At 60.4% G+C, this 57,671-nt stretch carries 45 protein-coding genes, 1 tRNA gene and 2 pseudogenes (1 of these 48 only partly in view); 21 read left to right on the top strand and 27 right to left on the bottom strand.

Translation table 11 applies throughout. The features are described 5' to 3' along the window. From BLU24_RS16745 to BLU24_RS16710, 8 genes are all read right to left on the bottom strand, one after another. Positions 1 to 2: a 2-nt sliver of a TolC family outer membrane protein gene (locus BLU24_RS16745; RefSeq protein ID WP_093101904.1), read on the bottom strand. It extends 1,435 nt beyond the left edge of the window; a 2-nt sliver of its 1,437-nt coding sequence is all that appears in the window; its start codon straddles the left edge of the window (only 2 of its three bases are visible, at positions 1 to 2); its stop codon lies off the left edge, out of view. A gap of 45 nt (positions 3 to 47) precedes the next feature. Next, positions 48 to 11,771, bottom strand: coding sequence for a BapA/Bap/LapF family large adhesin (locus tag BLU24_RS16740; RefSeq protein ID WP_093101903.1), 11,724 nt, complete (start codon positions 11,769 to 11,771; stop codon positions 48 to 50). Positions 11,772 to 12,494: 723 nt separating this feature from the next. Continuing rightward, entirely contained in the window at positions 12,495 to 14,105 is a 1,611-nt protein-coding gene (locus BLU24_RS16735) for an AAA family ATPase (RefSeq protein WP_093101902.1), read from the bottom strand. 27 nt (positions 14,106 to 14,132) lie between these two features. After that, positions 14,133 to 14,654, bottom strand: coding sequence for a 4Fe-4S single cluster domain-containing protein (locus tag BLU24_RS16730; RefSeq protein ID WP_093101901.1), 522 nt, complete (start codon positions 14,652 to 14,654; stop codon positions 14,133 to 14,135). After that, positions 14,654 to 15,286 (bottom strand): DUF2997 domain-containing protein, encoded by a 633-nt coding sequence (locus BLU24_RS16725; protein ID WP_093101900.1) that lies wholly within the window; start codon positions 15,284 to 15,286, stop codon positions 14,654 to 14,656. The genes BLU24_RS16730 and BLU24_RS16725 overlap by 1 nt, the downstream gene beginning before the upstream one ends. 2 nt (positions 15,287 to 15,288) lie before the next feature. Further along, a complete protein-coding gene (locus BLU24_RS16720; protein WP_093101899.1) occupies positions 15,289 to 16,281 on the bottom strand; it encodes a hypothetical protein in 993 nt (330 codons plus the stop codon). Beyond that, positions 16,278 to 16,589 (bottom strand): hypothetical protein, encoded by a 312-nt coding sequence (locus tag BLU24_RS28030; RefSeq protein ID WP_231990165.1) that lies wholly within the window; start codon positions 16,587 to 16,589, stop codon positions 16,278 to 16,280. Before BLU24_RS28030 ends, BLU24_RS16720 begins: the two co-directional genes overlap by 4 nt. 101 nt (positions 16,590 to 16,690) lie before the next feature. Beyond that, complete coding sequence (locus tag BLU24_RS16710; RefSeq protein ID WP_093101898.1) at positions 16,691 to 17,083, bottom strand: RidA family protein; 393 nt, start codon at positions 17,081 to 17,083, stop codon at positions 16,691 to 16,693. 225 nt (positions 17,084 to 17,308) lie between these two features. Here BLU24_RS16710 and BLU24_RS16705 point away from each other — a divergent pair, with 225 nt between their 5' ends. Then, a complete protein-coding gene (locus BLU24_RS16705; RefSeq protein WP_093101897.1) occupies positions 17,309 to 18,157 on the top strand; it encodes a LysR family transcriptional regulator in 849 nt (282 codons plus the stop codon). A 13-nt stretch (positions 18,158 to 18,170) separates the two neighbouring features. On the opposite strand, the gene BLU24_RS16700 is transcribed toward BLU24_RS16705, so the two are convergent. Continuing rightward, positions 18,171 to 19,628 carry an MFS transporter gene (locus BLU24_RS16700; protein ID WP_093101896.1) on the bottom strand — a complete coding sequence of 486 codons (1,458 nt, stop codon included), beginning with the start codon at positions 19,626 to 19,628 and terminating at the stop codon, positions 18,171 to 18,173. A 45-nt stretch (positions 19,629 to 19,673) separates the two neighbouring features. Beyond that, positions 19,674 to 20,432, bottom strand: coding sequence for an SDR family oxidoreductase (locus BLU24_RS16695; RefSeq protein ID WP_093101895.1), 759 nt, complete (start codon positions 20,430 to 20,432; stop codon positions 19,674 to 19,676). 232 nt (positions 20,433 to 20,664) lie between these two features. On the opposite strand from BLU24_RS16695, the gene BLU24_RS16690 reads away from it, so the two are divergent. Continuing rightward, entirely contained in the window at positions 20,665 to 22,305 is a 1,641-nt protein-coding gene (locus BLU24_RS16690; protein WP_093101894.1) for a sensor domain-containing diguanylate cyclase, read from the top strand. Here the strand turns inward: BLU24_RS16690 and BLU24_RS27650 are convergent. Continuing rightward, the gene (locus BLU24_RS27650) at positions 22,302 to 22,553 is read right to left on the bottom strand and encodes a hypothetical protein (RefSeq protein ID WP_157720855.1); all 252 of its coding nucleotides are present in this window, start codon (positions 22,551 to 22,553) and stop codon (positions 22,302 to 22,304) included. The two genes, BLU24_RS16690 and BLU24_RS27650, sit on opposite strands and share 4 nt — an antisense overlap. A gap of 212 nt (positions 22,554 to 22,765) precedes the next feature. Here BLU24_RS27650 and BLU24_RS16680 point away from each other — a divergent pair, with 212 nt between their 5' ends. Further along, positions 22,766 to 23,137, top strand: a complete 372-nt coding sequence (locus BLU24_RS16680; protein ID WP_231990164.1) for a hypothetical protein — start codon at positions 22,766 to 22,768, stop codon at positions 23,135 to 23,137. Positions 23,138 to 23,421: 284 nt separating this feature from the next. On the opposite strand, the gene BLU24_RS16675 is transcribed toward BLU24_RS16680, so the two are convergent. From BLU24_RS16675 to BLU24_RS16645, 7 genes are all read right to left on the bottom strand, one after another. Next, a complete protein-coding gene (locus BLU24_RS16675; protein WP_093101892.1) occupies positions 23,422 to 23,784 on the bottom strand; it encodes a response regulator in 363 nt (120 codons plus the stop codon). Positions 23,785 to 23,807: 23 nt separating this feature from the next. After that, positions 23,808 to 25,247 (bottom strand): ATPase domain-containing protein, encoded by a 1,440-nt coding sequence (locus BLU24_RS16670; RefSeq protein ID WP_093101891.1) that lies wholly within the window; start codon positions 25,245 to 25,247, stop codon positions 23,808 to 23,810. A gap of 214 nt (positions 25,248 to 25,461) precedes the next feature. Beyond that, on the bottom strand, positions 25,462 to 26,277 hold the full coding sequence (locus tag BLU24_RS16665) for an alpha/beta fold hydrolase (RefSeq protein WP_172833339.1): 816 nt from the start codon (positions 26,275 to 26,277) through the stop codon (positions 25,462 to 25,464). A 287-nt stretch (positions 26,278 to 26,564) separates the two neighbouring features. Beyond that, positions 26,565 to 27,878 carry an ATP-binding protein gene (locus tag BLU24_RS16660; protein ID WP_093101889.1) on the bottom strand — a complete coding sequence of 438 codons (1,314 nt, stop codon included), beginning with the start codon at positions 27,876 to 27,878 and terminating at the stop codon, positions 26,565 to 26,567. Further along, the gene (locus tag BLU24_RS16655; protein WP_093101888.1) at positions 27,875 to 28,615 is read right to left on the bottom strand and encodes a response regulator; all 741 of its coding nucleotides are present in this window, start codon (positions 28,613 to 28,615) and stop codon (positions 27,875 to 27,877) included. The genes BLU24_RS16660 and BLU24_RS16655 overlap by 4 nt, the downstream gene beginning before the upstream one ends. 301 nt (positions 28,616 to 28,916) lie before the next feature. Further along, complete coding sequence (locus BLU24_RS16650) at positions 28,917 to 30,227, bottom strand: NTP/NDP exchange transporter (RefSeq protein WP_093101887.1); 1,311 nt, start codon at positions 30,225 to 30,227, stop codon at positions 28,917 to 28,919. A 58-nt stretch (positions 30,228 to 30,285) separates the two neighbouring features. After that, entirely contained in the window at positions 30,286 to 31,332 is a 1,047-nt protein-coding gene (locus tag BLU24_RS16645) for an SDR family oxidoreductase (protein WP_093101886.1), read from the bottom strand. A 145-nt stretch (positions 31,333 to 31,477) separates the two neighbouring features. Here BLU24_RS16645 and BLU24_RS16640 point away from each other — a divergent pair, with 145 nt between their 5' ends. Continuing rightward, the gene (locus BLU24_RS16640) at positions 31,478 to 32,410 is read left to right on the top strand and encodes a LysR family transcriptional regulator (RefSeq protein ID WP_093101885.1); all 933 of its coding nucleotides are present in this window, start codon (positions 31,478 to 31,480) and stop codon (positions 32,408 to 32,410) included. A 179-nt stretch (positions 32,411 to 32,589) separates the two neighbouring features. On the opposite strand, the gene BLU24_RS16635 is transcribed toward BLU24_RS16640, so the two are convergent. Further along, a tRNA-Ser gene (locus BLU24_RS16635) sits at positions 32,590 to 32,677 on the bottom strand. Positions 32,678 to 32,799: 122 nt separating this feature from the next. On the opposite strand from BLU24_RS16635, the gene BLU24_RS16630 reads away from it, so the two are divergent. Next, positions 32,800 to 33,471 carry a Bax inhibitor-1/YccA family protein gene (locus tag BLU24_RS16630; protein ID WP_008006561.1) on the top strand — a complete coding sequence of 224 codons (672 nt, stop codon included), beginning with the start codon at positions 32,800 to 32,802 and terminating at the stop codon, positions 33,469 to 33,471. 67 nt (positions 33,472 to 33,538) lie between these two features. On the opposite strand, the gene BLU24_RS16625 is transcribed toward BLU24_RS16630, so the two are convergent. Continuing rightward, entirely contained in the window at positions 33,539 to 33,868 is a 330-nt protein-coding gene (locus BLU24_RS16625; RefSeq protein ID WP_090283161.1) for a YceK/YidQ family lipoprotein, read from the bottom strand. Between the two features lie 58 nt (positions 33,869 to 33,926). After that, positions 33,927 to 34,364 carry an Lrp/AsnC family transcriptional regulator gene (locus BLU24_RS16620; RefSeq protein WP_093101884.1) on the bottom strand — a complete coding sequence of 146 codons (438 nt, stop codon included), beginning with the start codon at positions 34,362 to 34,364 and terminating at the stop codon, positions 33,927 to 33,929. A gap of 148 nt (positions 34,365 to 34,512) precedes the next feature. Here BLU24_RS16620 and BLU24_RS16615 point away from each other — a divergent pair, with 148 nt between their 5' ends. Continuing rightward, complete coding sequence (locus BLU24_RS16615) at positions 34,513 to 35,406, top strand: DMT family transporter (RefSeq protein ID WP_093101883.1); 894 nt, start codon at positions 34,513 to 34,515, stop codon at positions 35,404 to 35,406. A gap of 3 nt (positions 35,407 to 35,409) precedes the next feature. Here BLU24_RS16615 and BLU24_RS16610 read toward each other — a convergent pair whose 3' ends face one another. The 3 genes and pseudogenes from BLU24_RS16610 to BLU24_RS16600 all read right to left on the bottom strand — a co-directional run bounded on the left by BLU24_RS16610 (position 35,410) and on the right by BLU24_RS16600 (position 38,402). Then, positions 35,410 to 36,450, bottom strand: coding sequence for an FUSC family protein (locus tag BLU24_RS16610; protein WP_172833277.1), 1,041 nt, complete (start codon positions 36,448 to 36,450; stop codon positions 35,410 to 35,412). 61 nt (positions 36,451 to 36,511) lie between these two features. Next, positions 36,512 to 36,706, bottom strand: a pseudogene (locus tag BLU24_RS16605) (HlyD family secretion protein); the annotation flags it as partial. A gap of 70 nt (positions 36,707 to 36,776) precedes the next feature. Further along, complete coding sequence (locus tag BLU24_RS16600; RefSeq protein WP_093101882.1) at positions 36,777 to 38,402, bottom strand: NADP-dependent glyceraldehyde-3-phosphate dehydrogenase; 1,626 nt, start codon at positions 38,400 to 38,402, stop codon at positions 36,777 to 36,779. A 314-nt stretch (positions 38,403 to 38,716) separates the two neighbouring features. Between BLU24_RS16600 and BLU24_RS16595 the strand changes: the two genes are divergently transcribed. The 13 genes from BLU24_RS16595 to BLU24_RS16535 all read left to right on the top strand — a co-directional run bounded on the left by BLU24_RS16595 (position 38,717) and on the right by BLU24_RS16535 (position 53,088). Further along, positions 38,717 to 39,070 (top strand): c-type cytochrome, encoded by a 354-nt coding sequence (locus tag BLU24_RS16595; protein ID WP_093101881.1) that lies wholly within the window; start codon positions 38,717 to 38,719, stop codon positions 39,068 to 39,070. A 75-nt stretch (positions 39,071 to 39,145) separates the two neighbouring features. Beyond that, complete coding sequence (locus tag BLU24_RS16590; protein ID WP_172833338.1) at positions 39,146 to 40,474, top strand: D-arabinono-1,4-lactone oxidase; 1,329 nt, start codon at positions 39,146 to 39,148, stop codon at positions 40,472 to 40,474. 74 nt (positions 40,475 to 40,548) lie between these two features. After that, complete coding sequence (locus BLU24_RS16585; protein ID WP_172833337.1) at positions 40,549 to 41,757, top strand: DSD1 family PLP-dependent enzyme; 1,209 nt, start codon at positions 40,549 to 40,551, stop codon at positions 41,755 to 41,757. A 1,106-nt stretch (positions 41,758 to 42,863) separates the two neighbouring features. Continuing rightward, a complete protein-coding gene (locus BLU24_RS16580) occupies positions 42,864 to 43,475 on the top strand; it encodes a transposase (protein WP_090283170.1) in 612 nt (203 codons plus the stop codon). A 59-nt stretch (positions 43,476 to 43,534) separates the two neighbouring features. Then, positions 43,535 to 45,133 carry a ShlB/FhaC/HecB family hemolysin secretion/activation protein gene (locus BLU24_RS16575; RefSeq protein ID WP_093101878.1) on the top strand — a complete coding sequence of 533 codons (1,599 nt, stop codon included), beginning with the start codon at positions 43,535 to 43,537 and terminating at the stop codon, positions 45,131 to 45,133. Positions 45,134 to 45,148: 15 nt separating this feature from the next. Further along, positions 45,149 to 46,948, top strand: coding sequence for a DUF2341 domain-containing protein (locus BLU24_RS16570; protein ID WP_093101877.1), 1,800 nt, complete (start codon positions 45,149 to 45,151; stop codon positions 46,946 to 46,948). Between the two features lie 11 nt (positions 46,949 to 46,959). After that, the gene (locus BLU24_RS16565) at positions 46,960 to 47,385 is read left to right on the top strand and encodes an ExbD/TolR family protein (protein WP_007915482.1); all 426 of its coding nucleotides are present in this window, start codon (positions 46,960 to 46,962) and stop codon (positions 47,383 to 47,385) included. Positions 47,386 to 47,388: 3 nt separating this feature from the next. Continuing rightward, positions 47,389 to 48,093, top strand: a complete 705-nt coding sequence (locus tag BLU24_RS16560) for an energy transducer TonB family protein (protein ID WP_090283173.1) — start codon at positions 47,389 to 47,391, stop codon at positions 48,091 to 48,093. Between the two features lie 54 nt (positions 48,094 to 48,147). Continuing rightward, positions 48,148 to 49,845: a putative porin gene (locus tag BLU24_RS16555; protein ID WP_093101876.1), complete on the top strand. Its 1,698-nt coding sequence runs from the start codon at positions 48,148 to 48,150 to the stop codon at positions 49,843 to 49,845. Positions 49,846 to 49,862: 17 nt separating this feature from the next. Next, positions 49,863 to 50,492: a DNA repair protein gene (locus tag BLU24_RS16550; protein ID WP_093101875.1), complete on the top strand. Its 630-nt coding sequence runs from the start codon at positions 49,863 to 49,865 to the stop codon at positions 50,490 to 50,492. A 17-nt stretch (positions 50,493 to 50,509) separates the two neighbouring features. Then, entirely contained in the window at positions 50,510 to 50,980 is a 471-nt protein-coding gene (locus BLU24_RS16545) for a YbjN domain-containing protein (RefSeq protein WP_093101874.1), read from the top strand. After that, the gene (locus BLU24_RS16540) at positions 50,977 to 51,924 is read left to right on the top strand and encodes a peptidylprolyl isomerase (protein ID WP_093101873.1); all 948 of its coding nucleotides are present in this window, start codon (positions 50,977 to 50,979) and stop codon (positions 51,922 to 51,924) included. Before BLU24_RS16545 ends, BLU24_RS16540 begins: the two co-directional genes overlap by 4 nt. 186 nt (positions 51,925 to 52,110) lie before the next feature. After that, positions 52,111 to 53,088, top strand: a complete 978-nt coding sequence (locus tag BLU24_RS16535) for a LysR family transcriptional regulator (protein WP_093101872.1) — start codon at positions 52,111 to 52,113, stop codon at positions 53,086 to 53,088. Positions 53,089 to 53,196: 108 nt separating this feature from the next. On the opposite strand, the gene BLU24_RS16530 is transcribed toward BLU24_RS16535, so the two are convergent. Both BLU24_RS16530 and BLU24_RS16525 read right to left on the bottom strand, forming a co-directional pair. Next, positions 53,197 to 54,795 carry a hypothetical protein gene (locus BLU24_RS16530; protein ID WP_093101871.1) on the bottom strand — a complete coding sequence of 533 codons (1,599 nt, stop codon included), beginning with the start codon at positions 54,793 to 54,795 and terminating at the stop codon, positions 53,197 to 53,199. Positions 54,796 to 54,991: 196 nt separating this feature from the next. Continuing rightward, positions 54,992 to 55,342, bottom strand: a pseudogene (locus BLU24_RS16525) (DUF6124 family protein); the annotation flags it as partial. Between the two features lie 389 nt (positions 55,343 to 55,731). Here BLU24_RS16525 and BLU24_RS16520 point away from each other — a divergent pair. Next, positions 55,732 to 56,250: a GNAT family N-acetyltransferase gene (locus BLU24_RS16520; RefSeq protein ID WP_093101870.1), complete on the top strand. Its 519-nt coding sequence runs from the start codon at positions 55,732 to 55,734 to the stop codon at positions 56,248 to 56,250. A gap of 1 nt (position 56,251) precedes the next feature. On the opposite strand, the gene BLU24_RS16515 is transcribed toward BLU24_RS16520, so the two are convergent. Continuing rightward, positions 56,252 to 56,944, bottom strand: coding sequence for an aspartate/glutamate racemase family protein (locus tag BLU24_RS16515; RefSeq protein ID WP_093101869.1), 693 nt, complete (start codon positions 56,942 to 56,944; stop codon positions 56,252 to 56,254). Between the two features lie 199 nt (positions 56,945 to 57,143). Here BLU24_RS16515 and BLU24_RS16510 point away from each other — a divergent pair, with 199 nt between their 5' ends. Beyond that, positions 57,144 to 57,635: a hypothetical protein gene (locus BLU24_RS16510; protein ID WP_093101868.1), complete on the top strand. Its 492-nt coding sequence runs from the start codon at positions 57,144 to 57,146 to the stop codon at positions 57,633 to 57,635. Positions 57,636 to 57,671 lie beyond the last annotated feature (36 nt).

Here is a 57,671-nt window from a genome sequence, read left to right as displayed (position 1 = left end):
ACAGACTTCCCTTACTGTTGAGAGACGGACGTTGCTGATGCCTGGTTTCAAACCACTTGAATGCCGTTTTGCACCCACAAGTGGTGACTCGGATCCTCCTGTGCCGTGTATTGAACATAGTCGATGCCGTCGGCCTGCTGCGCGCCATCGGCGACCCAGCCATCGGTCATGTGCACGCTGTCCTTGTCATCACCCTTGATCAGCAGGGTGTTGTTGTCAGAGGAAGTGATCGCCAGCAGGTCGCTGAGGTTCAACGTGAGTGACACCGCACTGGAATGGTTGAGGTCGAGGATTTCGACGTTATGGACCTTGCTCTGCAGATCGCCGAGGTTGATCGCCACGTCGCCACCGGCCCAGAGCAGGGTGTCGGTGCCGCTGCCGCCATCGACCGAGGTGAATTGCTGGTCGGCGATGACCAGCGTGTCATCGCCGGCCCCGCCTTGCAGGGTGATGGCGCCACCGTGCGAACCGTCGAGGGTGTCGTTGCCATCGGTGCCCTGGATCAGCTCGCTACCGGTAGTCGCGCGAGCGAGACCGAGGTCATCGCTGGCCAGCGCCGAGAACGCGGTGCTGGCGAAGGCGCCGGCCTTGTTCAGGTCGATGGTCAGCGTGGCGGTATCGATCGTGCCGTTGGGGTGCGTGAGCTGATAAGTGAAGGTGTCTTCCTGACCGATCACTGCATCGGTCAGCCCAGCCTTGAGCGTGTAGGTGTAATTGCCGTTGGCCTGGACCAAAAGCGTGCCGTAGTTGCCGACCAGCGAGACGCCGTTGTAACCCGGCGCCACGTAACTGCCAGCGACCAACACACTGAGCAGGGTGTACACCGAGCCCAGCACATCGGCGCCGCCGCCCGCGGTGTCGGTGAGCAGGTTGCCGGACACCGGCGTGTAGCTGCCGACCACAAACTGGTTGGTGTAGGTTGCGACGTTGATCAGGCTGGTGTTGACGCTGGTGAGCAGGCCGAGGCCGCCGACCGCCACCCGCACCTGATAAGTGCCGGCGGTCTGGTCGTCGAACTTGATCCCGTAGTTGCCACCGCCGAGATTGAGCAGCGCGTTGCCGCCGTAGCTCTTGACCAGCACGTACTGGTTGGTCGCGGTGTTGAGTTTGTACAGGCCCACCGTCATCGAACCGAGCAAGGCCAGCAGGTTGCTCGAGTTGACCACCACGGTCAGGTCGCTGACGGTGTCTGCCGCAACCACCGTGTTGTAGTTGCCGCTGCCGCCGCCCAGCAGCACGTTGAACGTGCCAAGCGCGGAGTTGCTGGTGACTTCGCGGTTGACCAGCGTGACGTCAGTCGAAGCGATGTCCGCCGTGGCATCGACCACCAGCGCCGGGCTGCCGAGGTTGGCGTCGTTCCACACTTCGGTGGCCTGCGGGCTGTCGATGCGCACGTACAGGTTGGCGGTGTCGCTCAAACCGTTCGGGTGTACCAGCTGATAGTTGAACACGTCGACTTTGCCGACACTGCTGACGCTGCCGTTGGGCTTGTAGCTGTAGTTGCCGTTGGCGTCGATGGTCAGCGTGCCGTACAGCCCTTGCACCGTGGTGCCGGCCCCGGCGCTGACCCAGGCGCCGTTCTTGAAGATCTGCAATTGCGCGCCGTTGTCCGGGCCGGTCTGGTCGGCGGTGCCATCGACGCCAACATTGGTGATGACGTTGCCGGTCACCGCTGGCCCGGCGACGCCGTTGAACTGGGTCAGGCTGCTGACGTCCAGTTGCAGCTGCGTGTTGACCGTGGTCAGCACGCCGATGCCGGTGCTCGATACCGTCAACCGGTAGTCGCCTGACAACAGGCTACCGATGTCGACCCGCACGCCTTGTCCGGTCAGCGCAATCAGGTCGAGCAGACCGCTGCTGCCGTTGACGTCCAGGGTGATCCAGTTGCCGCTGGCATCCTTGACCTGAAGGGTATAGACCACGCCGTCGAGCAACGAGATCAGGCTGCTGGTGGTCAGCGTCAAGGTTGGATCAAGCCGCGAACCACTGGCGACACTGAAGGTGAAGGTTTTCGAGAAGCCGGACAACAGCGTGGTGAACGAATCATTGAAGGTCTGCGACGCTGTCGCCGGGGCGAGGGTGACGGTGCCGACGGCAAGGTTATCGCTGGCCACCACCGGTGCGTTGACGTCGATATCCGGCGCCGTGACATTCGCGGCAATCGAGACGTTACCGCGCACATCGCTGAGGTTGACGGTGAGTTTTTCGCCGTTGATCTGCGCGCTGTTCAGGGCAATGCTGAACACCCCGAGGTTGTTGACCGTGCCGGTGCCGAGCACGGTGCCGCTGGCCGATTTGATAGTGACGGTTGCGCCTGCCTCACCGGTACCGGTGACGGTCAGACCGTCGGCGCCGACCAGCAGCGCCGTGGCGGCAGCGGGCGGCGTCAGGTCGGGCGCGGTGGCGCTCGCCGCTGCCGACACGTTGCCGCTCGGGTCGGCCTGGGTGACGCTGAGCACCTGGCTGTTGATCTGCGCCGAGGCCAGCACCACCGAGAAGCTGCCGTTGGCCGCGACGGTGGCCGTGCCGAGCACCACACCGCCGGCACCACGCACACTGATGGTCGAGCCGGGCACACCGATACCGGTGAGCAGGGTTCCGCTGCCATTGACGCTGACGCCGGTCGGCGCACCGGGCGCGGTGACGTCCGGCGCCGTCAGGCTGGCGTTCGGCGACAGGTTGCCGGCCGGGTCGACCAGACGCACGGTCAGGAGCTGGCCGTCCAGTTGCGCGGTGTTCAAGTTGAAGCTGAAGGTGCCGCCACTGCTTACTGTGCTGGTGCCGAGCAGCGCGCCGCCCGGGCCGTAAACATTCACCGTCGCGCCGGCTTCGCCAGTGCCGCTCACGGTCAGGCCATTGGTGGCCAGCGCCAGACCGGTCGCCGCGACCGGTGCCTGGGTGTCATTGGCTGTCAGGTTGAACACCGGCGACAGATTGCCCGTCGGGTCTGCCTGTTGGACGTTGAGCTGTTGGCCGTTGAGCTGGGCGCTGGACAGTTGCACGGTGAAGGTACCGCCGGCATTGACCACCGCGGTGCCGAGCACCGTACCGGCGGCATTGGTCACGCTGACCGTGGCGCCGGCTTCACCCGTGCCGCTGACCGCCAGCCCGGTGCCGTTCAGGGTCACATTGCTCAACGCTGCCGGTGCTGTGGTGTCGGCGACGCTGAGACTGGTCGATGGCGAAACGTTGCCCGCCGCATCGCTCTGGCTGACGCTCAACTGCTGGCCGTTGAGTTGCGCCGAGGACAGCGTCACCGAGAAGGTGCCATTGCCCGCCACGGTTGCCGTGCCCAGCACCGCGCCCCCGGCACCGCGCACGGTGACCAGAGCGCCGGCTTCACCGAGCCCGCCCAGCACCAGACCGCCGCCGCTGAGCAGCAGCGCGCTCGGTGCTGCGGGAGGCGTGATGTCGGGTGCGGTGACATTGAGACCGGGCGACGTGTTGAGGGCCACATCGGTCTGAGTGGCGTTGAGTAGCTGGCCGTTCACCTGCGGCGCATTCAGTTGTGCGCTGAACGTGCCATTCGCCGCCACCACCGTTTCACCCAGCAACACGCCGCCCGCGCCGGTGATCCGCACCGTTGCGCCCACTTCACCGCGACCGGTGACGAGTGTGCCGCTGGCATTCACCGCCAGATCGCTGAGTGGCGCGGGTGCCGAGGTGTCGTCGGCGGTGATTTCGGTGGGCAGCGAAGCGCCGCCCAGCGGCGTATTGGCGGTGACCTCAAGGCTCTCACCATTGGTTTGCGCAGGCGTCAGCACGATATTGAACGTGCCATCCGGACCGGTGACTCCGGTGCCGATCAGGCTGTTGTCAGCGCCGAAGACGTTGATGGTGGTGCCGATTGCTGCGGTGCCGGTCAGCGTCACGCCATCGCCCGACAGGACCAGATTGCCCGGTGCATCCGGCGCCGGAACAGCCGGTACGTTCAGGATGGCATCAGCGGAAACGTTATTGGCCGCGTCCGTCTGAATGACGGTCAACACCTGGCCGGCCGTGATGCCCGGCGTCAGTGTGACCAGGAACGTACCATTGGCCGCGACCGTGGCAGTGCCGACGACAGTGCCGAGCGCGTCGGTCACCTCGACGCTGGCACCAGCCTCACCACGCCCGGCGAGCTGGGTCAGATCACCGCTGATGGTCAGGCCGGTGACGGCATCCGGATCCGTGATATCCGGCACCGGGAAGGACAGCGCTGGCGATACGTTCAGCGCCTCATCGGTCGCGATCACCGACAACACCTGGCCGTTGGTCTGGGCCGGGTTGAGCGTGACCGTGTAAGTGCCGTTGCCCAACGCCACAGCAGTGCCCAGCACGGTGCCAGTGGCCGACAACACCGTCACGGTGCTGCCGGCTTCGGCAGTCCCTGTGAGCGAAACGCCGTCCGCGGTCAACGATGTGACGGTCGGCGCGAGCGGCGCAGTGCTGTCCGGCGCATCGACCAGAGCGGGTTCGGACAGGTTGTTGTTCGCGTCGGCCTGAACTACGGACAGCGTGCGGCCATCAAGTTGCGCCGCGGACAACGTGACGCTGAAATTACCGTCGGCGGCTACCGTTGCCGTGCCGAGCACCACCACGCCGTCGCGCACGGTGACGATCGCGCCGGGCTCGCCGGTGCCGGTCACGGTCAGGCCGTCCTGGCTGACATTGAGGTCGGCGACCTCCAGTGGAACGGTGGTATCGCCTGCTTGCAACGGTGCGGTCGGTGAAGTGTTGGAGGCCAGATCCGTCTGATTGACGCTCAGCTGCTCACCGTTCACCTGCGCGGGGTTGAGGGTCACGCTGAACGAGCCGTTGGCGGTCACGGTTGCGGAGCCCAGCACGGTGCCGGTCGCGCTGAGCACGCGCACCGTGGCGCCGGCTTCACCGCTGCCGGTCAGCGTCAATCCATCAGCCGTAAGTTGCAGCCCGGTAGGCGCCGCCGGCGCGGTAACGTCCGGCGCGGTAACCGGCGCTACGGGCGAAGGGTTGCCCGCTGCATCGCGCTGGATGACCGACAGGGCTTCACCGTTGAGTAGCGGCTGATTGAGGGTCACGCTGAAACTGCCGTCCGCCGCGACCGTGCCGGTGCCGACAATGGTGCCGACCCCGTTGGTGATGACCACTTGCGAACCCGCCGCGCCGGAGCCGGTGATCAGGCTGCCACTGGCATCGATCGCCACATCCGTCAGCGCCGCTGGCGGGGTGCTGTCGGCAGCCACCAGCGTGCCAGCAGGCGAGGTGTTGCCGGCAGCGTCTGCGAGCTCGACGAAGATCGCTTCGCCATTGGTTTGCGCGGGTTGCAGAGTGATCTGGAATAGCCCGTCACTGCCGACCGTGCCGGTGCCCAGGACTGTGCCATCGGCCAAGGTCACGCTGACCTCGGCACCGACTTCGCCACGGCCGGTGAGCACGTCGCCGGCCACGTTGATCTGCAGATCCACAGGCGTGGCGGGCGGGGTCAGGTCCGGTGCGGTGACCGGCACCGGGGCGCTGACGTTGCCGGGTGGATCGGCCTGCTGCACGTTGAGGATCTGTTCGTTGATCTGCGGCGGGTTCAACGTCACGCTGAACGAGCCGTCAGCAAGCACCACGCTGGTGCCGAGCAGGGTGCCGTTGGCATCGCGCACGGTCACAGTCGCGCCGGGTTCGCCGGTGCCGGTGACCAGTGCGCCCGAGCTGTTGATGTCGACGTTGGCCAGCGGGTCGGGCGGCGTGAAGTCGGGGGTGGTCAGGCTCACCGCCGGGGAGTCGTTGCCCGCCACGTCGGCCTGCACCACGCTGATCACTTCGGCATTGCTCAGCGCCGGGGTCAGCGTCAGGGTGAAGGTGCCGGTCGGGCTGACCAGCGCAGTCCCAAGGACATTGCCGTCGCTGTCGATGACCCGCACCTGCGCGCCCGGTTCGCCGCGCCCGGTCAAGGTCGCGCCGTCGCCGCTGATGCCCAGTTGCGCCACGGCCGCTGGCGGCGTGCTGTCGACCGAAGTGAACGGTGTCGCCGCCGAGGTGTTGCCTGCTGCGTCGGTCAGCGACACGGTCAGTGCCTGGCCGTTGGCTTGCGGCGTGGTCAGGGTGATCGCAAAGCTGCCATCGATGCTCACGGTGCCGGTGCCAACCAGCGTTCCAGCGGCGGTGAACACGTTGACCGTGGTCCCGGCTTCGCCGGTGCCGGTCAATACGCTGCCGTCATTGCTGACCGCCAGTGCGGCGGGTGGGGTGGGGGCGAGCAGGTCCGGGGCGATCAGGTTGACGCTGTTGGATTCGTTGCCAGCGGCATCGGCCTGGCTCAGGCTCAGGGTTTGCCCGGAGGTTTGCGCCGGGTTGAGGGTCACGCTGAAGGTGCCGTTGGCCGCCACCACTGCGCTGCCGAGGATCGCTCCGCCGGTGCCCAGCACGGTCACCGTGGCGCCAGCTTCACCACGTCCGGTGAGGGCGACGCCGTTCGGCGCGAGGCTGAGTTCGCTGAGTGGCGTTGGTGCGGCGATGTCGGCCGCGGTGTAGTCGGTAGGGGACGAGTTGATCCCCGTAGTCGATGTCGCCACGGCGGACAATTGCTCGCCGTTGAGTTGCGCCGCGTTGACGGTAACGCTGAAGGTACCGTTGGCCGCGACCACTGCACTGCCGAGCAACACACCCGAGGCATTGCGAATGCTTACGGTGCTGCCAGCGGTGGCTGAGCCGGTCAGGGTCAGGCCGTCGGCGCTGAGGGCCAGATTGGTCGGCGCACTTTCCGCCAGATTGCCTGGCGCAGTCACCGGAGTCGCCGGGCCGCTGTTGCCGGCGGCATCGATCTGCACGACGGAAAGCGTCGAACCGGCGACCGCCGCCGGCGACAAAGTGATGCTGAAATTGCCGTTGTTGCCGACAGTGGCGGTGCCCAACAGCGCACCGCTAGCGTCACGCACTTCGACGCTGGCACCGACCTCACCGATACCGGTCAACGTCGCACCGTTGGCGCTGACCGCCAGATCGTTCGCCGCCACGGGCGCGGTGGTGTCGGCGGCGTTGACGATGGCCGGAGCGGACGGATTGCCCGCCGCGTCCGTGGCCGTCACGTTCAGCGACTGGCCGTTGGCTTGTGCGCTATTGAGCGTCAGCTGGAACGTGCCATTGGCGGCGGCCGTTGTGGTGCCAAGGAGGTTGCCCTGGCTGTCGCGCACCGTGACCGTGCTGCCGGCCTCGGCGTTACCGGCCAGTTGCACGCCGGCGGCGTTCAAGGTCAGCCCGCTTGGAATGGCCGGCGGGGTCAGATCGACCGCGATCACTTCAACGGCCGTGGAGACGTTGCCCGGCGGGTCTTCCTGGGTGACCGTCAGCACCTCGGCATTCAGCTGTGGCGTGCTCAGGGTGACGCTGAACGCGCCGCCGCTGCCGACCTGCGCGGTACCGAGTACCGTGCCGTCGGCGCTACGCACGGACACGGTGGCGCCAGGCTCGCCATGACCGGTCACGGTCACACCGTCGGCATTCACCACGACCTGCGTCAGTGCAGCCGGAGGACTGATGTCGGGCGCGTTGAGGTTGGTCGATGGCGAGACATTGCCGGCCGCATCGGTCTGGCTGATTGCCAACGCTTCACCGTTGGTGGGCGCGGGCGCCAGCGTCACGCTGAACGAACCGTCGGCGCCGACCACAGCGCTGCCCAACACCGTGCCGCTGGCGTTGGTGACGTTGACCGTCGCACCGACTTCGCCGGTGCCGCTGAGCGTGGTGCCGTCGGCGCTGATCAGTGGGTTCTGCACGGCGGCGGGCGGGGTGCCGTCAATAGTGAGCACGCCGGTAGCGGTGGAAGTGTTGCCGTTGGCATCGGCCAGGGTGACTTGCAGGGTCTCGCCGGTGGTCTGCGCGTTGGGCAGGGTGACCTGGAAGTTGCCGCTCTGATCGACCAGACCGGTGGCCAATACATTGCCGACGGCATCACGCACGGTCACGGTGCTGCCGGCTTCGCCCTGGCCTTTGACCACGGTGCCGACATCGTTGATGGTGACGCCGGTTGCGGCGGCGGGCGGCTGCAGATCGGTGGCGATGAGGCTGGCAGGCTGCGAAGGGTTGCCGGCGGCGTCGCTCTGGATCACGGTGAGCGCCTGCCCATTGAGTTGCGCCGGTGTCAGCGTCAGGCTGAAGCTGCCATTGCTGGCAACCAGTGCGGTGCCCACCACCGTGCCGTTGCTGTCGGTGACGGTGACGGTCGCGCCGGCTTCGCCAAGGCCGGTCAGTGCACTGCCGGTGGCATTCAATACCAGATTGCTCACCGCCTCGGGTGGCGTGCCATCGGCGGCCGTTACCGTGCCCGGTACGGAGACATCACCGTCAGGGCTGGTGGCGGTGACTTGCAGCACTTGCGCGTTTATCTGTTTGGCATTGAGCAACAAGGTGAAGCGGCCGAATTCATTGATCAGGCCTGACCCGAGCACATCGCCGTTGCTGTTGGTCACGGTCACTGTGCAACCGGGCGTTCCTGCGCCGGTCAGGGTGAAACCGTCGACGCTCAAGGCGAGATCATTCGGGGTCGCGACTTGAGAACCGTCAAGACCTGCCAGCGGAACGGCCGGCGAATCGTTGCCGCCGCCGTCAGTGCTGATCACCTCCAGATCACCGCCAGGCTCGGCCGGCGGACTCAGGGTTACCACGAAGCGGCCATCCGCACCCGCCGTCGCGGTACCCAACACAGTGCCGCCGCCGGCAATGCTGACGGTGACCAGCGTGCCGGGCTCGGCGAGGCCGGAAACCTGATCGCCTGCCGGGTTGAGCGCCAGATCGCTGACCGGCGCCGGTGGGGTGTCATCCGGTGCAGTGACAGCGCCCGGCAATGAAGCGTTGGTGCCGTCCGACACCACCACTTGCAGGGCTTCGCCGTTGGTCTGCGCGGTATCGAGGTTGACCGTGAAAGCGCCCGTGCCGTCAGCGGTCGCGGTGCCGATGACGTTGCCGTCGGCGTCGAGCACCCGGACGGTATTGTTCGGCTGTGTGGTGCCGCTGACCGTGGCACCCGCCGGGTCGATGATCAACCCGGTCGGCACTGGTTGGGCGGTGACGTCCGGTGCGGTGACCGGCGTGGCCGGCGAGGGCAGGGTGCTCGCATCGGTCTGAATGACGCTGAGCACTTGGCCGTCAAGTTGCGCCGGGCTGAGGTTGACGGTGAAGCTGCCGTTGCTGGCCACCAGCGTGGTGCCGAGCACCGTGCCATCCGGCGTGGTGACGGTGACGGTGCTTCCGGCCTGCCCGGTACCGGTCAGTGTTACGCCATTGCTGTTCAAGACGAGATTATCGGGTGCCAAAGGAGCGGTAATGTCTGCCGCCGTTAGCGGGGTGCTGGGAGAAACGTTGACACCATCCGATTGGCTGACTTGCAGCGGTTGACCGTTGGTCTGCGGACTGTTCAACGAGACCGTAAATGCACCGTTGCCGTCAACGATCGCGGTGCCCAGCGTGTTGCCGGCCAGGTCCTTGACCGACACCGTGGCACCGGGCTCGCCGGTACCGGTGAGTGTGCTGCCCGTCGGATCCAGTGCCAGATCCGCAGGCGCAGTCGGCGCCTGAATATCGGGCGCCTGAACCGGCACCGCCGGCGAAGCCGACGTCGAGGCGTCAGTCTGCACGACGTTCAAATTCTGGCCGTTGGTTTGCGGCGAGGAGAGATTGATTTCAAAGCGGCCATCGCTGCCGACTACAACGGTTCCCAAGACCACGCCGCCGGCGTCGGTGACGGTCACGGTGGCGCCGGGCTGACCGTTACCGGTAACCACAGCGCCGTTCGCGGAAATGTCCACATCGGAGACTGCAACCGGTACCGTCAGATCAGGCGCCGTGACGTTGACCGGCGCCGATGGGTTGCCGTCGGCGTCAGTCTGAATCACTTGCAGTTGTTGTGCATCGGTCTGCGGTGTCGAGAGGTTGACGGAGAAATTGCCGTCGCTGCCGACCGTGCCGGTGCCGATGATATTGCCTGCCGGATCGCGCACGGTGACGGCGGCGCCGGCCTCACCCTGACCGGTCAGCGTCTGCCCCTGGTTATCCAGAGTGACGCCCGTCAGTGGCGCCGGGCCTTGGGTGTCAGGCGTTACATAAGTCAGCGGGGCGGAAGTGTTGCCCGCGCTGTCGCTGGCGCTGATCTGCAGGGTTTCGCCATTGTTCTGTGGCGGGCTCAATTGCACGGTGAAGGTACCGTCGGCGCCGACCACCGCGGAGCCGAGCACGTTGCCGTTGGCATCCCGCACGGTCACGGTGGAACCGACCTGGCCGCGGCCTTTCATTTGCGCGCCATCCACGCTCAGATCGATGTCGCTGGGCTGCGTCAGGCCGTCGAGGTCGACTGCGATGACGGTCACCGCGGGCGAAGGATTGGCCGCAGCGTCGGTGAGTTGCACGCTGAGTGCTTCACCGTCGATTTGCGCCGCGTTGAGTTGCACCGTAAACGAGCCGTCCGCCGCGACCAGCGCCGTGCCGAGCACGGTGCCTTGAGCATTGGTGACACTGACCGTACTGCCGGGCTCGCCGCGGCCGGTGACCGTGAGGCCATCGCTGCCGACGGATACATCCGTGGCGGCAGCGGGGCCGGTGATGTCCGGTGCGTTGAATGTCACCGCAGGCGATTGCGCGCCGACACTATTGAGCGCGACAACGCTGATCACTTCACCGTTGGCTTGCGCTGGGCTGAGGGTCACCGTGAAGGTACCGTCAGCGCCGACCGTGGCACGCCCGATCACGTCACCATTGGCGGCCCGCACTTCGACCGTGGTGCCGGCCCTGGCGGTACCGCTGAGCTGGCTGCCGTCACTGCTCAGACCGAGATTGGCGGGCGTTTGCGGTTCGACAATTTCCGGTGCGCTGACTGTCGCGCCCGTGGAGATATTCCCGGCCGCATCGATGGCATTGACGGTCAACGGCTGTCCGCCGGTTTGCGCAGGGCTGAGCGTGACGCTAAAGGTGCCATCCGCCGCGACCACGGCACTGCCCAACAGGCGGCCATCGGCTGCGCGCACTTGGATGGTCGCGCCGGCTTCACCGCTGCCGCTGAGTTGCGTGCCATTGGCGCTCACGCTGAGATTGGCGGGCGCGGTGGGCGCAGTAGTGTCCGGCGCGGTCACCGTGCCCGGTGTGGACACATTGCCCGCGCCGTCAGTCAGCGTCACATCGAGGGGTTGGCCGTTGGTTTGCGGGGTGTTCAGGTCAACCTGGAAGCGTCCGTCAGCACTGACAGTGCCCGAACCCAGCAGATTGCCGGCCGCATCGCGTATTTGAACCACACTGCCGGCTTCGCCGAATCCACTCAACACGCGGCCATCGGCTGACAAACTCAGACCGGTGGCCGGGGCGGGCGGCGTCGCATCGCCGTTACCGCCACCACCGCCTCCGCCACCACCACCGCCCGCAGCCGCCGCCGCGCCGCCCGCGCCCAGCAGGCCGAGCCCGGCGATCGCCCACGCGGGTGTGGCGCCATCAACCACGCCGACACCGGCAATCAACTCGTCGAGAGAGCCGATTTCATCGAAGGTAAAACCATTGAAGGGTTCTGCGTTATAGCGCGCCTGCCACAGCGTGGCGTCATCGCCCTGAAACACGATGTCGTTGGGTACGCCGTCGGGGCTGGTGACAAAGAAATTGGTAATTTTGATCTGCTCGCCAGACTTAAGATTCAGGATCAAATCCTGACCGCTGCGACTGGTCGACGCCAGTTGCTCGGGCCGGGCCGGAATTTGTACAACGGAAGGCTGATTGAGCTGAACGTTACCCCAGTTCTGTGCGGTGAGTTGAGAACTGGCTTTGTCGGCGATAACGATGTTGTCCATTACTACTCCCTGTTAGTGCATCGGCGTATGGCCACGGCTATAGGGAGAACCATAGATTGGGAGGGGGAGTTGGGGGTGTCTGTTATCTGACAGACAATTCATACAATGAAAACAGATACTTCTAACCGATTGATAAAAAAGCAATAAGGTCATCATTACCGCTTGTCGGAACCTTGGATCCAAGTGGTTTCCCGATGCAACAAAATGTTTCGGATAACGCGTCCAAGGCAAACTTAGAGTTATCCGGAATTGGCATCGGAAGGTAACTAATGGCTACTCGATATCAAATCGCGTCGATGAACGATAGAGTTGGGCGCCGGACTTCATTCGAAGGGATTAATTCCTTGGATTTAGCTGCGAGTCAGAAGCTGTACAGGAAAACCGGGTCATCCGGGGATTACGCTTCGAGTGGATTTTTCCGGTCGCGTACAATTTAGTGCGCTTGCTATCGGACGTTGAAGTGATCGTATGATGCCCGACGCTGGTTTAAAAACGTTGAAAGTCTCATCTTGGGGTCTGTTCGATGTCCAATGCGTTTGTTGCCACGTAAGCTTTGGCACCGCGCATTGAAGCACCGAAATAGTCTTGATTCGTACTACGCCTTGATCGGCAGCAAATGCCCAGATTCGGGATCATCGAGGCGCGAATTTTCCGTTTGATTCTTCAGGACTTTCCGCGCCGCCATGCGCGTGCAGGCCTTGGCATTTGCTTCACGACCCCTAATCAAAAATCAATTTGCCTGCCGCCGATTTGCGCGTCCGTTTCGTTCTGGCCGGCAATCATGGCCGAAGCGCTGATTGCGTTTTGATTGGCCCAATCGCGAAGTCTTGTGAACTCGTCTTTACGCATTTTGCTCATGGGTACCAAACGCGAAATGGTCGTTTCAAAATCCGCCATAGTCAGGTCACTGTCATTACCGGAGTCATTCATCCGTCGTGAAAACGCTTCAATCAGCGAGTCCCCGACCCACGCTTCGATTTCGGCACCGGAAAGCACAATGTCTTTACCGAAATTCGACTCGCCGCCGAGCGCGGACAATCGATCCAGGTCAAATTTTGCCGGGTCACGCCTGGATTTTTTCAGATGAATTTCAAGAATCTTTTTTCTTTCTGCTGTCGACGGGAAATCAACGAAAAATATCTCGTCGAATCGACCCTTTCTCAGCAACTCCGGAGGCAAGCTGTTGATGTTGTTGGCGGTCGCAAAGACAAATACGGGTGCGGTTTTTTCTTGCATCCAGGTCAACAGCGTGCCGAATACACGCGTGGCCGTTCCACCATCAGATGCTCCACCGGAGGAGCCGGAAAGCCCTTTTTCAATTTCATCGATCCATAAAATGCACGGTGAAACAGCTTCGGCAGTACGCAATGCAGAACGAATATTGGATTCCGAGGAACCCACAACCCCCTGGAAGATTTTTCCCATGTCCAACCGCAACAAGGGCATGTTCCAGGATGACGCCACGCATTTTGCCGTTAGCGACTTGCCGCAACCAGGCACTCCCGTCAGCAGCAAACCTTTCGGAGTGCCAACACCGAACTCCTGAGCGAGTTGCCCGAAACACTGGCTGCGTAAATGCAGCCACTTCTTGAGCGTGGCCAGACCTCCGACGTCCTCCAGGCTCACTTTCGAGTCGATATATTCCAAAATGCCTGTTTTGCGGATGATTTGTTTCTTTTCGGAAAGCAGGTCCCTTACCGTCTCTTCATTCAAGCTCAGGCTGGCGACCAATGAACGAGAGAGACTATTGTCGATTTCCAATCCCGTGAGACCAAGAGCGGCATCAATGAGCTTGTCTTGGGTTTCGCTGGATAGATCAATCTTGACGCTGCTGTTGCCCTGCCAGGAACGAACAAAGTTATTAACCTGAGCCTTGACTTCATCCCTTGATGGCAAAGGAAAGTCAATGAACGTTATTTCCTTCTGAAGATCATTGGCAATTTCAAAGCTGGGCGCCACGACAATACAATTGCTTCGATACCCACGAGAGCGGATATTGATGGCAAGATCTCGCAGGCGGCGGCGATAGACAGGATTCGAACTTGGGGTGAGGTAGTTGTGAGCATCACAGAAAACGAAGATATTCTTGCTGTTTTCTTCTTTGGCTCTTTCTTCGCAAAAGTCCAGAGCTATTTTCAAGTCAAAAGTTTTATCGCCAGCAATGACACCATTCGTCTGAACTCCTGAGGTCGAGTTCCAAATGAACAAGCGATGGCCAAGCGTCTTGGCGATTTCAGATATTTCATTGAGTGCGCGCTCTTCCTCATAAGTTTCAATGACCAGAATTGCATAACGCGCTTTAAGGTGATCTGTTATCTGCTTGGTACGGCTCATGCCTGTTATCCCTGCGCTTGAACTGAGTTATACATGCATCGGTAGACCGGTTTTGGTAACGCCGGAACTTGAAATGATGAACTCTACGGGTCTGCTGTTACGGAAAAAGTCGATGTCGACTCTGTCGCTGGTTTTGATCAATTGCTTGTGTTGGTAGGGGTGTTTAGCGTTATGTCGATAGCGACCGGCCAGCGTCAAGTCCACGGCTTTGACAACTCGAATCATGGCTTCATTCTGGAATATCTCTTTTGGCGAATAGCCTGTGTAAAGTATCCAGTTTTTCTCGCCATTGACGGCATGTATCAACTGCAACAACGCTGGCGCTTGGTCGAGCGGTTCTCCCCCGGTGAGGGTGACCCCGTCAATGTCCAGTGCATTGATTTTCTGTGCCAGTTCATGAACAGGCATCAACGTGATCGGACCGGGCGCGTGGGTCGCCTGGTTGAAACATCCTTTGCAGTTCAGCGCACAACCCTGCACCCATAGGGTCAAGCGTAACCCGGGGCCGTTGACGCTACTCAACTCCATATGGTGAACATTGATTTCCATCAGAAGTTCGCACTGAGTATTTGAAGCGTCTGTTCTTCATGGACGACGGTATATGCCGGCTTCCATTCGGTCACAAGCTCTGCAGCAGGGCTGGAAAGCAGAGCTTCGAGTTCTTCTGTAAGTTTTGTGCAAATGTCGCCTTTGACGCCGTGTACTTCCTCGGTAATTTCATCGCCGCTGAACGTCACATGAATGCTGTATTCGTAGTGAGGTCCGAATTCAATTTCGAATCCTTGCAGCGCTTCATTCACCCTTGCTGGAACGCCAGATGCACCTATGCGCTTGATGGTTTCATCGATGGCAACGCTGATGTACGCCTTCTGGAAGCGCAACGCCAGATCAGTCATAACCGCTTCATCGCCGGCCGAAATGGTTTCCCGTTCGATAAGCAATTTGTATGAGCCTTCCTCGATCTGACAAACGAACAGACTGAATCCGCCGGCGGTTTGGCTATAGATGGCTCTAAACTGCTGATTACCCATATAGCCTATTTTGCTCAGCACTTTTTTACTGAAGTCGCTGGAAAATACGGACACCAGGCCTGTCGTTGGTCTGAGCCCCATCTTGCCGAAAGCTTTTGCGATGGCCTCTTCGTTAACGTAGGAAAACTCAAACTTTGTACAGTGCGACATTGTTAAAGCTCCAGTCTGCGGCCGGGAGAAGCATCTTCGGCGCCCTTGGTGGCGTCCAATACACTGGGGGGAACTTCAATGTTACGTGTAGGTGCACTGGATGCTAGCGGAGCTTGAGGCACAACATTTTCGGAAGGCGAGGCCACAGTATCAGCGTTGACAACCACCCGGCGTCTTTGTGCTGTTTTTGAAGCGCCACCAGCACCCAGGAGACTTGTATCAATCGCTTCAAGGAGCTTTTTTATGATCAGGGCTGGACTTGAAGTGAGTTTTTCGAATAGACCAACGCACAACAATGCATCGGCTCCATCATTGAATTGCAATTTAACGAAATAATTTTGATTTTCATCGCCAATGATACCAATGCGCGAAATCTGATTCATATCCCGTGACAACTTGATCCACTGATCCCCATCGAATGACGCTGCGATCAACTTGGTCGCTGTTGCGGCAAATGCATTGCTACCTGCGTAAACCTCGCCCGCTTCAAAATTCTGATAGCTGACAAGGATTTTTTCTCCTGGGGCGAATCCCAGAGAGGTTGTCAGATACTCATTGGTTGAATAATCGATATCGGCGTGAAATTTCAGGCTTTTCGAATAAGTGTAAATGCCGAAAATGCCCACTACTACATAGCCAAGTGCCTTGAGTAGGTGTTCCGGATCAAGAATCGCGAAAATTGCGAAAAAAAGAACAAGGATGGCGTACCCATATTTTACGGCTTTCTGTGTATGGAGCTTTTTATTCCTGTACGCCTGAAATGTCTTACCTGGAACATATTGTTTGGAGGGCGCGAGAAGCAGAATGCCCATGCCAAAAAAAATCATACAGATAAGCCCCATCGCAGCCTTGCGGGTTTGCCCGCTTTGCAATCCTTCGAGGAAAATCCACGCACCGCCGATGATAAAAGCAGGTAAGAACCCCAGGATTACCAATCCCACGATCTTGCCTCTGGTGAGCATCATCATTTGCCACGTCGGAATAGTTTTTATCATTTAAAGATCTTCAAAGTTGGTGGGGAAACATTACAGAACGCGTCGTTATCGACTTCGTCTTTCGTAACTTTTTTGAGTGTGTATGAGATACGCATGACCTCATCGGCATAGGTCACAGAATCGATATGAGTTGACTCATCAGAGATTTTTTCGGCCTGGACATTCAGGATGCGCGCGAGACCTTTGAGCTGGCGTTCCTGCTCCTGCCTTTTTTCCTGCATAGCGGATTGTGCGTGCCATACCTGGGCGAGGATGAAGAGCAGCGTCGTTGCCGAAAAAATGATAATCAATCCATGATAATGCTTCAAACGAGGTCACCGTAGCAAAAAGCCATCGCGTATTTGAGCATGCCCGCGCGAGCATCTCAAGTTAGCGAAAAAGACGATGGCTTAAGTGCAAAGCCGCTACATCATCGCTCTACGGCGACGCACTTGATCTCCACGAGAAGGCCGGGACGAGCCAACTCGGCGACGCCTATGCATGTCCACGCGCAAGTGCCCCTGGGAAAGACTGCATCCTTCACGCGTCTGAATGTCGGCATGTGGCGGTGCATGTCGACGTGATAAGTGGTCATTTCCACAACGTCTGCAAATGTGCAGCCACCGGCTTGCAAGACGAGCCGGAGATTTTCCCAAGCTGCCAGAAACTGCTGCTCAGGGTCTTCGATCACGGCTAATTCCGGCGTCCGGCCCACCTGACCCGCGCAGTAAAGCGTTTTTCCAACCTTTACTGCGGGTGCATAACCGGCCTGCTCACAGAGCAACTTCATGCTGTCTGGAATAATGATCTGACGATCAGTCATGGTCGTGGCGCCTTATGAATAAACGGACAAAAAATTAACCCAGGGGCCAGAGCGGCGTCTATTCGAGTCATTGGTCCCATGGTGTCGGAAATAAAAGCTGTGTTGATACCCGCTTTTCTCATGATATTTCGACCAACATTCATGCGGAAAAGTAGGGAGCGCGCGGGATTGCTACGGCACTGCCATTGCAGCACTCTCACTGTTCAACTTTGTACGGGGTAAAGCATGGACTGGAGTGATATGCGGGTGTTTCTCGCGGTTGCCCGCACCGGGTCATTGGGTGCTGCCGCCAAACTGTTGGGGGTTAGCCACCCGACGGTGGGGCGGCGCTTGCAGGTGCTTGAACAGTCCAGCGGCCAGCCGATTTTCCTTCGCACCGCCCAAGGACTGGTGCTGACCGACAGCGGCGAGAAGGTCCTCAGCCTGGCGCAGGACATGGAGCAAAGTGCCTTGGCCATCGAAAGGCGTCTCGCCGGGGAAAGCGCCCAGCCCGAAGGTGTGTTGCGCATCTCTTGCGCTGACTGGTTCGCCTGCTATGTGTTGGCCCCGGTCCTGCGTGAGCTGGGTCAACGTTATCCATTGATCGTGCCCGAGGTCATCGCCGGGCATCGACTGTTCGACCTGGCGCGTCGCGACGCCGACATCGCGTTTCGAATCGTGCCGTTCACCGAACCGGATATCGTTCACCGCAAACTGACGACCCTGAGCTACGGCTTATACGCGGCCGTCGATGCTCCTGAGCCAAAACCCGAGGGCGAGGGGCTTGGCTTGATCACCATGAGCGTCGCTCAGTCTCATTACCCGGATGTGCAGTGGCTGCAGCAGCGTTACCCGCTGGCTCGTACCGTGTTTACCAGCAGCAGCCGCACCGTCCAGGCGCAAATGTGCGCGCAAGGGCAGGGCGTTGCGGTACTCCCGCGCGCGTTGGGCGATCGGCTGACAGCGCTGCGCCTGATTGATCCGCATGCGCCGCCACCGGGTCGCGATATATGGATGGGTTATCACCAGGACATGCGCCAGATGGACAGCTTGCGCGCCCTTGCCGACCTTGCTGCCAGCATGATCGGCTCATAAGCAGGCCGTTGACTCATTCGGTCGGCTGCATCGCAGCGGTCTGCAATCCGCCAGCCGGCTGGTGCGCCAGGGTAATGCTCAGTCCCGTACCGACTGTCAGGCAGGCCGCCATGCACATTAGCGAGACGGTAAAGGCGTGGGTGATGGCAGCCGCGTCCGTATCCGTTCCCAGCAGGGTGTAAAAAATCCCGCCGATGATCGCCACGCTCAGGGATGTGCTGATTTGCAGTGTGGAACTGGTAATGCCCGCGATCATCCCGGAATACGCGGGCGCCACACGCCCGGTGATCATGCGCATCAATGTTGGCAGGGCCAGCCCTTGGCCGAAACCGATCAAGAAGAGACTCACGGCAAGTGGCAGCGCAGCGGGGCTGGCGGTCATTGGGGTGTGTGTCACCAGCGCGGCCAGCAGCACAAGCCCCAGCACTTCCAGTGCCATGCCGACGGGATTCACATAGGCGCCCAAAAAACGCCCGAACTGCCTTGTCGAGAGCGGCCCCAGCAAAAATCCGGCGCCGAAAGGCAGGAACACCAGACCCGCATCGAGTGGACTCGTGCGCAGGGCGCCCTGTAGGTAAATGGAAAACAGCAGGAAAAACACGCCGATCGAGTAGAAGCTCAGCGCGACGAGCAACGCCCGCCCAAGGCCAGGCGCACGTAATGCCGCAGGATCAAGCAACGGTGCGCCGCCTGACTGGCGTAGACGGGCTTCGTAGCGCCAGAACCACCAGGCCAGCAGCGGCGCCGCTGCAAGGGAAAGCCAGGCCCACAACGGCCAGCCCGCTTCACGTCCTTCGATCAGCGGCACGATCAGCGCCCCAAGCGTCAGCACAGAAAGTGCCGTTCCGCCCAGATCCAGCCGGGTGGTCTGTCGCGCACGGGTTTCCCTGACCACTGGAATAGCGATCAGGATCACCAGCAACGCAATCGGCAAATTGACCAGAAATATCGCCCGCCAGCCCAGGCCCATCAGGTTGAGCGATATCAAGATCCCGCCCAAGGCCTGGCCGATGACCGACGCCAGGCCAAAGACCGCGCCATACAGGCTCAGCGCCAACGGCTTCTCCGACTCCGGAAATATGGCCTGCACCGAAGCGAGCGCCTGGGGCGCCATGACCGCTGCCGTCACGCCTTGCAGCGAACGCCCGGCGATCAACATCCACGGCGACTCGGCGAAGCCGCAGATCAGCGAGGCGACGGCAAATCCCACCAGGCCGACGAAGAACATCCTCATGCGGCCGTAGAGGTCACCCAGGCGTCCGCCGGTAATCAGCGTCACCGCATACAACGCCGCGTACGAGGAGATGATCAACTGTTCGGCGGAGGAGGCGGCGCCCAGCGATTGCTGAATCGAGGGCAGCGCCACATTAACGATGAAAAAATCCAGAGGCGGCAAAAACGCACCGACCAACAGGATGGCGAACATCAACCAGCGCCGCGGCTCCGGCGACGATACCTTTTTCGCAGGCATAGGAATCTCCTGTGTGAAACCGCTCGGATTTATGGAAAGGCGTGTTCAGATCTGCGACAGGCCGCCGTCGACCATCAGCTCTACACCGTTGACATATTTGGCATCAGACGAGGCGAGGAACAGCGCCGACGAGGCGATTTCTTCCGGCTGGGCCATATACCCCAGCGGCGTGATCTGCTCGACATGCTGGCGCAGTGCGGCAATGTCGCTCTCGCTCATGTTCAAACCGTTATCCATCAGTGGCGTGCGGGTGAACCCGGGGCTCAGGACATTTGCGCGGATCTTGCGACCTTTGAGTTCGTTGGCCCAGGTCCGGGCGAAGGAGCGCACCGCAGCCTTGGAGGCGTTGTAAAGGCTCAGTCCTTCCATGCCGTTGCTGGAACAGATCGAAGCCGTCAGGACGATCGACGCGCCATTGTTCATCAACGGCAGTAGCGTCTGAACCGTAAAAAACACCCCCTTCACATTTATGTCGAACAGCTTGAAGTAAGCCGCTTCGGTGGTTTCGCCAAGCGGGTTCTTTTCACAAATACCCGCGTTGGCAAACACCGCGTCCAACTGATCGTCGTGGGCTTCAATCGTCGCTTTCAGCGTGTCCAGATCCGTCTGCCGCGCGACATCGGAAATGACCGCAACGGCCTTATCGCCGAGCCTGACGACCGCCGCCTCCAGCGTGGCTGCAGAACGGCCAGTGATGTAAACCCGTTTCGCACCCTCTGCAATCAACCCCTGCGCAATCGCAAAGCCGATCCCGGTGGAAGCGCCGGTAACGACTGCAACCTGATTGGCGAATTTACCTGACATAGCTGACTCCTCGGTCCTGGGTGTGGATGCGTGTAACCACAGTGGCGGCCATTGTGAGAGGAGTCAGGGGCGGGCGGGACTGCCAGAAATGCACGTTGGTTGTTCAGTTTTGTGGGGGCGCCCGTGAGCATTCGGTTGAACCCATGAAAAAATCATGTCCGGTGCCCGAGCGCTTATACTCGCTGGGCCGCGTGCAATACCCATTCGAAAAACAGACGTGTCAGGGCAGACCATGAGCGACAGAACGGACACTCCGAATCAGCCAGTCAGCGACGAGACGCTGGGCGCCCGGCAACCCGTGGCCATGCTGAACTTGCGGTGGCTGATACTCGCCCTCGTGTTGCTGTCTGTTCTGGCGACGTTGGCCAACAGTCTGATCACCGCCTACCGCGTGCAGCGTGATGCTTTGCTGGACCACGCGCTGCAATCGAACAGCGCCTATGCCGCGAAGGTCGCTTCGAGCCTGTCCGAATTTATTCATTCGGCGCAGAACCATCTGCGGTTTGGCGCCGATGAATTGGGCAAAGCCTGGGGTGATCCCAGCGTCATGCGCGGCGAAGCGCTTCGTCTGCAAAAACAGGACGCCGATTTCAACTCGATCGCCATTGTCGATAGCAATGCCAAGGTGCTGGAGGCGTACCCGGACGCCCTGCAAATCAATGGCTCTACCTTGCACTCGGATGCCATTCGCAACGCCATCGAGGCGAAGCGCTCCTTTATAAGCTCGGCTTACACGTCGTCGGCGGGCAATCTCGTCGTGTTCATTTCCGAACCCGTTTATGACGCTGCCAAGCGTTACGTGGGCATCATCGGCGGCTCGGTTTATCTGCGCGAGGACAACGCACTGCACACCTTGATCAGTCGTCACTTTCATCACGAAGGTACGTTTGCCTTTGTCGCCGATCAGGATCGCCAGTTGCTCTTTCACCCTGACGCGTCGCGCATTGGCGACACACTGGGTTGGAGCAAAACCGTGGATGCAGCGTTACGGGGCGAAAGCGGCTCAATGACCGTACGTAATTACAAAGGCGTGCCCATGCTGGCCGGATACGCGCAGGTACCGGGCGCCGGCTGGGCTGTGGTCGCGCAGCAGCCACGGGAGATCAGTCTGGCGCCGCTGGAGACACTGATGCGTGATGTTTTGCGGGGAATGGTGCCAGCCGCTGTGATTGGCATTGTGCTGATCTGGCTTGGCACCTTGCTGATCTGTCGTCCGTTGAACCAGCTCTCGCTTATCGCCCGACAGTTGTCGGCGCCGCAGGCGACTGAGCAACTCCACCACGTGAAGGCCTGGTACCGCGAGGCGTTTTCCATTCGCCAGGCGATGCTTGCCGGTGTGCAGTTGTTGCAAGCAAAGCTGGGCCGCCTGAGTCAGCAGGCGTTTGCCGATCCCATGACCGGTCTGGCCAATCGCAGGGCCATGGATGAGGAATTGCGCGGCCTGGAACGTGCCGGCCGAACGTATTCGGTGTTGTCGCTGGACATCGACCATTTCAAACGGGTCAACGACACCTTTGGCCACGACAAGGGCGACCTGGCGATAAAACAGGTCGCGCAAATCATGCAAACCCATTCCCGCGCCGGCGATCTGGCGTGTCGCGCGGGGGGAGAGGAGTTCTTACTGATTTTGCCGGAAACCGATATCGATTCTGCCAGTGCTATCGCGGAACGGATTCGTCAGGCCATCGCCACATGCGATATTCCAACGGTGGGACACATTACCGCTTCGATCGGCGTGGCAACCTGTGAACACCTGCCAACCACGGCAGACGTCGTCCTCAAGAAAGCTGACGAATGCCTGTACCGGGCCAAACAGGGCGGACGCAACCGGGTGGAATTTGCCCATCCAGATGCTGCGAGTAGAACATGTTAAAACGGCTCAGCCAGGCTTGCGCTCCCTATATGATTTGCAATGCCGGTTAAAGCCACTAAAGGACAGGCAAGCCAATGCATCATGCCCCCAAGCACCTCTTTGCGTACGTACGACAGCCTTGCGAATACCGCCCATCCGTAAGCGCTATCGTGCTTTTCGGCCTCAGCGTAGAGGGAAAAGACGAGCCGCCGGTTTACCTGGAAATTCGCTTCATTGACTACAGCTGCCAGCAGGTTGAGGGCGATCATCTGATGTTGTCCCTGGAGGGGGCCATCGAGGCGGCTCGAAATGATTACGGGATTCAGGAGGATGATTGGCGCGCGATGAGCCAGAAGGAGATTGACCAAATCAAGTGGTAGTAACAGCTATCCGCCAGCTCCAAAGGTGGCGCGGCTAACAAAACTCATCAGCGCTCTTCGGGTCGAACGCCTCGTTATTTACGCTTGAAGGATATGGCCCCGTGATTACTCACCTCCGCTTGATACCCTTGATCTTTTTCGCACTCTTTAACGTGGGCGGCTGCGCTCAGTACCGTTACGTCAGTCCCGAAACCGAACAAGGCAAGCAATGTGTGGAAAAGCTGGATGCCAGGGTGTTCGAGTGTGAGCAACGTGCGCGAAACGCCACAAGCATCCAGCGGGAGTCTTATGAGTTTCAAATGATTGGCTATCGTGCTTGTACTCAGCAAACTCCTGGAAGTGCACAAATGCCACAGCCGTGCGGATCAGAGCCAGTTGAGCCTGGCGCTGCGCAAAGCCGGATGTGCAAGAAGGATTACAAGGAGTCGTTCATCGATTGCGGTGGGCGCGTTGAAGAGATCAAGAACAACTGAATCTGCTCCCGCATCCGGGAAGCGTTGTTAATTGCCAATGGCAATATCATCCCGCGCGAGTACGGCGTTTTGATTTACCATTCGCCCGCCGCCTGTTCCGGCGGCTTTCAGCCCCAAGGCTGCACTTCGAATTCAAATGGACGGATCCCCGCGTCAAGTAACCCGCGCCTTTGCTGCGCGCATGAAAAAGCCCGCTTCGCGGGCTTTTTTACAGCACTGGATTGGCGGCTTTCGGCCAATAACCGCTGGCCGAGATCTCGCCGCCGCTCGCCATCCGCGCTCGGCTAGTCCGTCGCCAACAGCTTCTTTACCTGCGCCACAATCTCGGCAATGTCAAAAGGCTTGGCAACTACCACATCGAACAAGTCCGAGCGCTCCATGCCGATATGCGCCTGCGCGCCACTCATCAGAATGATCGGCAAATGTTTGACCGAGGGCTGCGCCCGCACGGCTTCGGCGAACTCCAGGCCGTCCATGACCGGCATCATGAAATCAGTGATGACCAGCGCTGGCCGTTCTCTCTCCAGCACGTCGAGCGCTTTCTTGCCATTGCTCGCGGTCACCGTCATGAAGCCTTCATCCTCAAGCGCAAAGCCAAGGATGTCAGCAATCAGATACTCGTCGTCGACTACCAGGATGGTGGTCATGTTATTTCAACCCGCTCGAAGACTTACGATATTGAACCAGGCAATGACTCAGCTGAGGCTGAAGGTTCATTTCTCAAAGCCTTTTCCAGGAACACATCTTGATCACGGATAAGCACCTCGAACCGCGATGGGTTATAGGCGCTATCGCGTACCTTAAGAATGGAAAGCGTCCTGCGAAGTTCAGCGTGATGCTCAAAGAAACGCATGAGAATCAGGTTGTCGACAATACTGGACAGGTCAGAGTTCGGTGAGCTCACCTCGGAGCCAAACAAATCGCGCATCTCCCACGAGGCGAACACCGTCACGCCTCTGGATCGCAGCTCGTTCATCAGCGCACTGTAGAAGTCGGTGATGCGTTCCGGGGTGGTGGAAACCCTGGTCATGCCGCTCAGGCTATCGATGAACAAGCGCTTGATGCCTTTTTCATCGACGATGCTCAGCAGTCGCGCGCCGAGGCCGTCCAGCAAACCCTCGGTGGTCGGTTGCCAGGCAATGCTCATCGCACCGCTGTGTTCCATGTCTTCAATGTTGATGCCGAGCGATTGGCCTTTCAGGCGCAGGCGCTGCGGGCTTTCATAGAAGCCGAAATGCAGGCCCGGCGCTTCGGGCGTCGACTGCGCCAGAAATTTCAGCCCCAGGGTGGTTTTTCCGATCCCTGAAGGACCCATGACCAGCGACACGCTGGAGCTATACAGTCCGCCGCCGAGGATGTCATCCAGTGACGCAATGCCGCTGGGGATGCGCGTCATGTCGGCGCTGTCCGGGGCGGAAGGGCGTTTGTACAGAGTTTCAAGGCGTGGATAGACGACGAGGCCGTCATCGGTGATTTCACATTCGTGGAGACCCGTCAACGCGCCGCTGCCGCGGGTCTTGCGCAAGTGAATGCGTCGCACCGAGCGGGTGCCGAAAAGCTCTTCGCCCATTTCGATGACGCCGTCGACCATCGTGTGTTCGGGGCTGCCGTCGTCAAGGCGCGAGCTGGTGAGAAACAGCACGGTGCAACCGGCGAAGGCCGCGTGGCCTTGCAGTTCGGAAATGAATTTTTTCGTGTCGATGGGGGAATCGGCTTTGGAGCGCGCATTGAGCAAACCGTCGACCACCATGACCGTGGCTTTCTGCCGGCTGATTTCGCGCCTGAGCAGTTTCACGACTTGGTCGAGGCCCTCGTTTTCCAGGGTATCGAATGCGCTGACGAATTGTATTTCTGCACCCACTCGAGAAGGGTCGAAAAAACTCATCGTCGACAGAAACTGGAACAACCGGTCGTGCGACTCGGCCAGCAACGTGGCGACCAGAACGCGACCGCCGTTGCGGGCATGGTGGAACCCCAGCTGATTGGCAAGGATGGTTTTGCCCGAACCCGGACGCCCCTGAATGATGTATGAAGCACCCGCGACCAGGCCTCCCTGAAGCAGCGCGTCGAGCCCTTCGATTCCGCTCTGAAGGCGTTTTAGCTTTTCCACAATGCGACCCTGATCTGAAAAAACAGGCTTCTTAAGCCGGATGGATGAAATGCTAACGTCATTTCCATCTGGAGACCATTGCGGTTGAGGGAAAAGTAGCGCTGGAAGTTCCGCTGCGCATTAAGCAAGACAGACCCGACGCGCGGCGCCGGATCTGGTTCTTGTCGAAGCAACAAACGTGTGTGCAAGCCCGGCGTACGGGCGACCGTATCGTTTAGCGCGATTGTCCGGTGGCGCTGGCCTGGGCCGCTTCAATGATCAGCGCGGTGACTTTCTGCGGGTTGGACGTCATCACCACATGGGATGCACCCTGGACGGTAACGGTCTTTTTCGAACCCGCGCGATCGGCCATGAACTTCAGCGCCGCCTCGGGAATGTTCTTGTCCGCCGAACCGTAGATGAACCATGACGGCAGTTTTTTCCAGGCCGGTTCGCCAGATCCTTCCTTCAACGCAGCCTCGCTGATCGGCCGTTGCGTGGCGGCCATCAATGCCGACTCGGCGGCGGGTACATCGGCGGCAAATTGCTGGCCGAATTTGTCCTGCTGAATGTAGAGATCCTTATTGCCGTCCTTCAGCAGCACCGGGGCGGCGAGAGTAGGACCCAGGGTGCCTCCCGGATAGCGACCGGACAGTTCGATCGCGGTTTCTCCTTTGTCCGGCGCAAAGGCTGCGACATAAACAAGCGCTTTGACTTTCGGATTGTCGTGAACCGCGTTGGTGATCACCGAGCCACCGTACGAATGGCCAACGAGGATTACCGGACCGGCCGTATGCTCGACGATATCGGCGACATAATCCGAGTCCTGTTTGACGCCACGCAATGGGTTGGCCGCGGCAACGACTGGATATCCCTGTTTCAGCAACTGAGCGGCAACCCCATTCCAGCTGGACGATTCGGCGAATGCACCATGAACCAGAACGACGGTGGGCTTGGCAGCGCCGGGTTCAACGGCGGCAGTGCTATGCAAAGAGGTCAGTGCCAATGCCGCGGTGATGGTGACAGCCAAAAGCGATTTGATATTGCGCATGATCATTCCTTTTTTCATTGGTTGGAGGCAGCTGGAGAACAACAGTGTTTTCTGGCAATCGGAATGACTGCCGCTGAAAAATGTATTGAAGGTAGGGCTCGCCATTCAGGCATCCGGTGGCGAGTCGATGGAGAGAATTCTTGCAGGGGCATGTGTACCGGCTATGTTCGATAACCGGCAGTTATGCGTTGTTTTGAGTATGTGTAGGCGCTGGATACAGTGGCTTACAAATGCGAGCCACTGTATCCGGCCGATAGCGGCCGCCGTCGACGTGTAGCCCGTGCGGGCTAGGGATGGACGCCGATATCGAGGGTGACGCAGAGACCGCCACCGTCGCGGTTGCGCAACGTCAGTGAACCACCAATTGCGATGGCCAACTGCTGAGCGATGGCTAGGCCAAGACCGGTGCCGCCTGTGCTGCGGCTGCGTGAGTTTTCCACCCGATAGAACGGCTTGACCACGTCTGCCAGAACCTCTTCGGGAATGCCTTGGCCGCGGTCGAGCACACTGATCGACACGCCGGTGCCTGCGGTTGCACTGACTTGCACTTCGGCCGTGCCAGCGTACTTCAGCGCATTGTCCACCAGATTCACCAGAATACGGCGCAGGGCATGCGGCCTGGTTTCGATGACCGCGCCGTTCTTGCCGCTCAGGCTGACCTCTCGACCGGTGTCCTGGTAGTCGCAGACCAGACTGTCGAGAAAGGCGTCCAGACTGATGCGGCAACTGGCCTCGGTTGCGCCATGGACACTGCGAGCATAGGCGACACCCTCGCGGACCAGATGCTCGATTTCGTTGAGGTCGTTGCCCAGTTTGTCTTTCTCGGCTGAATCCTCCATGAACTCGGCGCGCAGTTTCATGCGCGTGATGGGCGTTTGCAGGTCATGTGAAATCGCCGCCAGCAGTTGCATGCGCTCTTTGAGATAAGCGGCAATCCGCGCCTGCATGCTGTTGAAGGCGCGCGCGGCATAGGCCACTTCACGCGGGCCGCTTTCATCCAGGTGCATCGGATGTGCGTTCGGATCAAGGTTTTCAACTGCCTCGGCCAGGCGGCTTAGCGGGCGTATCGCGATCCGCACCGCAAGCCAGGTACAGCCGATCATCAACACCAACTGAGCGAACAGGGCGAAAGGCAGCCAGGGTGACAACGGCCTGACAGAAGGGCGCACGTCGATGGTGACCGGGCTACCGTCAGACAGTCGCAACTGCGCCTGAAAATGCGGGCGTGAGTCCGGGATTTCCACAAAGGTCAGCGCATAGTCACGGCCCAGGGCGACTTGCAGTGATTGCGCCGCAGTCCCGGCGAGATCATTCGAGGTCAGCGGACTTCCTGCATCATGCTCGCGCAGCAGATAGTCGTAGTTGCGACGCTGCAGGCGCTGGGTCCACGCCGGGCGCTCAGCGGCAGGCAGACGGTCGAGGATGGCGATGGAGGTCGCGGTGTCGTGTTCGAAATTGCCCAGCATGGCCGTCTTGGTGCTTTCGTAGCGTTCGTAATACTGGGCGGCGAACATCAGGGACTGGGCGAGTATCAGGCCGACGAGGAACACCAGCCACAGCCGCGATGCCAGCGTGCGAGGCCATTGCAAGGCGAGTTTCATGCTTGCTCCTCGAGCACTTCGACCGCATAGGTAAAGACGTAGCCTTCATTGCGCACGGTCTTCAAGTACAGCGGTTCGCGAGCGTCATCGAGCAACCGCTGACGCACGCGGCTGACCAGCAAATCGATCGAACGGTCGAACATGTCCGCGTCACGGCCCTGGGTCAGGTTGAGCAATTGGTCACGACTCAGTACCCGCTGCGGATGATCGAGAAACACCCGCAGCAGCCTGTATTCGGCGCCGCTCAGCGAGACGAGCGTGTCGTCTTCATCGAGCAGATGGCGCGCGGTGGTGTCGAGGCGCCAGCGCCCGAACTTGAGTTTTCGGCCGCTTTCACTGACCACAAAGTTGGGCGGCAGCATGCGCGTACGTCGTAGAACCGCATTGATGCGGGCGAGCAGTTCGCGCGCAGCGAAAGGTTTGGCCAGGTAATCGTCAGCGCCCATTTCCAGACCAATGATGCGATCGGTCTCGTCGCTGCGCGCGGTCAGCATCAGCACCGGCGTTGCCTTGTGCTTTCCGACGCGAAGTTCACGGCACAGCAGCAGCCCATCATCGCCCGGCATCATGATGTCGAGTACGATCAGATCCACCTTGTTGGTTTCCAGAAACGCCCGCATCTGACGGCCATCCGCAACCACAGTGGTGCGCAGACCATTCTTGTTGAGGTAATTGCCGACCAGTTCCCTGATCTCGCGATCATCATCCACGATCAATACATGATCGATATGTTCCATTCCCTGCTCTCCAAAATGAGCGCAACGATTGCGCAGGCTGGCGATGCCCGATTGCCCGTTGGAAGGGGCTTGTACGCGAACGGCACAAGTGCCCAGAGGCGCCAACGGCAACAAGGGAAGTCGCGGATTTACAGCGCGCGTATTACGCCGTCAAACGCTGATGGCAGTCCAGTTTTTTAGGGGGCTGTGACAGTTTCTTGTTTGAGCCTGATCGGGTGCCGGCGCATGTTGAATGCGAGTTGGCGAATTGGTGGGTACGGAACGTGGTTGCTCCTTCATCGCCATCATTCGCCGGAGAACATCAGGCGGGGGTTTGACGCGCTGCCAACACACCGGATCGTCGGTCCGCCCGCTCGCCGAGTCGCCATCCCAGCAGTCCCCATAGTAGTGCACACAATGCGCCCACCAGTGCTGCCATGCCTGCACCTTGACCGAGCGCGTCCAGCGCGCTCTTCGCCCAGGCACTGATGGCGTCGCCAGCGCGGTAGACCACCGTGTCGATGACGTTCTTTGCCTTGTACTTGCTTTCGGCATCGAGTGGCGCAAACAGCATCTCCCGGCCTGGGCGCACGAAGGCGTACTCACCGATGCGGCGCACGATCATCAGCGCGGCGATCAGGCCGAAGCTGGGCGCGAAAATCAGTCCGATGAACCCTGCGCACATGACCAGCGGCACCATGGCCAACAGCACGCCGACGCCTAGCTTTTGGGCGACGCGTCCAGTGATGAACAGCTGGCAGAGCAGGGCGCCCGCCTGCACGACAAAATCGATGATGCCGAACACGCGCACCTGCGCCTCGCGGTTCGGGAAGTGTTCGGCAACGACACGAGCCTGCTCGAGGTAGAGGAAAGTGGTGACCGTGGCCAGCAGCACCACAAAGCCGCAGATGCCGAACAGATAAGGTGATTTCAAAATCGCCGTCAAACCGCTGAAGGGATTGCCCGGCAACGGCCTGCGAGGGTTTTCGCTCGGCGCGACATCGGGGCGTCCTGCGCCACCCCGTTCACGCCAGCGCATCAACTGGCGCTTGAACCACATCGCAGCGGTCAGCAGAACAGCGGCCAACAGCATCAGGCCGGACTCGCCCAGCGGACCGATCAGCAAGGCGCTCAGCGCAGGGCCACTCAGGCCGCCGACGCTGGCGCCCGCCGCGATGAAAGCGAACAGACGTTTGGCCTGGGCACTGTCGAATACATCAGCCATCAGGCTCCAGGCGACCGATATGACAAACAGGTTGTAGACCGATATCCAGACGTAAAACACTCGCGCCAGCCACGGGCTTTCCTCGCCCAGGAACAAGGCGGCGAACAACAGGAGGTTGGCGCAGAAAAATCCGTACACCCAGTCCACGAAATGCAGGCGCGGCACGCGTGCGCTGAGCCAGGCGAACAGCGGAACGGCCGCCAGCATGACGAAGAAGGTCGCGGTAAACAGCCATTGCAAGTTCTCGACGCCGGCAGTGATGCCCATCGATTCGCGGATCGGACGGAGCATGAAATAGCCGGCGAACAGGCAAACGAACAGCAGAAAACCATTCAGCGCAGGGCGCAGCTCGTGAGCCTCGGCATTGATGATGGCGCTCGTGCGGTGGGCGAGAAGTGACATATTCATGTTGCGCTCCTGTAGGAGTGTCGAGGCAATGGCACGGAGCTTGTCCGTGCCAGGGCGGTCAGCGGTAGTTGACGCCGGTCAGTCGCTCAGAGAGTTGCCACAGCGCGTCGGAGTCCGAGCGATCGGCTGCGGCCGCAGGCATCTTGGCGAAGCCCAGCGGTCCGCGCTTCTCGTTGTCTCCGGTGGGCCCATAGTAGGCACCGCCAACAGCCTCCAGCGCCGTCGCTGCATACAGCGTGGGCAGCGCGCCCTGCGCTGCGGAATGATACATATCCCGCTCTACAGCCCATTGTTTGCCGAATTTACTGTCCAGGCCAGGCCCACGGGCGATCAGCTCAGTCACGGCGACGCCGGGGTGAGCGGCGATGCTGCGTATCCCCCAGCCGGCGGCATCGCTGCGCTGCTGCAGATCAATACTCCACTTGAGTACCGCCAGTTTCGATTGGCTGTAGGTGGCGAACGGGTCGTAATTGCGCTCAGCCTGCAGGTCATCGAAGTTCAGGATTGCCCGCCCTGCGGCGATGCTCGACAGGCTGACCACCCGACCATCGTCGCTTTTGCGTAGCAAGGGCATCAGCAGGCCGGTCAGGGCGAAATGCCCCAGGTAATTGGTCGCCAGCTGCATCTCGTAGCCGTCGGCCGAAACGCCTCGAACCGGCGGCGACATGATCGCGGCGTTGTTGATGAGCACATCGAGCCTTGGCAGGCGTCCCTGCAGACGGTTAGCGAGGTCGCGTACGGATTGCAGATTGGCAAGATCCAGCGTTTCGAATTGCACGCGCGCCTCGGGCACGGCTTGCCTGATGTTTGCGATAGCTTCGCGGCCGCGCTCCGCGTTCCGTGCGGCGATGATTACCTCGGCACCGGCTCGGGCCAGGGCCAGTGCGTCTTCATAGCCCATGCCGCTGGTCCCTCCGGTCACCAGCACGATGCGGCCTTTCTGGCTGGGCATGTCGTGGGTCGACCAATCCGGCTTCGGCTCGCTTCGGGGAGCGGCTTGCGCAGCCAGCGTGCCGGCAAGCGCGGCAATGGCGAACAGCGTTCGGGCGGCCTTTAGGATACGTTGGCTCGCGGTATTGTTCGGCGTAGCGGGTGAATGGCTCATCGGGGAATTCTCATTCGCGTTGCAGGTTCCCGGTTGGCGGGGCGAGTGAGCAGTATCGGTGTACGAGTGCGCGAGGATAAGTCGGGTATTGGTGGATAGCCCGTACGGTGTGGCGTACAGTCAGGCGCCTGTGGAGGAGGCATTCATGCGTAAACCAAACCTTACCGATGTGTCTATATTTGCTGCGGTGGTTGAGGCAAGGGGCTTTCGTGCTGCCGCACAGAAGCGGGGTTTGTCGGCCTCGTCGCTAAGCGACTGCATACGTCGGCTGGAAGGCGACCTGGGCTTGCGCCTGCTCAATCGAACCACCCGCAGCGTCACGCCGACGGCGGCCGGCGAGCGATTGCTCGAGCGCCTGCGCCCGGCCTTGCAAGAAATCGACGCCGCCTTCAACGATCTGGACGACGACGCTCAGCGGCCGGTCGGCACGCTGAAGCTCAATGTGCCGGTGCCGGTGGCCCGCTTTTTGTTGCCCGACCTGCTGGCGCGGTTTCTGCGTCTTTATCCAGGGGTCAGTGTCGAAGTCGTCATGGATAACACCTTCGTCGACGTCAACGCTGGCGGGTATGACGCCGGCGTGCGCTATGAAGAGAGCCTCGCCAAGGACATGATCGCCGTGCCCATAGGCCCGCGTCGCCAGCGCTTCGTTGCGGCGGCCGCCCCGGGCTATCTGGCTGAACGTGGGACGCCCACTCACCCCGAAGAACTGCCGGACCATGACTTGCTTGGCCATCGATTCGAGAGTGGAAAAGTGGGCGTGTTCGAGTTCCATCGAGACGGCCGTATTGTGCGTATCCCGCCTCAGGGGCAATTGCTGACGTCGTCGCACGATTTGAAAATCCGTTCGGCCATCAATGGACTGGGCATCGTCTATACCTTCGAGGATTTTCTGCGCGAGCCGCTGTCCGATGGTCGGCTGGTGCCGATTCTCGAAGATTGGTGGCAGGCCTTCGACGGTCCGTTTCTTTACTACCACGGGCGCCGTCACATGCCTTCGCCGCTCAGGGCGTTTGTCGATTTTCTTCGAGCCGAACGGCTGCTGGCACAGAGCTCAGGCGTCTTCAGCGCTGTGTCGTAAGGCCTGCATTCATCTTCGGATGACGAAGGCTTCAACGGTCCCTTCATTCGCTCCCGTCTCGGAAGAGCTGCGGAAATGGTGGAGAAGATGCGGAAACGATCCCTCGCCAGAGGACCAAAATTTAGGAATGCCAGAAACAACAAAGCCCTGAATAATCAGGGCTTTGTCGGTACAGAATATGGCGGAGGCGATGGGATTCGAACTCATGGACCTGTTACAGTCGACGGTTTTCAAGACCGTTGCCTTAAACCACTCGGCCACACCTCCGTTGCGTTGCGGGCGCCATAATACCTGAATGAAACACACTGTCAAACTCTCTGCATGGCTTGTTACAGAGCGTCTGTTATGATCTTTGCGACTGAACGTTTCAAACCAACAGGAGTGTCGCCATGCGCGAACAGGATTACGCAGTTAATAACAGCGTGCAGGCTGAGCAGCTAGAGGTTAGCCGCGTCCTGCGCAACACTTACGGCCTACTGGCGCTCACCCTCGCATTCAGCGGCGTGATGGCTTTTGTCGCGCAGCAGATGCGAGTCGGCTACCCGAATATCTTCGTGGTGCTGATCGGCTTCTACGGGCTGTTCTTCCTCACCAACAAACTCCGTGACTCCGCGTGGGGCCTGGTATCTGCCTTCGCATTGACCGGTTTCATGGGTTTCCTGCTCGGCCCGATCCTCAACCGTTACCTGGGCATGCAGGGCGGCGCTGAAGTGGTCAGCTCGGCGTTCGCGATGACCGCGCTGGTGTTCGGTGGTCTGTCGGCCTACGTGCTGATCACCCGCAAGGACATGAGCTTCCTCGGTGGTTTCATCACTGCCGGTTTCTTCGTGTTGCTGGGTGCCACGCTGGCGAGCTTCTTCTTCCAGATCAGCGGCCTGCAACTGGCTATCAGCGCAGGTTTCGTGCTGTTCTCGTCGGTGTGCATCCTGTTCCAGACCAGCGCCATCATCCACGGCGGCGAGCGCAACTACATCATGGCGACCATCAGCCTGTATGTATCGATCTACAACCTGTTCGTCAGCCTGCTGCAACTGTTCGGCATCATGAGCCGCGACGACTGATAGCAATGATGCAATAACGAAAAACCCGCTTCGGCGGGTTTTTTGTTGTCTGCGGGAAAGTGCTGGCTCAGTTGATGACGATGCTGCCATCCACTTGCTGGCGGTAAATCGTGTAAGGCAGCAGCAGGGTATCGAGTGCGCCGGAGACGACGGCGTCCACCAGTACCACCGGAATGGCCGCGTTGCGGTGCTCATCTGGGTCAATGCCTGAAGCCAGGGGAGCGTTCAGCGTGCAGAAGTCATAGGCGAGGCCGCTGTAGATTCTCGGCACCGCGCCGCAGTAACTCTTTTGTTCCTTCAGCCCGTCTACGGCAGCCTGATCGTTACGTGCCACCGTCTGAATCGTGCCGCAACCGCCAAGCAGCATGGCTGCCAGCAGCGTTGCCTGAATTTTCATAGCGCCAATCCTTAGCCGCGGAAAATCACAATCTACGCCAAATAATGGCAGAAAACATCTAGGCCATCGGCGGCAACCGGCGCTTCACCGGGGTTTTCTTTACGATCGCCGTGTTGGTTTCCGCCAAGGTATTGAGCCGGTCGAGCAGGGTGTCGAGCTGCTCCATCGAACGCACATGCAGGCGCGCGATAAAGCAGTCTTCGCCGGTCACCTTGTCGCACTCGGTGAACTCAGGGATCGACAGAATCTGCCGCTCCACCTCCTGCAATTGCCCAGGTAGAGGCCGCACCCGGACGATCGCCTGCAATTGATAGCCAAAGTGCTTCGGGTCGATCTCGACGGTGTAGCCCTTGAGCACGCCGCGTTCTTCGAGGCGGCGCAAGCGCTCGGCGACGCTGGGCGAGGACAATCCGCTGATCTGCGCCAACGCCTTGAGCGAGCGACGCGAGTCTTCCATCAAGGCAGTAATAAGGATCTGATCGATGTCGTCAGTCATGGGCGAACTCCGCAATTAGGCCATTTCGATGGATACCCTCGATAAAAAAGGCAGATTCGCAGTTTAGCCTGTCTTTTGCGCTGGAGCCGCGCCCGGCGTGCTTGGCATACTTTTGCCATGCTTTCGCCAACCCTTCGGGAGAATGAACATGGACACAACCCTGCGTCGCGGCTCGCTGGAAATGACCGCCGCCATGCTGATATCCGGCACCATCGGCTGGTTTGTATTGGTCTCCGGGCAACCGGTGCTCGACGTGGTGTTCTGGCGTTGCGTGTTCGGCGCCGGCACTTTGCTGTTGATCTGTGCAGCGTTCGGTTTTCTGCGTCCGGGCATTCTGACCCGCGGCACCTTTTTGCTCGCCGTGCTCAGTGGTGTGGCGATCGTCGGCAACTGGGTGCTTTTGTTTGCTTCGTATTCTCGCGCGTCGATTGCCATCGGCACTGCGGTCTATAACGTGCAGCCGTTCATGCTGGTGGGATTGGCGGCGTTGTTTCTCGGCGAAAAGATCACCGTGCAAAAGCTGTTCTGGCTGGCGGTTTCGTTCCTCGGCATGCTGGCGATCGTCAGTGCCCACGGCACGCAAGGCGAGAGTGGCAGCGACTATCTACTGGGCATCGCGTTGGCCTTGGGCGCGGCGTTGCTGTATGCGATTGCTGCACTGATCATCAAGCGCCTGACCGGCACGCCGCCGCATCTGATTGCGTTGATTCAGGTCTGCACCGGGGTTCTGCTGCTGGCGCCGTTCGCGCATTTCAGCGTGTTGCCGCAAGCGCCGAGTGCCTGGGCCAGTCTGGTGACCCTGGGCATCGTCCATACTGGTTTGATGTATGTGCTGCTGTACGGCGCGATTCAGAAGTTGCCGACGGCATTGACCGGTGCACTGTCGTTCATCTACCCGATCGCGGCGATCTTCGTTGACTGGTTTGCCTTTGGCCATCGCCTGGAAATCCTGCAATGGGTCGGCGTTGCCGCGATTCTGCTCGCCGCCGCCGGCATGCAACAAGGCTGGGGTTTCAAGGCGCGGCGACTGGCCGCGCAGTGAGGCTCAAATGTTCCAGCGCGGGGCGGATTTCGCCAGGCGCTGGCGCATCTCGCCGATGTTGGCCGCCAGTTGCCGGGTCAACAAACGGTAACCGTCCAGTGCGCTGTAGACCGGCGCATCGAGGTTGGACTCCGGCAACTCCAGCGGCCTGTCGAGGCGACTCGTCGCCCTGCTTTTCAAGGCGCGGGCCATGCCGATCAGTTGCACGCGAATCTGCCGATGCTCGGCCTTCAGCGCCGATTGCAAATGCGCCATGGCTTCTGGGTCGTTGGCATCCGGGCGGGTATTGCCGAGGATTTCCAGCGTACTGATGCACATGCGCAGGTTGCGCTGGATCGCATCGAGTTCGGTCATGGAGATCTTCACTTCCTTGGACACCGACGGCATCAGCGAGCGCAACTGCACCATCACCGCGCCGAGGCGGCTCATCAAGCGCAAATGCTCGTCGGCGGCTACCGGTTGTCCGCTGATGATGCGTCCATACACCGTGGCGCAGTCGCGCAGGGCATCGGCGAGGTTGTAGCGCCACGAATACACCGCGTACAGCGGCAGGGCGAACGAAAATGCCAAAGCGAGGGCGATACCGATGAGGATATCGACACCGCGCCACAAGCCATCGCTGATCGGATTGTCGCCATGCCCGGCGACGATGAACACGGTGATCGCCGAGAGCAGGGCGGTGTAACCGCCCTTGCCGATGGCGTGATAGGAGAAGAATCCGCAGACCACGGCCATCGCAAAATAGGTCAGCCATGGCATCCCCAGCCACGCGTGCTGCGCCACCAGCGCCAGCCCGACCGCGGCGCCGATCAGCGTGCCGGTGGCGCGCTCCGCGGCTTTTTTGCCGATGTTGCCATGGTGCTGCAGGCCGCCGATCACTACCAGCATAGTCACCGAGGCCCATTCACCGTGGGGCAGGTTGATGCCGGTGGTCAGCAGGATCGTCGCCAGCAATCCAAGGGCCACGCGCACTGCGTGAATCAGGCGGGCGTGGCGGTAACGGCGATACGGGTCCAGCAAGGGGCGCAAGACCCGCCGCAGCAAGGGCGGAAGTCGATGGGTGCTGTAAGTACTCAGTGCAAGCCTCTCGTCATCTCGGTTCAGATCAGTGGAACGGAAAAATGTAGTTCATCCATGCTGCCATACGCAGGAGGATATTGCGCATCGCACCGATATGGTGGAAATGCTGACTGTACAACGCGGCCTGCCCGTAAGCGCCGCCCGGCATCCGTTTGCTGTACCGGGCGAAGGCCGGATCGGTGATTTCCATGATCACCGGCACCCGTCCGGCCGGCGAAGACCTTGCCGGGAATGCCGTCGAACGCTGGCCGGGCGCTTGACGACTTTGGCTCAGGTGCCGATGAGGTGGATCAGAAGATGTAATCAGTGGTCAGGAAACTCGAATCACGCCCGCGAATGATTTCGCTGATCAGATCCTTGTTGCTCTCCTGGAACTTGGTCGCCACCAGTGTACGGATCGAAAACACCCGCAACGCATCGTGCACCGACAGCGTACCTTCGGCGGAATTCTTGCGGCCGTTGAACGGGTAGGTGTCCGGGCCGCGCTGGCACTGGGCGTTGAGGTTGATCCGCCCGACCTGGTTGGCAAACGTATCGACCAGCCGACCGACCGCCACCGGATTGGTGCCGAAGATGCTCAACTGCTGGCCAAAGTCCGATTCCAGCACATAGTCGATCACGGTATCGAGGTGACGATACGGCACGATCGGCACCACCGGGCCGAACTGCTCTTCCTGATAGACGCGCATCTGCGGGTTCACCGGGTACAGCACCGCCGGGTAGAAGAACGACGCGCGGGCTTCACCGCCATGCGGGTTGACCACTTCGGCGCCCTTGCTGCGCGCATCGGCAACCAGCCCGTGCAGGTAATCGACCTTGCCTGATTCCGGCAGCGGCGTGAGCGCAACGCCGCTGTCCCACGGCATGCCCGGCTTCAGGTCGGCGAGTTTGGCGTTGAATTTTTCGATGAAGCTGTCGACCACGTCTTCGTGGACGAAGAGAATTTTCAGCGCGGTGCAGCGCTGGCCGTTGAACGATAGCGAGCCGGTGAGCGCTTCGCTGACGGCGTTATCCAGATCGACTTCCGGCAGGACGATCCCCGGGTTTTTCGCATCCAGACCCAGCGCGGCACGCAAGCGGTGCGGCTTGGGATGCAGTTTTTTCAGGTCGCTGGCGGCTTTGTTGGTGCCGATGAAGGCAAAGATGTCGATCTTGCCGCTGGCCATCAGCGCACTCACGGTTTCGCGGCCGCTGCCGTAGATCACGTTGATCACGCCGGTGGGGAAGCTGTCGCGGAAGGCTTCGAGCAACGGGCGGATCAACAGCACGCCGAGCTTTGCCGGTTTGAACACCACGGTGTTGCCCATGATCAGCGCCGGAATCAGCGTGGTGAACGTCTCGTTCAACGGATAGTTATAAGGGCCCATGCACAACGCGACGCCGAGCGGTACGCGGCGGATCTGGCCGAGGGTATCCTGTTCCAGCTCGAAACGGCTGGAGCGGCGGTCGAGTTCCTTGAGCGCATTGATGGTGTCGACGATGTAATCGCAGGTTCGGTCGAATTCCTTTTCCGAGTCCTTGAGATTCTTGCCGATTTCCCACATCAGCAGTTTCACCACGGCTTCGCGTTGCTCACGCATGCGCCGCAGGAATGCTTCGACATGCTGGATGCGCTCGGCCACGCGCATGGTTGGCCACAGACCCTGGCCACGATCGTAGGCGCGAACGGCGGCGTCGAGGGCGGTGAGGGCGGTTTCAGCGTCGAGCAGTGGCGTGCTGCCAAGGATCACTTGTTCGTCGCCGTTGGCACCCTGCAGATAGACGGGGCTGCGCACTTGCGCGAGCGGGCCGTCCCAGCGCCGCAATTCACCGTCGACGAGGTATTCGCGCTGCTCGACCTGAGCGTCGAGACGGTATTTTTCCGGGATGTCGCTGACAGAAGGGAACAGATTGCCAAGGATGTTTGCTGTGGTCATGTCGCTACCCCGTGATGAAATCAATGTGCAGGTTAAAACCGATACCTGTGGGAGCGAGCCTGCTCGCGAAAGCGATTTTTCAGTCGGATCATCAGGGACTGACACACCGCTTTCGCGAGCAGGCTCGCTCCCACATTGGGATGTGGGGAGGTCTTGGAATTGTCGTTCCAAGCCTAGACCTGTTTCGCCCTGCTTGTGAACCCCGGCTGGCCCCGTTTGCCCCCTTCATTGTCCGGCAATGCCCTCAGTCCTCTGTCACCGCTGGCTTAAGGTGGACGCCTAACAACAAGCGCCACCCCAACGCGAGGCTTTTCATGCGGGCGATCCGACTCTGTTTATGGCTGGCAATGGCCACGGCGCTGTACGGTTGCGGCGAAGAACCCAAGCCGCAGCCGCTCCAGCGCAACATCACACCCGCCGACCCGGCGCTGGCGCAGATCTACGCCAACAGTTGCCAGCTGTGCCACGCCAACCCGGCGGCCAATGCGCCGCTTACCGGTGATCGCCAGGCCTGGGAGCCGCGTATCCGCCAAGGCACCGACACGCTGCTCGACCACACCATCAATGGCTACAACGCCATGCCGCCGATGGGCCAGTGTGTCGAGTGCTCGGAAGAACAATTCCTGCAACTGATCGGCTTCATGGCCGACCAGCCGCTGCCGCAATAAGGGCCCGCCATGACTCTGGATCTGACGCGCCGGCAACTGCTGCAACGGGCGAGCATCGTCGGTGCGTTCAGCGCACTGGCGAGCCACCCGGCGCTGGGCCAGTTGCTGCGCGCGCCACGCCTGATTCCCTGGCGCAACTGGTCAGGCGCGCAGAGTTGCCTGCCGGCGGCGCGGCTGGCGCCGAAGAATCTTGATGAGCTGACAAGCGCCATTCAGCAGGCACCCGGCAGGATTCGCCCGGTCGGCTCGGCGCATTCGTTCAGTGCGCTGATACCCACCGACGGCACGCTGTTGTCGCTGAGTTATTTCAGCGGCTTGCTCGACCACGACGGGAAAACCCTGCAAGCCGAGTTTGGTGCCGGCACGCCCATGTCGCGCATGGGCGTGCCGCTGAGAGACATCGGCCAGGCGTTGCCCAACATGGCCGATATCGATTACCAGACCCTCGCTGGCGCCATCGCCACCTCGACTCACGGCACCGGGAAAACCTTTCAGTCCTGTTCGGCACAGGTCTGCGCGATGCAACTGGTCACGGCCAGTGGCGAGGTGCTGGACTGCGACCGTCAGCGCCATGCCGAGGTGTTCAGCGCGGCGCGGGTCTCGCTCGGCGTGCTCGGTGTGGCGACGAGGATTCGCCTGCAAAACCGCCCGGCCTATCGCCTGCGCGAACATCAGTGGATCGCCAGAACCGAAGAGCTGCTCGAAGACCTTGACAAGAACACTCGCGAAAACCAGCACTGGGAAATGCTCGTCGTCACCCATTCCGACTACGCCCTGTCTATTGCCCTCAACGAAACCAACGACCCGCCTACGCCACCGATCAGCCCGGAAGAAGAGGGCGGCAATGAGTTCGTCAACCTGATCGAGAAACTCGACAAGTACGCGAGCGATTTCCCCGACCTGCGCCGCACGCTGCTCAACAGCCTGCGCCATCTGGCGAGTTTCGAGGATCGTGTCGGCGATTCGTTCGATATCTACGCCAACGTGCGCACGGTGCGTTTCAACGAAATGGAGTACTCGGTGCCCGCCGAACACGGCCCGGCCTGCCTGCGCGAAATTCTCAAGCTGATCGAGGACAAGGACCTGCGCACCTGGTTTCCCATCGAGTACCGCTACGTCAAGGCCGACGACATTGCATTGAGCATGTTCGAGGGCCGCGACAGCTGCTCGATCTCGGTTCATCAGCACTATCAGATGGATCATCACAACTTCTTCGCGGCGATCGAGCCGATCTTCTGGAAGTACAACGGCCGCCCGCACTGGGGCAAGTTGCACTCGCTCAACGCGCGAACCCTGCAACCGCTGTATCCGCGCTGGCGCGAGTTTGTCGAAGTGCGTCAGGCGCTGGACCCGCACGGGCGTTTTCTCAATGCGCATCTGGCGTCGATACTGGGAGTGAGCTGATGGCGGTCAATCGACGTAATTTTCTCCTCGGCACTTTGGGCGTCGGCGCTTTGTTGGTGGGCGTCGGTGCGTGCTTGCGGCCGGGCGACCGAGGCGGGCCGTACAGTGATTATTTTCGGGCGCTGAACAAGGCGCTGAAAGAGCACGGGCCGATGCGTCCGGTACTGTTGATCGATCTCGATCGGCTTGATCACAACATCGATGTGGTGGTGCAGTCGGTCAGGCGTGGCGGCAAGCAGTTGCGGCTGGTGGAGAAGTCGCTGCCGGCGCCGGGGCTGTTGAAGTACATAGCGCAACGCGCCAGGACGCCGCGGTTGATGTCGTTTCATCAGCCATTTCTCAATCACGATGCAGTGGCGTTTCCCGAGTCCGATATCTTGCTCGGCAAGCCGCTGCCTGTGCGTTCGGCTGAGCTGTTTTACCGCGCGCACAAAGGCGCGTTCGATCCGGTTCGGCAGTTGCAATGGCTGCTCGATGGGCCGCAGCGGTTAGAACAATATCTGGCCTTGGCGCAGGGTTTGCGTACGCAGATGCGCGTGAACATTGAGCTGGATGTCGGTCTGCATCGTGGCGGGGTCAGTGATGCGCAGGCGCTGGGGAGGATGCTGACGCTGATCAGTGCCCACCCGCAGCACCTGGAATTTGCCGGGTTCATGGGCTACGACCCGTTTGTGGGCATGGGCGTGCCGGGGATTCTCGGTTCGCCTGAAGAGTTGTTCGCCAGGGTCATGGTGATTTATCAGCGTTATGTCGATTTTACCCGGCAGCAGTTTCCGGGTTTGTGGCGGGAGGGTTTGTGCCTGAACACGGCGGGCAGTCCGAGTTATCGCATGCATGAACACGAGACGCTGTGCAGTGAGGTCTCGGTGGGGACGGCGATGCTCAAGCCGACCCACTATGATTTGCCCTCGCTGAGCGAGCATGTGCCGGCGGCGTATATCGCTACGCCGGTGTTGAAGAGTACCGGCGCGGTGAATATTCCGGCGCTGGATGGCAAGTCGAGGCTGTTTTCGTGGTGGGACCCCAATCAGCGGCAGACTTTCTTCGTTTATGGGGGGAACTGGATGGCGGAGTTTGAATCGCCCATGGGGTTGCAGAGTAATGGGGTGTATGGGCGTAGTTCGAATCAGGAGATGGTCAATGGGTCGCCTGCTGTGGGCCTTGGAGTTGAGGATCAGGTGTTTTTGCGTCCTGCTCAAACGGAGTCTGTGCTGTTGCAATTTGGCGATTTGCTGGCTGTGCGGGATGGCAGGATTGTCGATAGCTGGCCTGTTTATACCTGATGTACTCGATCAAAACTGTGGGAGCCAGCCTGCTGGCGATGGCTTTTCTCTCAGGCGCTTCTTGATTGGGTATGGGTACATATCCGTTGCTGCGGTAACGGCGGCTTAGGGTTCCGCCCTTACGGCGGGTCACCTTTTTCAAACGCCAAAAAGGTAACCCAAAACGCTTGCTCCTGCGTTCGGCCCTCGCAGGCTCGGGTCCCTTCGCTGCGGGATCGATCCGGGCGCAGCGGCTACGGTTTGCTGCGCTGCACCTACTTCCGCTGTGTACGACTTCGTCGTACGGTCGCTGCGCTCCCACGCCCGGATCGATCCCTCCGCTCAGCCTTCCGATGTCGCCGGTGACGCAAGATCAAAAGCACTCGAGCTTGCGCTCATTGTTGAGTGGTTAGAAGCGGGCGGTTGGCTTTGGATTTGTGGTGGATTCGCCCCTCACCCCAGCCCTCTCCCCGAGGAGAGGGAGCCGATCTGCTTTGGCTTTGAAAATCGCGTACGACTCGGTATCCCAGGTCGGCGTAGCACTCGCATCCACCTCACCCTAGCCCTCTCCCTCCGGGAGAGGGCTAGGGTGAGGGGCTTTTGATTTCCAAAATTCGCGTTCGACTCGGTATTGCATGTCGGCGTACGCCTTGCAATCACCACGGTCAGTTACCTCTCCCTCCGGGAGAGGGCTAGGGTGAGGGGCTTTTGATTTCCAAAATTCGCGTTCGACTCGGTATTGCATGTCGGCGTACGCCTTGCAATCACCACGGTCAGTTCCCTCTCCCTCTTGGAGAGGGCTAGGGTGAGGGGCTTTTGATTTCCAAAAGTCGCGTTCGACTTGGTATTTCAGGTCGGCGTAAATCTCGCATCCACCGCGGTCAGTTCCCTCTCTCCACGGGCGGTCCGACGTTTCGGGAGGGCTAGGGTGAGGGGCTTTAGTTTTCTGGCTTCTCCCACATTGGTTTTCATACACCTGAAATCCCTGCCAGCCCATCTCCTGTAATGAAGCTTTTATGACAAAAGTTCGGTAGCACATAGCCAGTCCGGTCATGCCTATGTAACGCGCTTGAGGGGCCCTTCGGGGTGCACTTTGCAAGCCGAGGCGGGACGCCGGGAGTGAGGCAATGGGGACTATGGAACGCTATTCGAAAGTGGGCATGCAGGAGCTCGATCAACGCTTGTCGAAGATCGTCGAGGCTGCGCGCAAGAAGCCGGTGTCGGTGTATCGCTACGGCGCGCCGTGGGTCTGGATTGTTTCGCAGGATGACTGGCAGGGCGCTTTGAAAGAGGTGTCGAGTTACATTCCGCCGGGGCATTCGCTGGTTTTGCTGCGCCCGCAGATCGACGATTTGCTCGATGCCCACCGCGAACTCCTGCACGACCTCAACGCCGAGCCGGGCATGCTGATTCCGGCGCAAACGGTGATGCACATCCTGCTTTTGCAACTGCTGTATTCGGTGCCCAGCGAACAGCAGCTCTACGAACAGCTCAATTACAACCTGCTGTTCCGCTGGTTCGTCGGCCTCGGTCTGAACCAGAAAGTCTGGAGCTTCAGCGCCCTCAGTCGCGACATCGCCACGCTGCTCAACGAGCCGCGCGCGGTGCTGCTCATTCAGAAAATCATCGGCGAAGTGTTCTGCGGTGCGTTGCTGCAAATGCCCGAGTTCTCCTTGAACTTCGCGCTGTTGCACACCTGGCTGGGCAAACACGCCTGCGCCCCGCACGTCGGCAACTAACAGCGGCAACACACCGGGCGCTGTAGCGCCAACAGGTCATCGCGAATTCAGGGGGTAGTGTGGAACCGATTTTCAAGTCACGGCTGGCGCTGTGCGGCTGGCTGCTGGTGACGGCGGGCGTGCAGCCGGCGCTGGCCGAAGAGGGCGCTGCACACGCCGCAGCGCCGCGTCTGGTCGACGTCAACGAATACTTCGTACGTGGCAATACCGTGCTCGATGCGCGGGCGATCGAGGAAGCGGTGTATCCGTTTCTCGGCCCGCAAAAAGCCCTCAGCGATATCGAAGGTGCGCGCGACGCGTTGCAGAAGGCTTATCAGGAGCGCGGTTATCAGTCGGTGTTCGTCGAGCTGCCGGAGCAAGCCGTGGCTGACGGCATCGTCTATCTGCAAGTCAGCGAAACCAAGGTTGGCCGCGTGCGTGTGGTCGGCGCCAGGCACTATTCGCCACTGGACATTCGCGACAACGTGCCGGCGTTGAAGGAAGGCGAGGTGCCGGACTTCGCCAAAGTCCAAGGCGAACTGGCGCAGCTCAACAAGACCCCGGGGCGCCAAGTGATGCCGCTGGTGCGCGAAGGTCAGCGCCCCGGCACCATGGACGTCGATTTGCAGGTGGAGGACCAGAACCCGTGGACCGCCAGCGTCGGCCTCAACAACGATTACAGCGCCGACACCGAAAAGCTGCGCACCGTCACCAGCCTCGGTTACAACAACCTCTGGCAACTCGGCCACAGCGTCAACCTGACCTTCTTCACCGCACCGCAGGAAACCGACAACGCCAAGGTCTGGTCGGGCTCCTACACTGCACCGCTGACCGAACGCTGGAGCGTGCAGTTCTCTGGTTACCAGTCCGACAGCAACGTCGCGACCATCGGTGGCAGCAACGTGCTTGGCAAGGGCCACAGCTACGGCGTGTCGGCGATTTATACACTGCCGTCGAGCGGCAACTGGTCGAACTCGCTATCCGCGGGCATCGACTTCAAGGACTTCGACGAACGCCTGACCCTGTCCGGCGAGAGCGACAAAGTCCCGCTGCAATACGCGCCATTCACCTTTGCCTACAACGGCTATCGCTACAGAGACAAAAGCCAGCTCGGCCTCGGTTTGAGTCTGGTCGCGGCCACGCGCAGCATTTTTGGCTACGGCAGTTCCGACGAAGATTTCGACTACAAACGCTACCGCGCCAAACCGAGCTTCGCCGTGCTCAAGGGCGACACCAGTTACACCTGGACCTTCGACAGCGATTGGCAGAGCGCGACCAAAGCGGCGTTCCAACTGGCCTCGGGTCCACTGGTTTCCAACGAACAATTCTCCGCCGGCGGCGCGACTTCGGTGCGCGGCTATCTGGCTGCCGAACGCACCGCGGATGACGGTTACCTGCTCAGTCAGGAACTGCGCACACCGTCGCTGGCGAAGTTCGCCGGCACCTGGATGCAGGACTGGCGCTTCTACGCCTTCGCCGAAGGCGCACAACTCTATCTGCGCGACGAACTGCCGGATCAGGACGCCAACTACGCCCTGGCCAGTGTCGGCCTCGGCACCCGCGCCAGCCTCAGTAAATGGCTGTCCGGCAGCCTCGACTGGGGCTACCCGCTACTCGAAGGGCCGAACACCTCGAAACAGGAATCGCGCCTGCACTTCAACCTTCAGGCCACTTTCTAACCAGGAGCACTTTTCATGCAGCGCCTCATTCTTTCCCTGTTGATCTGCCTGGGCTTCGTGCTCCCGGCCACGGCTCAGGCCTGGTGGCAGGACGACTGGCATTACCGCAAACAGATCGCCGTCGACACCACGCCGCAGGGCGCGGCGATCAATCAGGCGCTCGGTCGCACGGCGCTGCTGGTGCGTTTGCACACCGGCAACTTCACCTTCGACGGGGTGAAAGAGGACGGCTCGGACCTGCGCTTTGTCGCCGCCGATGACAAAACCGTGCTCAACCATCAGATCGAAAGCTTCGACGCGCTGATGGGCATGGCGCTGATCTGGGTCGACGTGCCGAACGTCGAGGGCGGGCAGCGTCAGGACATCTGGATGTATTACGGCAATCAGAAGGCGCCGGCGACCGGCAACGGCCAACTGACCTTCGACCCGAATTACACCGCGCTCTACCATTTCGACGGTGCCACCGGCACCCCCGCCAAAGACACCACCGCCTACGGCAACACCGCGCAGAGCGCGACTGGTGCGGCGATTGATGGCGTGGTCGGGCGTGCCTTGCAGTTCAGCGGTCAGCCGTTGCTGCTGCCGGCCAGCCCTTCGCTGCAGCACAACGCTGGCAGTGCGTTCACTTTCAGCGCCTGGCTGCGTCTGGATCAGGCCAGTGGCGAGCAACTGATTCTGGCTCGCCGCGAAGGCACGCAAAGCCTGCTGATCGGTGTTAGCCAAGGTCTGCCGTTCGTGGAAATTGACGGCCAACGCGCCGCTGCCACCCAGGCGCTGACGCCCGCGCAATGGCAACACGTCGCGCTGACCGCCGAAGGTTCGAAAGTCACCCTGTACATCAACGGTCGCGAGAGCGCTGCGTTGGCCCAGGCGATGCCGGCGTTCAACTCGGTCATGGCCATCGGTGCCGATCTGCACGAAGGGCCGTTCCAGCCGTTTGTGGGCGCTATTGATGAGCTGCGCCTGTCGAAGGTCGCCCGTCCGGCCGCGCTGCTGTTGGCCGATGCCACCTCGCAGGGTGCCGAGTCGAAGCTGGTGGCTTACGGCGTCGATGAAGAACAGTCCGGTTTCGGTTTCGGCAGCCTCGGTTTCCTGCTCAATGCGGTGCCGGTGGACGCCTGGGTGATCATTGCCGTGCTGGTGCTGATGATGTTCCAGTCGTGGATCATCATGCTGCGCAAGAACCGCACCCTCAGCCGTGTCACCGCGGCCAACGAAGACTTCCGCACGCATTTCGCCAAGGTCGGCACGCGCCTGGAGATGTTCGCCGACGACGCGCAACTCGCTCAGCGCCTGCAACATTCGTCGCTGTGGCGCCTGTATCTGGTGGCGGTCAAAGAGATCCGCACCCGTCGCGAGCAGGGCGCCGATACCTCGTCGGTTTCGGCAGCGACCATCGAAGCCATCCGCTGCTCGATGGACGGTGTGCGCACCCGTGAAAACCAGCAACTGAGTTCGAAACTCTCGACCCTGTCCAACGCCATCGCTGGCGGCCCGTACATCGGCCTGCTCGGCACAGTGCTGGGGATCATGGTGGTGTTCCTCGGCACGGCGATGGCCGGTGACGTCAACATCAATGCGATCGCACCGGGTATGGCCGCCGCCTTGCTCGCCACCGCCATGGGCCTGTTCGTCGCGATCCCGGCGCTGTTTGGCTACAACCGCTTGATCACCCGCAACAAGGAAGTCAGCGCCGACATGCGCGTGTTCGTCGACGAATTCATCACCCGTCTGGCGGAGATGCATGGCGAGAGCCAGTTCAGTGAATCCACGCATGCGCGCGGCCATCACGCCAACCATTCCGTACCGGCCTGAGGAGCACTGACATGGCGTCCGTAAATGCCTCCCACGACGATGACGAAGATGCCGCAGTGGACAGCATCAACATCACGCCGCTGGTCGACGTGCTGATGGTGGTGCTGGTGATGTTCATCCTCACCGCCACCGCGCAGGTCTCCGGGATCCAGATCAACCTGCCCAAGGCCAGCGCCTCGGTGTCGCTGTCGGAAGCCAAGACCAAGGCGATTTCGGTGAATGACGGCGGTCAGGTGTTTCTCGATGCCTACCCGGTGACCCTCGCCGAACTGGAAGAGCGCCTGCGCATAGAGAAAGCGCAGAGCCCGGATTTCCCGGTGATCGTGCGCGGCGATGCGACGGTGCAGTACCAGAAAGTCATCGAGGTGCTGGATCTGTTGCGCCGGCTCGAACTGTCCCAGGTCGGTCTCGTCACCGGCAAACCGAGTCAGGGCTGAGTCATGACTGCACAACTTCCGATCGAGCCCTTGCCGGTGAAGAAGTCGCCGCTGCGTTATGCGAAGTGGGGCGCCGGTCTGCTCATCGCTGCTTTGGCTGCATGGTTCCTCTGGCAGTGGGCCAACGACATGGCCGGCGTGCGCCGCGAAGCGCCGAAGGTGCCGACGATCATTCCGTTGCCGCCACCGCCACCTCCGCCGCCGGAAAAACCGCCGGAGCCGGAAACCCCGGTGGAAGAAAAAGTCGTCGAGCCCGAGCCAACGCCTGAGCCGCAAGAGGTCAAGCCCGAGGAAGAAGCGCCGCCATCGCCGGCGGACGATCTGGCCAACCCGATGCAAATGGACGGCGATGCGCAAAGCGGCAGCGACGCCTTCAACATCGGCGCGGGCAAGGGCGGCGGCATGGCCGGGGCCGGCGGCGGACGTTTGGGCACCGGCACGTACAGCCAGTTCCTCGCGTTCACCTTCCAGCGCTTGCTGCGCGAAAACCCGGAACTGCGCAACCTCGCGTTCTCGTTGCAGGCGGATGTGTGGCTGAGCAGCGTCGGCGAGATCACCCGCGTCGAGCTGATCAAGTCCAGCGGCAACCCGCAAATCGATACCCAGGTGCTGGCCGCGCTGCGTGGCGCGCCGGCCCTTAGCGAACGGCCTCCGGCCTCGATCACTTTGCCCGTGCGCCTGTCCCTGCAAGGGCGGCGTCCGGGTTAACCCAGCCTGTTTATTGCCAGGCCTTCGAGCTTGGCCAAAAGGAGTTGTGTGCAGATGATTTCCAATGTGAATCGATTGTCCCTGGCGGTCGGCATGGTCGTTGCGACCCTGGTCGGTCAGGCCGTGGCCGCGCCGGCACCGTCGGAGAACGCCACGATCAATCTGATCCGCTTGCTGGTCGAGCAGGGCATTCTCAAACAGGACAAGGCCGATGCTTTGATCGCTCAGGCGCAGAACGAGGCCGTCCAGGCCAGGCAGGCCGCCGCGACCACGGCGGTTGCGGCCGGACCGGTCGCCGCACCGGGCGATGTCCGTGTGCAATACGTGCCGGCGGCGGTGCGTGACCAGATCCGCGATCAGGTCAAAGCCGAGGTCATGGCCACCGCGAAACAGGAAAACTGGGCGGCGCCCAACAGCTTCCCGGAATGGGCTGCGCGCATCAGCTTCGACGGCGACATTCGTCTGCGCAACGAATCGCGCTACTACTCGGACAGCAACAGCAACGAGATCGTCGACTTCGCCAAGCTCAACAACAACGGCCCGTATGACGTCAATCCCAACAGCAGCACCAGCCTGCCGCCGCTGCTCAATACCCGCGAAGACCGCACCAACCAGTTCCGCATTCGCGCACGGCTGGGCATGAAAGCCGAGATCTCGCCGCAGTGGACCGCCGGCATTCGCATCGGCACCGGCTCGGACAACAACCCGGTCTCGACCACGCAAAACCTCGGCGGCGGTTTCGCCAAGAAAGACATCTGGCTTGATCAGGGTTATTTGAACTGGAAGCCGAGCGATGAGCTGACCCTGACCGGCGGGCGCTTTGCCAACCCGTTCATGTCCACCGACATGCTCTATTCCAATGACCTGAATTTCGATGGCGTCGCAGCGCTGTTCGATCACAAGCTCAACCGCGACTGGGGCGTGTTCGGCACCGTCGGCGCGTTCCCGGTCGACTACACCAACGACACCGCCAGCAGCAACGGCTTCGACAAGGAAGAGAGCGACAACAAGTGGCTGTACGGCGCGCAGATCGGCGCCAAATGGGCGATCAACAGCAACAACCGCTTGAAGGGCGCATTGGCCTACTACCGCTTCGACGATATCGAAGGCCAGCGCTCGGCGCCTTGCGAACCGTGGGCCGGCGCCCCTGGCTGTGACAGCGATGGCAGCCGCGCGGCGTTCATGCAGAAGGGCAACAGCGTGTTCCTGCTGCGCGACATTACGCCGAACCCGCTCAACCCGACGACCACGCCGCAACCGCAATTTGTCGGCCTCGCCTCGGAATTCAATCTGCTCGATCTCAATATGGTTTGGGATGCCGACCTGCCGGAAGATTTCAAACTGCGCAGCCAGGGCAACTACATCCAAAACCTCGCCTACAACGAAGGCGACATGCGCAGGCGTTCGGCGGGGCAGATCGTCAACAACCTCGACAGCAACGGCGACCTCGAAAGCGGCGCCAACGCGTGGATGGTGCAGTTCACCCTCGGCAGTGCGCTGGACCTGAAAAAGCAGGGCGACTGGAACATGTTCGCTGGCTACAAATACATCCAGCCGGATGCCTTGCCGGACGGCTTCAACGACTCGTCGTTCCACCTCGGCGGGACCAACGCCAAGGGCTATTTCCTCGGCGGCAATTACGGTCTGGCGAAGAACGTTTACGCCACCGGTCGCTGGATGAGCACCGAGGCGGTGTACGGCGCGCCGTACGACATCGACGTCTTGCAGCTTGAGATCAACACGCGCTTCTAAAGCGCCGGGAGAGGCTTATGAAATCGCGATTCGTGTTGCTCGGGTTCGGTCTGTTGATCGCCACTGGTGCGAATGCCGAAGGCATGGAAGAACGCCTGCGTACGCAGTTGCGCAGCACCACTCAGCAGCTTCAGGCTCTGCAAAGTCAGCAGGCCCAGGCCAGCGCCGCGCAACTGGCAGCGCAGAACGAAGCCAAGGCGGCGCAGGCGCAGATCAAGCAGCTGACGGCGCAACTGGCCAAGGCCCAAGGCATTGCCGAGCAGCTCGCCGGCCAGCAACAGAGCCTGCATAGCCAGGCGCAGGCGCAAGTGGCGGCCAGCGTCGAGCAGACCGGCAAGTTCAAGAAAGCCTATGACGACTTGTTGGTCATGGCCCGTGGCAAAGAGGCGGAACGCGCCAGGCTTGAAGCGCAATTGAGCGAGCGTGACACACAAGTGCAGCAATGTTCAGCCAAGAATCAACAGATGTACGGCGTCGCCAAGCAGATCCTCACGGCCTACGAAAACATCGACGTCGCCGAGGTGATGAAAATCCGCCAGCCCTTCGCCGGTAGCGCTCGGGTCAAGTTCGATGAATTGGCTCAAGGCTTCGGTGACGACCTTTACAAAACTCAATTCGATGCGCCGCAAGCCGCGCGCGCCCACTGACAGGCAAGGAAGAAGCAATGACTCAACTCATCAGCCATGTATCGCCACAATCTCTGACCGAGGTGCTGCAAGCCGCCGGTTACCGCGTCAACCAGACCGAGCAGAACGGCATCGTGCAGTTGCTCAGCGCCAGCCAGGGCATCGGCTACGCGGTGCGGTTCGGCAACCCGGCGGCGGAGCAGGGCAGCTACGTCGACTTCACCTTCAGCTGTGCGCTGCGTGTGCAAGGCGAGTTGCCGCCGGGTGTGGCCGAGCAGTGGAACGCCACCCGGCGCTTCGCGCGGTTGTCGTTGCAGGGCGAGTTTCTGGTGATGGAAATGGACGTGGTGCTGGCCGCTGGCGTGAGCCACGATCATCTGCGCGGCAATCTCGAATTGTGGGATCGACTGTTGCAGGAATTCATCGTCTACCTGCGTGATTTCAGTCAAGCCGCGCAGGCATCGACCGGCAAAACTGCAGTCGCCGAGCAAGAGGAAGTCGCGCTGTGAAAAAGCCTGCCGTGGTGATCAGCGCCGCTGCGGTGGCGCTGTTGGTGGTGGCCGTGGCGCTGGTGCTGCGGCCGGGCTCTGATCCGGTTGCCGCCCAGCAATCGTCGCCTGTCGCGGCGGTTGCTGCGGGGCCTGCGGTGGCGCGGTTGGGTAATCAGCAGGTTTCGCCAGACGAGTTACAGGCGTTGCTGGCGACCGTTGCGCCCGAAGCTCGGGAAAAGCTGCGCGGCAACCGTGAGGCGCTGGAACGCTGGATTCGCACGCGTCTGGCCGAAAAAGCGGTGCTGGAACAGGCTGACGCGCAGGGTTGGGCGCAGCGCCCGGAGATCGTACGGCAGACCAGGGCGGCGACTGAGCAGATTGTCTTCCGCGATTATCTGCGCTCGGTGAGTCAGGTGCCGGCGGACTATCCGAGTGCGGCTGAAATTCAGCAGGCGTACGAGGCGGGCAAGGCCAATTGGCAGACGCCGGCGCTGTATCGGGTCAGTCAGATTTTTCTCGGCGTGAGTGATGCATCAGCGTTGGAAACCGTGCGCAAACAGGCGCTTGAACTGAGCAAAAAAGCGCAGGCCACACCAGCGGAATTTGCCGCACTGGCGACGCAGTATTCGCAGGATCGCGTCACGGCGGAGCGGGGCGGTGATAGTGGGCTGCAACCGTTGCAGCAACTGGTTCCGGAGGTGCGTGGCGCCGTCGCCCGGCTCAAGGTCGGCGCCGTGTCTGATCCTGTGCAAAGCGCCGCCGGGTTCCATGTGATCAAACTCATCGAACAGCAACCGGCCCGCACCGCGACGCTGGACGAACTGCGCGATCAACTGACCCAGGCCCTGCGTGCACAGCGCCAGGAACAGATCGCCCAGGCGTATCTGGACGGCATGCTCAACACCGCCACGCTGAGCATCGACGGCGCCGAGCTCAACAAAGTCCTGGAGGAAAAACACTGATTTCACCTTCACTGAGTAACCTGTGGGAGCTGGCTTGCCAGCGATGGCGGCTTATCAGTCACCCATGATGTTGGATCTGCTGGCCTCATCGCTGGCAAGCCAGCTCCCACAGGATCTCCACTGGGTTCAGAAATAGTTAAAAGTGCTGGAAGCCACCAAAATACAAAGATCGACAGGGAGTCATCAATGTCATTCACCGAACCCGCAGGACGCGCCGGCACCAGCGATTACCGCTCGCCTGAACACAAACAGGAAACCTGGCTCAGCCACGCCGCCGCCATCGACAGCGAAGTCGCGCAGTACTTCCTTGTCAGCGCCCGTTGCGGCTGTTTCATGCAAGCGGCGCGGAGTCTCAATGTGCGCTCGACGCTGCTGCGCAAACAACTCGCGCAACTCGAACAGCAATTGCAGCACAGTCTGTTCAGCTTTCAGGGCAGCGCCTTGAGCCTGACCCGCGAAGGCCAGCAACTTCAGGCTCGACTGATCACCCTGGCCTTTGAGCGCAAATTGCCGGTGATCGAACAGCCGCTGATTCGTCTCGCGGTGGCCGAATCGATCCTGCACGACATTCTCGGCCGCGACCTGATCGCGCTGCTGCGGCGCAACGCCAGTGTGCGTCTGGAGATCATTGCGCTGGACAGCGAATTGTCATTGCGTGCGGTCAGTGCCGACATTGTTCTCTGGCTCGCCCACGGCTCAACCCCGCATCCTGGCCCGACCTTTGCCACGAGCGAACCGCAGCGGCTGGCCTGTCTGGATTACCTGCCGCACATCGCCAAACGCTATTCCCGCGTGACCGCGCGCCCGGAAACGCCGGACGATCTTGCCGATTTCATGTTGGTGCAGTGGCAGCACGATCGGCAGATCGACAGCTTTCGTCCGTGGAATGAACTGGTCGAGCAGCGCCTGGCGGGGGTGGTGCAGATGCAGTCGTATGAATTGATGCTGGAGATGATCCGTTGCAGTGCGTGCATCGGCTTGCTGCCCATGTACATGAGTCGCTATGACCGTGGGCTGGTGGCGCTGCCGGGGCTGTTTGACCAGCCGATGCAGCTGAATGCCTTGCTGGCGGTGAACAGTGAGTCGCAGGAGGTTGGGGAGGTGCAGAGCTTGGTGGAGTTGATTCTGCGCACGTTCAATGAGCGACGGGAGTGGTTTAAATAGCAGCGTAAAAAACGGACGGACTTAGTGAATTAAATAAATCCGTCCTCTTAAATAGTCCCTTAAATATCGCTTCACATGAAATCGACAAGTTTCTTTGGGTCGTCGACGTTACATCCATTTTATTCGATCAATCCACGATCCTGAGTCGACTTCATTCGAAGCATCCCATTCGAAAGATCCAATGAATCTCCCAGCGGGGGCGTAGTAGTAAAGGAGGGTCAGTCCTGCATCTGAATTTGGGATAACACTTTCCGAAAGCAGCAATCCATTAGTGTCGTAAAATCTAATCCTATTTCCTGAACCGGAGTTGTGTAGGTGATATAGCTCGACGTATGTGGATTTTTGATAGTTCCAGCTGAATCTAATCCTGCAGTTGTAATAGATTAATAGAGATATTTTTCCTAGTCCGGGAAGTACCTCTGTTGCAGCTAGATTGCAAAATCCACCATTCGTGGCTGCTCTAAGCACTGTAACGATCAATCCACTACGTAGTGAAATCGGTATTCCATTTGGGAGATTTGTTCCTGCTGCCTCTCGCTCCCAGTCTTCAAAGCCTTGAGGAAATCCAGTCCCCACAACTTGAGCTTCGGCGGTTTTGGAAACTCCGATGACTTTGTCTGCCCTGTTCTGTTCGAACTTTACCCTGACCTGACTGTTGGCAACCACCTTCACATTGGGAATTGACCAGGAAAACTGCCCCGGAACATTGCCGATCGGCAAAGTCTCGTCATGGGTGGCGACCATGGCGCCGTTTAGCCACGCTTCGAACGTCAGATGAATTTGATCCGTCGCCTGCCATATCGAGGGGATCAGGTGAACCAGCGCCCACAACGGCCCGCCATTCATCTTGCCCAGATCGACTTCCTTCGGATTGTCACCGTTTTCTCCAAGGACCTCCTGAAGGATGGCCTCGAGCAGTTCTACCCGATCCATATGCACATTAACCACGCAGTCCTTGGACCAGAATTCCTGCGGGTTGAATACTCCGTTCGATGACGTACCGGAAAAGTCGGCTATCTGACTGATGACGTTGTACTTGAATATGAACTGTGGGTCGTTGGGGGCATGGGCGAAATCCGCAGTTTTGAAGGTCAAGACCACTGGTTTGGTTTCGGGGTTGGGGTCCTGCGCAGTTGGCACCAGCAGATGGGTGAGGGTTTTACCGCCATAGTTGATGGTCAACAGGTCATACAGTTGCTTGCCCGGATAATCCATTGTCACGATCACGCCCGCTGCTGCCTCGGCCGGGCCGATACTCTTTGGAGTGACATCAATGTTCAGCAATGAATTTCCAGGATTCGGGTCCGTGTCATTGCCGGCAGGGTCGACTAGGGAATGCAACACGAACAGCTCTGACGAACCCTCATTGCTCGACTGGCGCTGGAGGCTGACTTTCAGATTGTTTACTCCGTCTGACAGCAACCCCAATGGAATGCGAAACTCAAGCTGTGAGGTCATATCTTTGGTGACCTCGGCCGGGATCGGCGCAGGTAAGCCATTGAGGTAAATCCGTCCGGTCTCATTGGGCACCTGACCCTCATAAGGCCCGAACAACACCAACAGTCCCTTCGAGTCCGCGTAATAGTTGAGCCGGGAGAGCCCGACTTGGGCGACCGGGTGAATGATCGGGTAGGTCTGGCGTGGAATATAGGGCGGTGTCAGTGCGAGGGCGACGATGGGGCCGCCGTTGGATGCGGGATTGTTCATGGCACGCAATTCCTTGGTAATTGATGTGCCATGAAAACCCTGTGCGATTCATTTCGTCTACTGTCAGATCTGACAGGTGAGGCTGGTTTTAAGACGGACGGTCATCAAACGGAGTCGTCCATACACTTCCCGCAGATAGAAAACGGCCCGCAAAGGGCCGTTTCGGTTCCATCACGTAGGCGCGCGTCTCAGCCGCGACCTCCAGATTATCCAGCGCCCGATTCACCGCCAGTTCACCCAACATGATCATTTGCGCAGTGCCCAGCAGCACATGCCGATGCGAGCCCTCCGCCAACCCGGCGAAGTCGGTGGCCATGGTTTTGGCCGAGGTCAGGGTTTCGCAGGCGTCGGCCAGCAGTTCTTCGCCGTCGATGCCGGGGGCGATGAGGTAGCGGGTGTCGGATTTGAGCAGCGCTTTTCTGGGGAGCAGCGGATTGAGGTAGTGATCGAGGGCGCGTTCGACGGCTTCGTGGAATTTATTGGAATCTAAGGTTTCGTAGGGCGAGGTCGGGTCGGTTTCAGGCGGGTTTGGCGTTGGTTTGATCATGGTGAAGCTCCTTGAGAAATGGAGCCGTCATCCACCGCTGCTAATCGAATGGGGTGGCGGCTGTACGCGGGTTAGCAGACCAGGCTCAAGGATCCCGGTGCGCCGAAGTGCCCCACGCAAGCCGCCATAAAAACAGAAATGGCGAAACCAGCGTGCCTTGAGAATTGCCGAGCTGCTAAACCCGATCACTGATTCATCAGCGACCTGGAAACGATAAAGCCGGCCCTCAAGGCGCACAAGCCGGCGGATTCTGGCGGATGCGTAGCCAAATGGCGCAAGCCGTTGTGGCTTGCCAGACGTTTCGGTCAACGGCTTTAAACAGTCGTGGCGAATCAATGAAGACGCGGTTTACAGTGACCGGCCACGCACTAATCCAGGAGGGATCTTTCATGCCTGAGCACAACCCCGCCATTCACCTTGAGCGTTTCAGCGAATCCCACGTCGAAGGCGTTACCGCGCTTTACAACGACCCGGCCGTGACCCGGCAGGTGTTGCAAATGCCGTTTCAGTCTGCCGAGATCTGGCGCCAGCGGCTGATGCCCGAAAACGAACGGATGGTGAAGCTGGTGGCGCTGCATCAAGGTGCGGTGATCGCGCATCTCGGGCTGGAGGCTTTTTCGCGGATTCGCCGTAGCCATGCCGGCAGTGTCGGCATGGCCGTTTCGGTGGCGTGGCAGGGCAAGGGTGTCGGTTCGAAGCTGTTGGCGGCGGCGCTGGACGTGGCCGATAACTGGATGAACCTGCACCGCGTCGAACTGACGGTGTACGCCGATAACGAAGCGGCCATCGGTCTCTACCGCAAGTTCGGCTTCGAAACCGAAGGCCTGTTTCGTGATTACGCGGTGCGCGACGGGCAGTGGGTCGATACGCTGAGCATGGCCCGTCTGCGCGGCGCATCGAAAACCTGACTTAATCGTTCAGCGCGAACGCCACCGCCGCCCGAGCATGCAGTTCCGTGGTGTCGAGCAGGGGCAGGGCGCTGTGTTCGGGTTTGATCAGCAGGCCGATTTCGGTGCAGCCAAGGATGATTGCCTGCGCGCCGTGTGCGGTCAGCGATTCGATCACTCGCTGATAGATTTGTCGCGATTGATCGCTGATCACGCCGACGCAGAGTTCGTCGTAGATAATCCGGTGCACGTCCTTGCGCTCGGCTTCGTCCGGCACCAATACCGTTAACCCCTGCGCGATCAGACGTTGCTTGAGGAAATCCTGTTCCATGGTAAACGCCGTGCCGAGCAGGCCAACGCTACGCGCCTCAATCGACAGTGCCGCCTGGGCTGCCGGTTCGGCGATGTGCAGAAACGGAATATGGATCGCTGCCTGAATCTGCTCGGCGACCTTGTGCATGGTGTTGGTACACAGCACCACGCAATCGGCGCCACCCGCCTGGAGCCGGCGCGCGGCATCGACCAGGATGGCCGCGGCATCATCCCAGCGTCCGGCGTGCTGGGCCTGTTCGACGGGGCCGAAGTCGACGCTGTACATGAGCAATTGCGCCGAGCGCAAAGGGCCGAGGCGATCGCGGACCTGTTGATTGATGAGGCGATAGTATTCGGCGCTGGATTCCCAGCTCATGCCGCCGATCAGGCCGATGGTGCGCATTGGATGTCCTCGGGCAGTGAGGTGTGTCGAGAGTTCGGGTCTGGCTGGAGTGTCCTTTTGTTTGCGGGCCGAAGCCAGCGCCGACTGACTGTACCGCTGACTTTCCATGCAAGTGTTACGCTCGCTGCAGCTTTAACGTACGCCGAGGCTTCGATCTGCCACTATCGAGGTTCGCAGGTCCTTTCCGAGGAACACCGCTATGGACGATGTACAGCAACTGGGCGAGATGCTCCGTCATTACGCCGACAGTGAAGCGCACAAAAAGCAACTGTTCGAGACGCAATCGGCGGCGTGGGCCACGCGCATTACCGCGCTGTTTGGTGATATCCAGCAATGGCTGGAGCCGGTGCAGGCGCCGAATCTGCTGGAGGTGAATCGCGAGGCCTACGTCGCATTCGGGCCGAGCGTGCCGGTGGAGACGTCGACGTTCAAGACGGAAAAGTTGAGCATCGTGATTGCCGGGAAACCGGTGGAGTTCGTGCCGGATGTGATGGGCAGCGGCGGGCAGATTTCACTGGCGGTGATGGGGCTGACGGCCGCGCGTTACGGCAGCATTTCGCTGGTGGGACTGCCCAATGGCGAGTGGCAGTGGCGCAAGACCAACGGGTTGAAGGATCCGGATACGTTTGTGTTTGATGCGAATTTTCTTGCGCAGCAGTTGCAGGGTTTGATTCCGCGCGATCGCGTTTAAGATCAAGAGCTTACCCCCTCACCCCAACCCTCTCCC

This window comes from Pseudomonas sp. Z003-0.4C(8344-21) (assembly GCF_900104975.1).
In the GTDB taxonomy this organism is placed as follows: Bacteria; Pseudomonadota; Gammaproteobacteria; order Pseudomonadales; family Pseudomonadaceae; genus Aquipseudomonas; species Aquipseudomonas granadensis.
Note: the sequence above shows the minus strand (reverse complement) of the source record. Positions and strands in the feature narration are given on the sequence as shown.

Coding starts and splice junctions, on each gene's coding strand:
- BLU24_RS16740 (WP_093101903.1), bottom strand. CDS start 11,771: ATGGACAACATCGTTATCGCCGACAAAGCCAGTTCTCAACTCACCGCA.
- BLU24_RS16735 (WP_093101902.1), bottom strand. CDS start 14,105: ATGAGCCGTACCAAGCAGATAACAGATCACCTTAAAGCGCGTTATGCA.
- BLU24_RS16730 (WP_093101901.1), bottom strand. CDS start 14,654: ATGGAAATCAATGTTCACCATATGGAGTTGAGTAGCGTCAACGGCCCC.
- BLU24_RS16725 (WP_093101900.1), bottom strand. CDS start 15,286: ATGTCGCACTGTACAAAGTTTGAGTTTTCCTACGTTAACGAAGAGGCC.
- BLU24_RS16720 (WP_093101899.1), bottom strand. CDS start 16,281: ATGATAAAAACTATTCCGACGTGGCAAATGATGATGCTCACCAGAGGC.
- BLU24_RS16710 (WP_093101898.1), bottom strand. CDS start 17,083: ATGACTGATCGTCAGATCATTATTCCAGACAGCATGAAGTTGCTCTGT.
- BLU24_RS16705 (WP_093101897.1), top strand. CDS start 17,309: ATGGACTGGAGTGATATGCGGGTGTTTCTCGCGGTTGCCCGCACCGGG.
- BLU24_RS16700 (WP_093101896.1), bottom strand. CDS start 19,628: ATGCCTGCGAAAAAGGTATCGTCGCCGGAGCCGCGGCGCTGGTTGATG.
- BLU24_RS16695 (WP_093101895.1), bottom strand. CDS start 20,432: ATGTCAGGTAAATTCGCCAATCAGGTTGCAGTCGTTACCGGCGCTTCC.
- BLU24_RS16690 (WP_093101894.1), top strand. CDS start 20,665: ATGAGCGACAGAACGGACACTCCGAATCAGCCAGTCAGCGACGAGACG.
- BLU24_RS27650 (WP_157720855.1), bottom strand. CDS start 22,553: ATGATCGCCCTCAACCTGCTGGCAGCTGTAGTCAATGAAGCGAATTTC.
- BLU24_RS16675 (WP_093101892.1), bottom strand. CDS start 23,784: ATGACCACCATCCTGGTAGTCGACGACGAGTATCTGATTGCTGACATC.
- BLU24_RS16665 (WP_172833339.1), bottom strand. CDS start 26,277: ATGCGCAATATCAAATCGCTTTTGGCTGTCACCATCACCGCGGCATTG.
- BLU24_RS16660 (WP_093101889.1), bottom strand. CDS start 27,878: ATGAAACTCGCCTTGCAATGGCCTCGCACGCTGGCATCGCGGCTGTGG.
- BLU24_RS16655 (WP_093101888.1), bottom strand. CDS start 28,615: ATGGAACATATCGATCATGTATTGATCGTGGATGATGATCGCGAGATC.
- BLU24_RS16650 (WP_093101887.1), bottom strand. CDS start 30,227: ATGAATATGTCACTTCTCGCCCACCGCACGAGCGCCATCATCAATGCC.
- BLU24_RS16645 (WP_093101886.1), bottom strand. CDS start 31,332: ATGAGCCATTCACCCGCTACGCCGAACAATACCGCGAGCCAACGTATC.
- BLU24_RS16640 (WP_093101885.1), top strand. CDS start 31,478: ATGCGTAAACCAAACCTTACCGATGTGTCTATATTTGCTGCGGTGGTT.
- BLU24_RS16630 (WP_008006561.1), top strand. CDS start 32,800: ATGCGCGAACAGGATTACGCAGTTAATAACAGCGTGCAGGCTGAGCAG.
- BLU24_RS16625 (WP_090283161.1), bottom strand. CDS start 33,868: ATGAAAATTCAGGCAACGCTGCTGGCAGCCATGCTGCTTGGCGGTTGC.
- BLU24_RS16620 (WP_093101884.1), bottom strand. CDS start 34,364: ATGACTGACGACATCGATCAGATCCTTATTACTGCCTTGATGGAAGAC.
- BLU24_RS16615 (WP_093101883.1), top strand. CDS start 34,513: ATGGACACAACCCTGCGTCGCGGCTCGCTGGAAATGACCGCCGCCATG.
- BLU24_RS16600 (WP_093101882.1), bottom strand. CDS start 38,402: ATGACCACAGCAAACATCCTTGGCAATCTGTTCCCTTCTGTCAGCGAC.
- BLU24_RS16595 (WP_093101881.1), top strand. CDS start 38,717: ATGCGGGCGATCCGACTCTGTTTATGGCTGGCAATGGCCACGGCGCTG.
- BLU24_RS16580 (WP_090283170.1), top strand. CDS start 42,864: ATGGGGACTATGGAACGCTATTCGAAAGTGGGCATGCAGGAGCTCGAT.
- BLU24_RS16570 (WP_093101877.1), top strand. CDS start 45,149: ATGCAGCGCCTCATTCTTTCCCTGTTGATCTGCCTGGGCTTCGTGCTC.
- BLU24_RS16565 (WP_007915482.1), top strand. CDS start 46,960: ATGGCGTCCGTAAATGCCTCCCACGACGATGACGAAGATGCCGCAGTG.
- BLU24_RS16560 (WP_090283173.1), top strand. CDS start 47,389: ATGACTGCACAACTTCCGATCGAGCCCTTGCCGGTGAAGAAGTCGCCG.
- BLU24_RS16555 (WP_093101876.1), top strand. CDS start 48,148: ATGATTTCCAATGTGAATCGATTGTCCCTGGCGGTCGGCATGGTCGTT.
- BLU24_RS16550 (WP_093101875.1), top strand. CDS start 49,863: ATGAAATCGCGATTCGTGTTGCTCGGGTTCGGTCTGTTGATCGCCACT.
- BLU24_RS16545 (WP_093101874.1), top strand. CDS start 50,510: ATGACTCAACTCATCAGCCATGTATCGCCACAATCTCTGACCGAGGTG.
- BLU24_RS16535 (WP_093101872.1), top strand. CDS start 52,111: ATGTCATTCACCGAACCCGCAGGACGCGCCGGCACCAGCGATTACCGC.
- BLU24_RS16530 (WP_093101871.1), bottom strand. CDS start 54,795: ATGAACAATCCCGCATCCAACGGCGGCCCCATCGTCGCCCTCGCACTG.
- BLU24_RS16520 (WP_093101870.1), top strand. CDS start 55,732: ATGCCTGAGCACAACCCCGCCATTCACCTTGAGCGTTTCAGCGAATCC.
- BLU24_RS16515 (WP_093101869.1), bottom strand. CDS start 56,944: ATGCGCACCATCGGCCTGATCGGCGGCATGAGCTGGGAATCCAGCGCC.
- BLU24_RS16510 (WP_093101868.1), top strand. CDS start 57,144: ATGGACGATGTACAGCAACTGGGCGAGATGCTCCGTCATTACGCCGAC.